This window comes from Streptomyces sp. B3I8 (genome assembly GCF_030816915.1).
GTDB lineage: Bacteria > Actinomycetota > Actinomycetes > Streptomycetales > Streptomycetaceae > Streptomyces.
This window is the reverse complement of record NZ_JAUSYN010000002.1, coordinates 4,631,154-4,688,824: the sequence shown is the minus strand read 5'-3', so window position 1 is coordinate 4,688,824 and position 57,671 is coordinate 4,631,154. Positions and strand designations below refer to the sequence as shown.

45 protein-coding genes and 2 tRNA genes (1 of these 47 only partly in view) are annotated in these 57,671 nt (G+C 72.2%); 14 read left to right on the top strand and 33 right to left on the bottom strand.

Translation table 11 applies throughout. From position 1 onward, the window contains the following. Nucleotides 1-28 precede the first annotated feature (28 nt). Entirely contained in the window at nt 29-436 is a 408-nt protein-coding gene (locus tag QFZ64_RS23080; protein ID WP_307068679.1) for a cyclic nucleotide-binding/CBS domain-containing protein, read from the top strand. Nucleotides 437-601: 165 nt separating this feature from the next. Continuing rightward, nucleotides 602-1,021, top strand: a complete 420-nt coding sequence (locus tag QFZ64_RS23075; protein WP_307068677.1) for a Fur family transcriptional regulator — start codon at nt 602-604, stop codon at nt 1,019-1,021. A gap of 213 nt (nt 1,022-1,234) precedes the next feature. Here QFZ64_RS23075 and QFZ64_RS23070 read toward each other — a convergent pair. The 4 genes from QFZ64_RS23070 to QFZ64_RS23055 form a co-directional block, all read right to left on the bottom strand. Further along, a tRNA-Met gene (locus tag QFZ64_RS23070) sits at nt 1,235-1,308 on the bottom strand. Between the two features lie 65 nt (nt 1,309-1,373). Beyond that, nucleotides 1,374-3,341 carry a tetratricopeptide repeat protein gene (locus QFZ64_RS23065; protein WP_307068675.1) on the bottom strand — a complete coding sequence of 656 codons (1,968 nt, stop codon included), beginning with the start codon at nt 3,339-3,341 and terminating at the stop codon, nt 1,374-1,376. A gap of 307 nt (nt 3,342-3,648) precedes the next feature. Next, nucleotides 3,649-3,722: transfer RNA gene (locus tag QFZ64_RS23060), tRNA-Met, on the bottom strand. A 42-nt stretch (nt 3,723-3,764) separates the two neighbouring features. Next, entirely contained in the window at nt 3,765-6,719 is a 2,955-nt protein-coding gene (locus tag QFZ64_RS23055) for a UPF0182 family protein (protein ID WP_307071833.1), read from the bottom strand. Between the two features lie 184 nt (nt 6,720-6,903). On the opposite strand from QFZ64_RS23055, the gene QFZ64_RS23050 reads away from it, so the two are divergent. Then, complete coding sequence (locus QFZ64_RS23050) at nt 6,904-7,446, top strand: PPA1309 family protein (RefSeq protein WP_307068672.1); 543 nt, start codon at nt 6,904-6,906, stop codon at nt 7,444-7,446. A gap of 93 nt (nt 7,447-7,539) precedes the next feature. Here QFZ64_RS23050 and QFZ64_RS23045 read toward each other — a convergent pair whose 3' ends face one another. The 4 genes from QFZ64_RS23045 to QFZ64_RS23030 form a co-directional block, all read right to left on the bottom strand. After that, nucleotides 7,540-8,637 (bottom strand): PDZ domain-containing protein, encoded by a 1,098-nt coding sequence (locus QFZ64_RS23045; protein WP_307068669.1) that lies wholly within the window; start codon nt 8,635-8,637, stop codon nt 7,540-7,542. Between the two features lie 115 nt (nt 8,638-8,752). Then, nucleotides 8,753-8,917, bottom strand: coding sequence for a hypothetical protein (locus QFZ64_RS23040; protein ID WP_307068667.1), 165 nt, complete (start codon nt 8,915-8,917; stop codon nt 8,753-8,755). 238 nt (nt 8,918-9,155) lie between these two features. Beyond that, the gene (locus QFZ64_RS23035) at nt 9,156-9,623 is read right to left on the bottom strand and encodes a molybdenum cofactor biosynthesis protein MoaE (RefSeq protein WP_307068665.1); all 468 of its coding nucleotides are present in this window, start codon (nt 9,621-9,623) and stop codon (nt 9,156-9,158) included. A gap of 193 nt (nt 9,624-9,816) precedes the next feature. Then, nucleotides 9,817-10,926: an SDR family oxidoreductase gene (locus QFZ64_RS23030; protein WP_307068663.1), complete on the bottom strand. Its 1,110-nt coding sequence runs from the start codon at nt 10,924-10,926 to the stop codon at nt 9,817-9,819. A 207-nt stretch (nt 10,927-11,133) separates the two neighbouring features. Here QFZ64_RS23030 and QFZ64_RS23025 point away from each other — a divergent pair, with 207 nt between their 5' ends. Both QFZ64_RS23025 and QFZ64_RS23020 read left to right on the top strand, forming a co-directional pair. Next, a complete protein-coding gene (locus QFZ64_RS23025) occupies nt 11,134-12,594 on the top strand; it encodes a zinc-dependent metalloprotease (RefSeq protein ID WP_307068661.1) in 1,461 nt (486 codons plus the stop codon). Then, nucleotides 12,591-13,118, top strand: a complete 528-nt coding sequence (locus tag QFZ64_RS23020; protein WP_307068660.1) for an NUDIX hydrolase — start codon at nt 12,591-12,593, stop codon at nt 13,116-13,118. The genes QFZ64_RS23025 and QFZ64_RS23020 overlap by 4 nt, the downstream gene beginning before the upstream one ends. A 121-nt stretch (nt 13,119-13,239) precedes the next feature. Here the strand turns inward: QFZ64_RS23020 and QFZ64_RS23015 are convergent, their stop codons facing one another. The 4 genes from QFZ64_RS23015 to QFZ64_RS23000 form a co-directional block, all read right to left on the bottom strand. Continuing rightward, nucleotides 13,240-13,995 (bottom strand): AIM24 family protein, encoded by a 756-nt coding sequence (locus tag QFZ64_RS23015; protein ID WP_307068658.1) that lies wholly within the window; start codon nt 13,993-13,995, stop codon nt 13,240-13,242. Between the two features lie 18 nt (nt 13,996-14,013). Then, a complete protein-coding gene (locus tag QFZ64_RS23010; RefSeq protein WP_307068656.1) occupies nt 14,014-14,694 on the bottom strand; it encodes an AIM24 family protein in 681 nt (226 codons plus the stop codon). An 11-nt stretch (nt 14,695-14,705) separates the two neighbouring features. Continuing rightward, the gene (locus tag QFZ64_RS23005; protein ID WP_307068654.1) at nt 14,706-16,421 is read right to left on the bottom strand and encodes a TerD family protein; all 1,716 of its coding nucleotides are present in this window, start codon (nt 16,419-16,421) and stop codon (nt 14,706-14,708) included. 141 nt (nt 16,422-16,562) lie between these two features. Further along, nucleotides 16,563-17,177, bottom strand: a complete 615-nt coding sequence (locus QFZ64_RS23000) for a M48 family metallopeptidase (RefSeq protein ID WP_307068652.1) — start codon at nt 17,175-17,177, stop codon at nt 16,563-16,565. A 235-nt stretch (nt 17,178-17,412) separates the two neighbouring features. On the opposite strand from QFZ64_RS23000, the gene QFZ64_RS22995 reads away from it, so the two are divergent. Both QFZ64_RS22995 and QFZ64_RS22990 read left to right on the top strand, forming a co-directional pair. Then, entirely contained in the window at nt 17,413-18,654 is a 1,242-nt protein-coding gene (locus QFZ64_RS22995) for a TOMM precursor leader peptide-binding protein (protein WP_307068650.1), read from the top strand. After that, nucleotides 18,647-20,203: an AarF/ABC1/UbiB kinase family protein gene (locus QFZ64_RS22990; RefSeq protein WP_307068649.1), complete on the top strand. Its 1,557-nt coding sequence runs from the start codon at nt 18,647-18,649 to the stop codon at nt 20,201-20,203. Before QFZ64_RS22995 ends, QFZ64_RS22990 begins: the two co-directional genes overlap by 8 nt. A 111-nt stretch (nt 20,204-20,314) precedes the next feature. On the opposite strand, the gene QFZ64_RS22985 is transcribed toward QFZ64_RS22990, so the two are convergent. The 4 genes from QFZ64_RS22985 to QFZ64_RS22970 form a co-directional block, all read right to left on the bottom strand. Continuing rightward, nucleotides 20,315-20,638, bottom strand: a complete 324-nt coding sequence (locus QFZ64_RS22985; protein WP_307068647.1) for a hypothetical protein — start codon at nt 20,636-20,638, stop codon at nt 20,315-20,317. Next, nucleotides 20,635-21,003 carry a WhiB family transcriptional regulator gene (locus QFZ64_RS22980; protein ID WP_307068645.1) on the bottom strand — a complete coding sequence of 123 codons (369 nt, stop codon included), beginning with the start codon at nt 21,001-21,003 and terminating at the stop codon, nt 20,635-20,637. Before QFZ64_RS22980 ends, QFZ64_RS22985 begins: the two co-directional genes overlap by 4 nt. A 172-nt stretch (nt 21,004-21,175) precedes the next feature. Further along, complete coding sequence (locus QFZ64_RS22975; RefSeq protein WP_307068644.1) at nt 21,176-21,496, bottom strand: hypothetical protein; 321 nt, start codon at nt 21,494-21,496, stop codon at nt 21,176-21,178. A gap of 166 nt (nt 21,497-21,662) precedes the next feature. Next, nucleotides 21,663-23,882 carry an ATP-dependent DNA helicase UvrD2 gene (locus QFZ64_RS22970; protein WP_307068642.1) on the bottom strand — a complete coding sequence of 740 codons (2,220 nt, stop codon included), beginning with the start codon at nt 23,880-23,882 and terminating at the stop codon, nt 21,663-21,665. Nucleotides 23,883-24,079: 197 nt separating this feature from the next. Between QFZ64_RS22970 and QFZ64_RS22965 the strand changes: the two genes are divergently transcribed. Continuing rightward, on the top strand, nt 24,080-24,334 hold the full coding sequence (locus tag QFZ64_RS22965; protein WP_307068640.1) for a mycoredoxin: 255 nt from the start codon (nt 24,080-24,082) through the stop codon (nt 24,332-24,334). A 73-nt stretch (nt 24,335-24,407) separates the two neighbouring features. Here QFZ64_RS22965 and nudC read toward each other — a convergent pair whose 3' ends face one another. The 5 genes from nudC to QFZ64_RS22940 all read right to left on the bottom strand — a co-directional run bounded on the left by nudC (nt 24,408) and on the right by QFZ64_RS22940 (nt 35,062). Further along, entirely contained in the window at nt 24,408-25,355 is a 948-nt protein-coding gene (gene nudC / locus QFZ64_RS22960) for an NAD(+) diphosphatase (protein ID WP_307068638.1), read from the bottom strand. A 163-nt stretch (nt 25,356-25,518) separates the two neighbouring features. Next, entirely contained in the window at nt 25,519-26,922 is a 1,404-nt protein-coding gene (locus QFZ64_RS22955) for a dipeptidase (protein ID WP_307068636.1), read from the bottom strand. A gap of 10 nt (nt 26,923-26,932) precedes the next feature. After that, nucleotides 26,933-30,727, bottom strand: coding sequence for a UvrD-helicase domain-containing protein (locus QFZ64_RS22950; RefSeq protein ID WP_307068634.1), 3,795 nt, complete (start codon nt 30,725-30,727; stop codon nt 26,933-26,935). A 123-nt stretch (nt 30,728-30,850) separates the two neighbouring features. After that, nucleotides 30,851-34,381: an ATP-dependent DNA helicase gene (locus tag QFZ64_RS22945; protein ID WP_307068632.1), complete on the bottom strand. Its 3,531-nt coding sequence runs from the start codon at nt 34,379-34,381 to the stop codon at nt 30,851-30,853. 306 nt (nt 34,382-34,687) lie between these two features. Next, complete coding sequence (locus QFZ64_RS22940) at nt 34,688-35,062, bottom strand: MGMT family protein (RefSeq protein ID WP_307068631.1); 375 nt, start codon at nt 35,060-35,062, stop codon at nt 34,688-34,690. Nucleotides 35,063-35,257: 195 nt separating this feature from the next. Between QFZ64_RS22940 and QFZ64_RS22935 the strand changes: the two genes are divergently transcribed. Together QFZ64_RS22935 and QFZ64_RS22930 are read left to right on the top strand one after the other, a co-directional pair. Continuing rightward, nucleotides 35,258-38,071, top strand: a complete 2,814-nt coding sequence (locus QFZ64_RS22935; protein WP_307068629.1) for a lysylphosphatidylglycerol synthase transmembrane domain-containing protein — start codon at nt 35,258-35,260, stop codon at nt 38,069-38,071. A 193-nt stretch (nt 38,072-38,264) separates the two neighbouring features. Continuing rightward, a complete protein-coding gene (locus QFZ64_RS22930; RefSeq protein ID WP_307068627.1) occupies nt 38,265-39,803 on the top strand; it encodes an alpha/beta hydrolase in 1,539 nt (512 codons plus the stop codon). Between the two features lie 101 nt (nt 39,804-39,904). Here the strand turns inward: QFZ64_RS22930 and moeZ are convergent, their stop codons facing one another. The 12 genes from moeZ to QFZ64_RS22875 all read right to left on the bottom strand — a co-directional run bounded on the left by moeZ (nt 39,905) and on the right by QFZ64_RS22875 (nt 55,596). After that, nucleotides 39,905-41,083: an adenylyltransferase/sulfurtransferase MoeZ gene (gene moeZ / locus QFZ64_RS22925; protein WP_307068625.1), complete on the bottom strand. Its 1,179-nt coding sequence runs from the start codon at nt 41,081-41,083 to the stop codon at nt 39,905-39,907. A 63-nt stretch (nt 41,084-41,146) separates the two neighbouring features. Beyond that, on the bottom strand, nt 41,147-41,896 hold the full coding sequence (locus tag QFZ64_RS22920) for a spherulation-specific family 4 protein (protein ID WP_307068623.1): 750 nt from the start codon (nt 41,894-41,896) through the stop codon (nt 41,147-41,149). Then, entirely contained in the window at nt 41,884-42,843 is a 960-nt protein-coding gene (locus QFZ64_RS22915) for an NAD(P)-dependent oxidoreductase (RefSeq protein ID WP_307068621.1), read from the bottom strand. The genes QFZ64_RS22920 and QFZ64_RS22915 overlap by 13 nt, the downstream gene beginning before the upstream one ends. Nucleotides 42,844-42,984: 141 nt before the next feature. Then, nucleotides 42,985-44,409: a hypothetical protein gene (locus QFZ64_RS22910; RefSeq protein ID WP_307068619.1), complete on the bottom strand. Its 1,425-nt coding sequence runs from the start codon at nt 44,407-44,409 to the stop codon at nt 42,985-42,987. Continuing rightward, on the bottom strand, nt 44,406-46,364 hold the full coding sequence (locus QFZ64_RS22905; RefSeq protein ID WP_307068617.1) for a DUF3492 domain-containing protein: 1,959 nt from the start codon (nt 46,362-46,364) through the stop codon (nt 44,406-44,408). The genes QFZ64_RS22910 and QFZ64_RS22905 overlap by 4 nt, the downstream gene beginning before the upstream one ends. Nucleotides 46,365-46,555: 191 nt before the next feature. Further along, entirely contained in the window at nt 46,556-48,376 is a 1,821-nt protein-coding gene (locus QFZ64_RS22900) for an ABC transporter ATP-binding protein (RefSeq protein ID WP_307071832.1), read from the bottom strand. A 107-nt stretch (nt 48,377-48,483) separates the two neighbouring features. Then, complete coding sequence (locus QFZ64_RS22895; RefSeq protein ID WP_307071830.1) at nt 48,484-49,485, bottom strand: ABC transporter permease; 1,002 nt, start codon at nt 49,483-49,485, stop codon at nt 48,484-48,486. A gap of 56 nt (nt 49,486-49,541) precedes the next feature. After that, nucleotides 49,542-50,630 (bottom strand): ABC transporter permease, encoded by a 1,089-nt coding sequence (locus QFZ64_RS22890; RefSeq protein ID WP_307071829.1) that lies wholly within the window; start codon nt 50,628-50,630, stop codon nt 49,542-49,544. Nucleotides 50,631-50,715: 85 nt separating this feature from the next. After that, nucleotides 50,716-52,446 carry an ABC transporter substrate-binding protein gene (locus QFZ64_RS22885; protein WP_307068615.1) on the bottom strand — a complete coding sequence of 577 codons (1,731 nt, stop codon included), beginning with the start codon at nt 52,444-52,446 and terminating at the stop codon, nt 50,716-50,718. 232 nt (nt 52,447-52,678) lie between these two features. After that, entirely contained in the window at nt 52,679-52,771 is a 93-nt protein-coding gene (locus tag QFZ64_RS35395; RefSeq protein ID WP_373430651.1) for an Ms4533A family Cys-rich leader peptide, read from the bottom strand. 114 nt (nt 52,772-52,885) lie between these two features. Further along, nucleotides 52,886-54,082 (bottom strand): DUF3152 domain-containing protein, encoded by a 1,197-nt coding sequence (locus tag QFZ64_RS22880; RefSeq protein ID WP_373430650.1) that lies wholly within the window; start codon nt 54,080-54,082, stop codon nt 52,886-52,888. A gap of 443 nt (nt 54,083-54,525) precedes the next feature. Next, the gene (locus tag QFZ64_RS22875) at nt 54,526-55,596 is read right to left on the bottom strand and encodes an alpha/beta fold hydrolase (RefSeq protein WP_307068613.1); all 1,071 of its coding nucleotides are present in this window, start codon (nt 55,594-55,596) and stop codon (nt 54,526-54,528) included. A 139-nt stretch (nt 55,597-55,735) separates the two neighbouring features. On the opposite strand from QFZ64_RS22875, the gene QFZ64_RS22870 reads away from it, so the two are divergent. The 4 genes from QFZ64_RS22870 to QFZ64_RS22855 form a co-directional block, all read left to right on the top strand. Continuing rightward, nucleotides 55,736-55,972 (top strand): hypothetical protein, encoded by a 237-nt coding sequence (locus QFZ64_RS22870; protein ID WP_307068611.1) that lies wholly within the window; start codon nt 55,736-55,738, stop codon nt 55,970-55,972. A 382-nt stretch (nt 55,973-56,354) separates the two neighbouring features. Beyond that, nucleotides 56,355-57,023, top strand: coding sequence for a TetR/AcrR family transcriptional regulator (locus QFZ64_RS22865; RefSeq protein WP_307068608.1), 669 nt, complete (start codon nt 56,355-56,357; stop codon nt 57,021-57,023). Between the two features lie 150 nt (nt 57,024-57,173). Then, nucleotides 57,174-57,401, top strand: a complete 228-nt coding sequence (locus tag QFZ64_RS22860) for a DUF3107 domain-containing protein (RefSeq protein ID WP_307068606.1) — start codon at nt 57,174-57,176, stop codon at nt 57,399-57,401. A 254-nt stretch (nt 57,402-57,655) separates the two neighbouring features. Continuing rightward, nucleotides 57,656-57,671, top strand: the 5' end (the start) of a protein-coding gene (locus tag QFZ64_RS22855; protein WP_307068605.1) for a hypothetical protein. Its footprint extends 257 nt past the window's final position; only the first 16 of its 273 coding nucleotides appear in the window; its start codon is at nt 57,656-57,658; its stop codon lies off the right edge, out of view.

Here is a 57,671-nt window from a genome sequence, read left to right as displayed (position 1 = left end):
CCGGATCTCGTAGGAGGTGGCTCACGCCATGCTCGTCCGCGACGCCATGAGTACGGTCGTCCTCACCATCGGCCCCGCACACACCCTGCGGCAGGCAGCCGCACTGATGTCCGCCCGGCGCATCGGCGCGGCCGTCGTCCTCGACCCCGATGCCGGCGGCCTCGGCATCCTCACCGAAAGGGACATCCTCAACGCCGTCGGCCGGGGCCTCAGCCCCGACGCCGAACCGGCCCACGCCCACACCACCACCGACGTCGTCTTCGCCGCACCTTCCTGGACCTTGCAGGAGGCGGCCCGCGCCATGACCCACGGCGGCTTCCGGCACCTGATCGTCATGGACCGCGACGAGCCCGCGGGCATCGTCTCGGTCCGCGACATCCTGCGCTGCTGGGCCCCGGCCCCCGCCTCGCGGTCGGTGCCGGTCCCGGTGCTCTGACACGCGTCGGTGCCTGTGCGGGCGAACCCCGCACGGGCACCGTGCACCAGACTTTCCCGGGGCCAGGTCCGCACTCGACCCTAAATTGGACTTCATCCAAGTCAAGTCGAGGTCCAGAATCACACCCGTTCAGGATCGGGACTCCTTGCTGTTAGTCTGGGAACCATGAGTGACCTACTGGAACGTCTGCGTGGACGCGGATGGCGCATGACCGCGCAGCGGCGTGTGGTGGCCGAGGTCCTCGACGGCGAGCACGTCCACCTGACGGCCGACGAGGTGCACGCGCGTGCCACGGCGAAGCTTCCGGAGATCTCCCGGGCCACGGTCTACAACACGCTCGGCGAGCTGGTCTCGCTCGGCGAGGTGCTCGAGGTCGCCACGGACAAGCGCGCCAAGCGGTACGACCCGAACGCGCACCGCCCTCACCATCACCTGGTGTGCGCGAGCTGCGGCTCGATCCGCGACGTCCACCCGTCCGGCAACCCGCTGGCCGACCTCCCGGACTCGGAGCGGTTCGGCTTCACGGTGTCGGACGTCGAGGTCACGTACCGGGGCCTGTGCCCGAACTGCGCGGCGAAGGCCTGATCGGCCGGGCCGGCCTCGCAGGGCGCAGTGACCAGGTCAGGTCGCAGTAGGTCGTAGTGGCGCACAGCAGGTCGCCGTAGGTCGCAAACGAAAAGCCCCGGCAGCGGACTGCCGGGGCTTTCTCTCGCGCGTCCCCGTACGGATACCTCCGCACAGCCCGTACGACACATGCCGGAGGCCGGAACCCTTGCGGGTTCCGGCCTCCGGTTTCAGTAGCGGGGACAGGATTTGAACCTGCGACCTCTGGGTTATGAGCCCAGCGAGCTACCGAGCTGCTCCACCCCGCGTCGACATCCGCAACACTACGTCAAGACGAGAAGCAGAAGCAAATCGCTTACTCACGCCGTCGATGTCACGCCGACAGCTCCTCCCGCAGCGCATCCCGCAACCGCGCCGCCCGCTCGGCGACCTCTCCCGGTCCCAGGTCCACCGCCCGGTCCGCCCACCGCTGCCCCTCCGCCAGCTCCCCGCGCCGGGCGTACACCAGCGCGAGCCGCAGCGCCGCCCGCCCGTGCCCCGCGTCGGCCGCCCGCGCCCACCACAGGGCCGCCTCCGGCTCGCTCCCCTCCCGGGCCAGCAGCAGGCCCAGGTTGAACGCCCCGTTGCGTGAGCCCGCCTCCGCCGCGAGCCGGTACCAGCGCGCCGCCTCCACGACCTCGCCCCGCCCGGCCGCCAGCATCCCGACCCGGACCTGCGCCCGCCGGTGGCCCTGGGACGCGGCCCGCTCGTACCACTCCTCGCACTCGGTCTTCTCCCGCGCCGGCTCCCCCAGCTCGTGCGCGGGCGCGGGCGGACGCCGCGCGTCGAGCACCGTGGCGAGCCGGTACGCCGCCTCCGCGCTGCCGCCCCCCGCGGCGCAGCGCAGATGCCGCTCGGCCTCCTGCTCCTCCCCGTCCCGCAGCCGCGCGATCCCGACCTGAAGCGCCGCCTCGGTGTGCCCGGCTGCGGCGGCCCGCTCGTAACAGGCGAGCGCGGTCCGCTGCCGGCCGCGCCCCGCGTACAGAATGCCCAGGTTGAACGCGGCGTCCACGCTTCCCGCCTCCGCCGCCTTGGAGAACCACGGCTCGGCCCCGGCCGCGTCGCCGCCCTGGAGCAGCAGCACGGCGAGCGCGTTCGCCGCCTCCCGGTGCCCGGCGTACGCGGCCCGCCGGTACCACTGCTCGGCCGGCCCGGTCCGCCCCTGCTCGGCACAGAGCAGCCCGAGGTTGTACGCGCCGTTGACGTCACCGGCGTCCATGGCGGCCCGGTACCAGCGCTCGGCGGTCTGCGTCTCCCCGCGCTCGGCGTGCAGCGCGCCCAGCGCGTTGGCCGCGTTGCCGTCCCCTTCCTGGGCGGCCCGCAGCCACCACACGGCGGCGCTCTCGGTGTCCCCGGCGTCGCGCAGCAGGAAGCCGAGCGCGCAGGCGGCACGCGTCTCGCCGTCCTTCGCGGACGTCAGGTACCAGCGGCCCGCCTCCTTGAGCTCACCGCGCTTCTCCAGGATCGCGCCGAGGTGCAGCGCGGCCCGCCGGTGTCCGCGCGCGGCGGCCTGCCGGTACCACTGTTCGGCCTCGTCCAGGGGGGCGGTTCCGGCGCCGCCGGCACCCTTGCCCCGCGCCCGGCGCACGTCGGTGCCGCGGGTACCCGGTGGTGCGCCTCTCGCTCCCCCTCTGCCCCCGGCGTTCGGCTCGGTGCCCGTGCCGTCCACGCCGTCCGCGTCGCGGTCCAGGGTCCGGGCCAGCCGGTAGGCGGCCTCCCGGTGCCCCCGTTCGGCGGCGACCCGCATCCAGTGCTCGCTGCCCGCGTCGCCGCGGTGTTCCAGCAGGTCGGCGAGCGCGTAGGCGCCGAGTACGTGCCCCTGTTCGGCGGCCTGGCGCAGCCAGTACTCGGCCGCCGGCTCGTCACCGCGCTCGCGGTGGTGCCGGCCGAGCGCGTGCGCGGCCGCGGTCGAACCGGCGACGGCGGCGACGCGCCACCATCCGGCGGCCTCGTCGGGGTAGCCCCGCTGGTGCAGCAGGACTCCGAGGTTGTTGGCCGCGGCCCGGTCACCCGCGGCGGTGGCGGCACGCAGATGGGGCTCGGCTCCGTCGAGATCACCGCGGCGCAGCAGCATGCTGCCGAGGACACTCATCGCCTCGACGTCGCCGGCCTCCGCGGCCGCGCGCCGGCGTGCCTCCTCGGCCAACTCCTCGGCGACCTCCGTGGTTTCGTCCTGTCCGGAAACGTCACAAACATCTGGAACGTCAGAAACACCAGAAACCACAGAAGCCCCGAAAGCCTCGGAAGGCCGCCCAAACCGCCCCGTCTCGAACAGAGTTGCCTTGTCCCCCATAACGTCCATCGTCGCACCACCTGCAACCTGGGTACACCTGGTATACCGCAGCCAGTGAGGTCACTACAGCGTTTTGTCGACATGCCCACAGAGAGACAAGTCAAACACGGGGTGACCAACTGCCCGACGCGGCACGGCCGGACACAGGCCGGTACATGCGTTCGCAGGTGTCAGAGGAGGGAAAGCACACTCACCGGAAGGTGGCATTCCGAGGGTCAGGAAGAGCGCCTGCGGCCGATGCGTCGGAGACCGTGCTCCACATACACGCACACACACGAAGGCCCGGATCCTTGAGGATCCGGGCCTTCGGTTTCAGTAGCGGGGACAGGATTTGAACCTGCGACCTCTGGGTTATGAGCCCAGCGAGCTACCGAGCTGCTCCACCCCGCGCCGTTGTGTATTCACCGTACCACGGCGCGGAGGGGCATCGGATCAGCCGTCGGCCGAGCCGGCGCTCTTGTCGCCCTTCTTGCCGTCGCTGCTCTTGCCGTCGCTGCTCTTGCTGTCGCCGGAGTTGCTCTTGCCGGCCGCGGCCTGCGCGTCCTCCGCCCGCTTCAGCGCGTCCTGGAGGTCCTTCTGCGCCTTGCCGTACGCCTCCCAGTCACCCTTCTTGAGGGCTTCCTGCCCGGCGGCGAAGGCTGTCTGGGCGTCGCCGAGCGCTTCCTTCACCGTCGGATTGCTCGTCGGCGGCGGAGTGGTGGTGTCCTGGTCGGACTCCGGTGGCGGCGTCGTCGAACTCCCTGTGGGGAAGAGCTTGTTCAGCGCCTCGTCCAGCGTGTTCTCGAACGCCGTCCTGCCGCCGTAGGTCATCAGCACCTTGCGCAGCAGTGGCAGCTTCAGTCCGCCACCGCGTACGTAGACCGGCTCCACGTAGAGCAGTCCTTCGTCCAGCGGGACCGTGAGGAGGTTGCCGTACTCGATCTCAGAGTCACCGTTCCTCACCTGTCTGATGAACTCGGTGATGTTCTCCTGGGAGTTCGAGTTGAACTGGCTCTGCACCTGTTTGGGACCGTCGGCCGTCGAACTGGTCAGTTGCAGGATTCTGATGCGGCCGTAGTCCTTCGTCCCGGCCTCGGAGTCGACCGCCATGAAGGCGCTGAGGTTGTCCCGGCCGTTGGGCGTGAACGTCGTCGTCAACGAAAACGCCTGCGACTGCTGGTCGGGCATTTTCATGCTCAGGTAGTACGGCGGCACCGCGTCGCCCGCCTTGTTGGTCGGGTCGTCCGGCACCTGCCACACCTCGCTGCCGCTGAGGAACGTCTGCGCGTCCTTCACGTGGTAGCGGGTGAGCAGTTCTCGTTGCACCTTGAACAGGTCCTGCGGGTACCGCAGATGGGCCATCAGGTCCGAGGAGATCTTCGTCTTCGGCTGGACCGTGTGCGGGAAGGCCTTCATCCAGGTCTTCAGGACGGGATCCTTCGTGTCCCACTGGTAGAGCTTGACCTCGCCGCTGTACGCGTCGACCGTCGCCTTGACCGAGTTGCGGATGTAGTTGACCCGGTTCTGCTGGGCGACCACCGCCCGCTGGTTGTTGGCCGCGGTGAGCGAGTCCGCCGTCGTGTCGCCCAGAGTGGTGCGCGAGGCGTACGGATAGCCGTTGGTGGTCGTGTAGGCGTCGACGATCCACTGGATCTTGCCGTCGACCACCGCCGGGTAGGCGTCGCCGTCGATCGTCAGCCAGGGGGCGACCGCCTCGACGCGCTCCTTGGGCGTGCGGTTGTACATGATGCGCGAGCCGTCGCCGATGGCCCCGGAGTACAGCATCTGCGGTTCGTTGAACGCCACCGCGTACGCGGCCCGGTTGATCGGACTGGAAAGGCTGACGCCACTGTCGCCCGTGTAGGTGTAGGTCTTCTCGCCCTCGTCGTCGGAGTAGTCGATCTCCTTCTGGGGACCGCCGACGATCGAGTACGTGGTGGTCTTCTCCCCGTAGTAGACCCGCGGCTGGTACGTCGGCAGGTCACCGGTGGGCGGCAGGCCGGACTCGGTGTACACCGGCTGGCCGTTGGTGTTGGCCGTGGTGCCCTTGGCGGCGACCACGCCGTAGCCGTGGGTGTAGCGGAAGTGGTCGTTGATCCAGTTGTTCTTCGGGACACCGTCGAGGTTCAGCTCCCGCAGACCGATGACCGTGTCCTGTTCCTTGCCGCCCTTGTCGGTGTAGCGGTCGACGTCCAGGTTGGTCGGGAAGGCGTAGTAGTTCTTCACCTGCTCCTTCTGCTGGAACGTCGGCGAGACGATGTTGGGGTCGAGCACCCTGAGGCTCGCCGCGGCGTCCGCGTCCTTGCGGAGCTGGGCGGCGTCGGTCTTCTTGCCCTTGCCCGCGTACTCGGAGACCTCGGCGTCGTCGATGCCGTACGCCTCGCGGGTCGCCTTGATGTTCTTGGCGACGTAGGGCGCTTCCTTGGCCTGCTCGTTCGGCTGGACCTGGAACTTCTGCACGATCGCCGGGTACAGACCGCCGATGAGGATGGCGGAGAGCACCATCAGACCGAAGCCGATGACGGGGAGCTGCCAGGTGCGCCGCCACAGGGTGGCGAAGAACAGCAACGCGCAGATGACGGCGATGCAGAACAGGATCGTCTTGGCCGGCAGATAGGCGTTGGCGTCGACGTAACGCAGACCCGTCCAGTTGCCGGTGGCCTTGAAGTCGCTGGACTTCACCGCCAGTCCGTACCGGTCGAGCCAGTAGGCGACCGCCTTGAGGGCCACGAAGACGCCGAGCAGGACCGACAGGTGTCCGGTCGCGGCGGCCGTGGCGTGCGCGCCGGGGCTGGTGACCCGCAGTCCGCCGTACAGGTAGTGGGTGAGCGCGGCGGCGATCAGGGAGAGCACGGCGGCGGCGAAGCCGAAGCCGAGCAGGAAGCGGTACCAGGGCAGGTCGAAGGCGTAGAAGGAGACGTCCAGATGGAACTGGGGGTCCTTCTGGTGGAACGGCACGCCGTTCACCCACAGCAGCCAGGTCCGCCACTGGCCGGCCGCGGAGGCGCCGGCGATCAGCCCGACCAGGGCGGCGATGCCGAGCAGCAGCCATTTCTTGTACGGGGCGATGCTCATGCGGTAGCGGTCCAGGCTCTGCTGTTCCGCGGACATCGCGCTCAGCGGCGGGCGGAGCCGGTGGGCGAGCCAGATGTTGACCCCGACCGCGATCGCCATCAGCAGGCCGAAGACGAGGAACAGGCCGATCTTGGTCCACAGGGTGGTGGTGAACACGGAGGAGTAGTTCACCGACCGGTACCACAGCCAGTCCGTCCAGAAGCCGGCGAACATGGTGAACGCCATGCCGAGGACGGCCAGGACGCCGAGCGTCATCAGCAGGGTCCGGACACGCCGGGACGGGCGGCCCACTCTGATCCGTGGCCCCGTCGGGCCTCCGCCGCGGTCCGGCATCTGGAAAGCCAAGGTGTGCACCTCGAAGTCGCTGTTGGTCGGCCCCCGCAGCTGTCGTGCAGTGCACGCGGGCCCTCGTCGGCCGGCCCCGCCGTCTCCCGAGATCGCGGGGCCTCACCTATGCAACTTACTCATGCTTTAACCGGTTCCCGGATCCGGGGATTAACGAGAGAGGATTGTGACCATGTCCAACACTCCCATGGCAGCGAACCCGCTCACCCGGGCCGTACTCGAGATCGACGAGTACGTCTCGGGCCTCGGCTGGGACCAGCCCGCTCGCCTTTTCGCCCTCGTCGACACCGCCCGGCTGCGGGCCCAGGAACCCTCCCTCGCGGCCCAGCTCGGCCTGGACGACGCACCGGAGACCACCGGTCTCACCCCCATCGAACAGGAGGAGATCGCCGCCGACCGGCCGCTGGACGAGTTCCTCGGCACCATCGCCTGGCCCGACTCGGTGGTCGGCTGCGCGCTCACGGTGGAGCGTCTGATGCTTCCGCCGTCCGCGGAGACCGCGGTCCCCGACGACCTGGACGGGGCCCGGCTGAATCAGTGGGTCGCCGAGCATCCGGCCCGGCAGGAGGTGCGCATGACCGTCGCCGTGCTGCGGGACGGAACCCGTGAGTCGGCGCTGCGGCTGCGTGAGAAGGACGCGCCCTCGGAGGTGCTCACCGGGGCGGACCTGGTGCCGGGGCTGGCGGAGGCGCTGGCGGCGACGTTCGAGGACTGACCCCACGCCCACGGCCGGCACGTCCGTGCCGGCCGTTCGTCCTCCGGGGCCGGCCGGCATCCTCCGGTGGCGGCCGTCGCTCTCCGGTGGCGACTACCCCTTCGAGGTGCACTTCGGCAGGGCGTCGGTGTGGCCGCCCTGGATGTCCTTGAGGGCGCCGAGGGCGTCGCCGATGGTGTTCACCCTGACGAGCGTGAGCCCGTCGGGGGTGTCCTTCGCGGCGGCGGCGCAGTTGTCCTTCGGCGTCAGGAAGTAGCGGGCGCCCTTGTCGCGCGCCCCGACGGTCTTCATCTCCACGCCGCCGATGGGGCCCACCTTGCCCGCGTCGTCGATGGTCCCGGTGCCCGCCACGAAGGTGCCGCCGGTCAGGCTGCCGGGGGTGAGCTTGTCGTAGATGCCGAGGGCGAACATCAGTCCGGCGCTCGGTCCGCCGACGTCGGCGAGCTTGATGTCGATGGAGAACGGGAACGTGTGATCGGTTCCGGCGGAGATCCCGACGATGGCGCGCGCGGTGCCCGTGTCGTCGGAGGTGGCGGTGGTGATCGTCACTTTCTGCGTCGTCGTCACCTTGCGGTGTTCCTTCTCGGCGGCGGCGTGCACCTTGGCCGGGACGACGGTGAAGGTGACCTTCTCGCCCGGCTTGTGCTTGGTGACCAGGTCGGCGACATCGTCGGGAGCCTTCACCGCGGTGCCGTCGACGGCCTTGATCACGTCACCGGCGTGCAGCCTGCCCTCGGCCGGGGAGTCCTTGAGGACGGTGGAGACGATCACCCAGGAGTCGACGGGGATTCCGAGTTCCTTGAGGGCGGCCACCTTCGCACTCTCCTGGGACTGGCTGAACTCCTCCGCGTTCTCCTGGGTGGACTGCTCCTCCGTCTTGCCGTCCGGGTAGAGCGTGTTGTGCGGCACGACCTTGTCGTCGTGCGCGAGCCACCCGTAGACGGCCTCCACGAGGTTCATCCTGTAGTCGGCACTGGTGACCCGGACGGTCGTCATGTTCAGATGACCGCTCGTCCCGTAGGTCTTGCGCCCGGAGATCTGCAGCACCGGCTCGCCGTCGTGGTCGCCGAGCGTGTTCACCGTGGGCCCCGGGGACATCTCCGAGTACGGCACTTTGATGAACACTCCCGCACACAGGAGCGCGATCAGCATCAAGGTGGAGGCGAGCATCGTCGCGGTGCGGCGTGGCATGGAACGACAGTACGGGACAGACCTGTAGGCGCACCGTCGGGGCTGTCCGTCCGTGGCCCGGGCCCGGCGGTGCCCCGGAAGGCACTGTCGGGCCCGGCCTTTTCCCGAAGGAGCCTCAGACTTCGGTGCGGGGCTTCTCCATGGCCTCGCGGAAGCGGGCGTATCCGGCGAGTTCGGAACCGTCACCGATGGTCTTGCGGTTCCGGCCGGCCCAACCGCCCCACAGTCCGGCACCGATCGCGGCGACCAACGGAATCAGCAACCAGGCGAGCGCCGCCATGCCGACCTCCCAACCCCTAGAGCGTCCGCGACTGACTGATCAACAGATTAATCATCCGCATGCTAACGCGCACGCCAGGGGGCGGGTCACGCGGCCGGGAGGGACGGCGGCGCGTGTCGCGCGAACGGGCCCTTACGCGTGTCGCGCGAGGCTCGGTGGTGTGTGTGCGGGGGGACGGTGGCCGGTGTAGCGGGAGGTACGGGCACACGCGCCGGAACGGGCGGAACCAGCGGGCGCCTCAGCAGGCGTCGGCGCCCACCCACTCCTCCGTTCCGTCCGAGAACCGCTGGTGCTTCCATATGGGGACCTCGTGCTTCAGGTCGTCGATCAGCCGGCGGCACGCCTCGAAGGCCTCGCCCCGGTGCGGACAGGCCACGGCGACGACGACGGCGAGGTCACCGATGTTCAGGTCTCCCACACGGTGGACCGCGGCCAGCGCGCGCACCGGGTAGTCGGCGACGACCTTCTCGGCGACGCGCCGCAGCTCGGCCTCTGCGGACGGGTGGCACGAGTACGACAGGGCGTCCACATCGGCCCCTCCGTCGTGGTCACGCACGGTGCCCACGAACAGCGCGGTCCCGCCGGCCGCGTCGTCCCCCACGGCCCGGAACACCTCGTCGACGGAGAGCGGTGTGTCACGGATGCCGAGCAACTTGATGGGATCCCCGGCCGCGCGCTCACCGGGGTGCTCCTGGATACCAGCCATGCCCCCATCGTGCCGCACAGCACTGACAACCGAAGAACCGCGTCCAGGGCCTGTCTCTCGATCCCGTCTGCCGGACGCCGCCATACACGCTCCCCCAAGCTCTCGGCTTCGCTCGAGCAGGGGGACCCAGAGCACGCACCTGACGCCGCCCGGCCCGCCCTCCGGGCGAAAGACCGGAGTCGAGAAACAAGCTCTAGCGCCGTCGCGCCTTGCGGGCCCGCCGGACCACCGCCGCCGCGCCCAGCAGCGCCACCGTGGCTCCCGCCGCGCCCGCCGCCGTCGCGTCCTTGCGGCCCAGCCGGCGTCCGGCCACCGTGTGCCGCCCGGAGACCTCCTCAAGGAGCGCCGCGAGGACCTCCTCGTTGGTCCAGCGCGGCCGCCAGCCCGCGTCGTGCAGCCGGCTCCCGCTCACCACCCAGGGGTACATCGTGTACGCGAGGTCACCCGCGGGCGACGGGGTGAGCCCGATGCGGTGCAGCCGCGCCGCCGCGCCCAGTGCCACGGCCGACGGCAGCTCCATCCGCCGGATCCCGCTGAGCTCCTCGACCTCCTCCTGCTCCAGCCAGCCGTCGCACCCGACAGCGAGTTCCCCGTCGGCCTTCTCCAGGACGGCGTACTCCAGCGCCCCGCACAGGTCCTCGACGTGGCAGAACTGCCAGGCGGGCCGCGACCCGGCGACGACGAGCAGCCGGGGCGACTCGAAGTACCGGGTCAGCGCGGTGTCCGTGCCGCCGACCAGCACGGCGGGCCGGACGACGGTCACATTGAGGCCGGGGTGGGCGCGCGGGGCCCGCCGGGCGAGACGTTCGATCTCCAGCAGGTCGCCCACCCCGGTCGCCTCGGCGGTGGCCCGCAGCTCCGCGTCCTCGGACAGCGGCAGTTCGTTGTCCGGCAGCGCCCCGTAGACCATCGCGGAGGTGCACAGCACCGCCCGGTGCACCCCGGCCGCCGCGGCGGCGGTCAGCACGGTCTGCGTCCCCCGGACGTTGTAGGCCGTACGGGCGGCCGCGTCGGTCTCGAGGTCCAGGTCGAGCGCCAGGTGGACGACGACGTCCGCGCCGCGCAGTTTCTCCGCGACGGCCGGGTCGCGGATGTCGAGGACGTGCCACTCGGCGGCGGCGCACTCCCCCCGCCGCTCGTCGAGCGCGATCACCCGTCCGATCTCGTCCGAGGCGGCGAGCCGCTCGGTGAGCAGGGCACCGACGCCGGTCGCGGCACCGGTGACCGCGACGACGGGGCCGCGGCCCGCGGGGCCGGTTGTGTGGTTTCGCGCTGCGCGAACCTGCGGATCTGGGGAACTCACCGGGCGTCTCCAGCGGTTGTCTTCAGTACGAGCGCGACGGTACGCACGCGGTGGACGCGTGCGCACCGGGTGGCATCCATCCTGCCGCAGCCCAGGAGTCGGCGACGCACTGAGGCCCGAACCGGTCCAGGTGTCTACGCTGGGTGGTGTTGTCGGGCAGCCAGCCGCCGGAGTGAGAGCCGGTGGCCCAACCAGCCGAGGAATCCCGTGAGTGACACCCCATTCGGATTCGGCCTTCCGCCGGAGGAGCCGGACGACGGCGACGAGGGCAAGAAGAAGGACCAGCAGAGCGGTGGTGGTCAGGGACCGGCCCATCCGTTCGGTTTCGGGTCGCCCGGAGCCGGCGGCGCCGGCGCCGACAACCCGTTCGCAGCAATGTTCGGTTCCCTGAACCCCAGCGATCTGGGAGCCGCCTTCCAGCAGCTCGGCCAGATGCTCTCCTACGAGGGCGGGCCGGTGAACTGGGACATGGCCCAGCAGATCGCCCGCCAGACGGTCGCCCAGGGCACACCGAACGGCACCAAGGACGCGAGCGTGGGCCCCGCCGAGCGCGCGGCGGTCCAGGAGGCCGTCCGGCTGGCCGACCTGTGGCTCGACGACGCGACGTCCCTGCCGTCCGGTGCGGGCACCGCCGTGGCCTGGAGCCGCGCGGAGTGGGTCGAGGCGACCCTGCCGGTGTGGAAGGACCTGGTGGACCCGGTCGCCGAGCGCGTCGGCGCGGCCATGGGCGATGTCCTGCCGGAGGAGATGCAGGCCATGGCCGGCCCCCTCATCGGCATGATGCGCTCCATGGGCGGCGCCATGTTCGGCACCCAGATCGGACAGGCCGTGGGCGTCCTCGCGGGCGAGGTCGTCGGCTCGACCGACATCGGTCTGCCGCTCGGCCCGGCCGGCAGGGCCGCGCTGCTGCCGCTGAACATCGAGGCGTTCGGCAAGGACCTGGGCGTGCCCATGGAGGAGGTACGGCTGTACCTGGCGCTGCGCGAGGCCGCCCACCAGCGGCTGTTCGCCCATGTGCCGTGGCTGCGCTCGCACCTGTTCGGCGCCGTCGAGGGATACGCACGCGGGATCAAGGTCGACACCGCGAAGCTGGAGGACGTGGTCGGCCAGTTCGACCCGCAGAACCCCGAGGAGCTGCAGCAGGCCCTTCAGCAGGGCATGTTCCAGCCGGAGGACACCCCGGAGCAGAAGGCCGCCCTGGCCCGCCTGGAGACGGCGCTGGCGCTCGTCGAGGGCTGGGTGGACGCGGTGGTGCACGCGGCGGCCAAGCCGCGCCTGTCCTCGGCGGACGCGCTGCGCGAGACGCTGCGCCGGCGCCGCGCCTCGGGCGGCCCGGCCGAGCAGACGTTCGCCACGCTGATCGGTCTGGAGCTGCGCCCGCGCCGGCTGCGGGACGCCTCCCGGCTGTGGGCGTCGCTGACCGACGCGCGCGGGGTGGACGGCCGGGACGCGCTGTGGGCGCACCCGGACATGCTGCCGACCGCCTCCGACCTGGACGACCCGGACGGCTTCGTGCACCGCGAGCAGATGGACTTCTCCGAGCTCGACAAGATGCTCGGTGAGGCGGCGCACAAGCCCGACCTGAGCAAGGGCGAGGGCGGCAAGGACGAGGGCGGCAGGGACGACGCCGCGGACGGGGACGACGGCAAGGGCGACGGCGCCGAGTGAGCCTTCACGACGACGCGGTCCTGGTCCTCAAGGAGTACGAGCGCCAGGACCCGGAGCAGGGCGCGCTGCGCCGAACGTATCTGGACCACCTCGCCGCCCATCCGGACGGCATGTGGAAGGCGTGCCGGGACGGGCACATCACGGCGAGTGCCATGGTGATCGACCCCTCGGGCGGGCGTGTGCTGCTGACCCTGCACCGCAAGCTGCGCATCTGGCTGCAGATGGGCGGCCACTGCGAGCCCGAGGACGCCTCCCTGGCGGCGTCGGCACTGCGCGAGGCGACGGAGGAATCCGGCATCGCGGGGCTCACCCTGCTGCCGGGCGGGCCGGTGCGCCTGGACCGGCACCGGACTCCGTGCGCGTGGCACCTCGACGTCCAGTACGCGGCACTCGCCCCCGCGGGAGCGGTCGAAGCGATCAGCGAGGAGTCGCTCGACCTGCGCTGGTTCCCCTACGACGCGGTGGCGGACGTGGCGGACGACTCGGTCGTACGGCTGCTGGCGGGCACACGCGCCAGGCTGTGACAGACCGCAAGGTGTAAGGGGCGTCCGCCAGAGCGGGCGCCCCTTACCGATGCGTGCTGGAGGACCGATGCGTGCCGGGGGGCCGATGCGTGCCGGAGGTCATGCCCGGCCCGGACGCCCCTCAGCTCCAGACGTTGCCCTGGTTCTGGCCGCGGGCGCCCTGTTGGCCCATGCCGAACTGGGCGGCGAGGCCCTGGCCGATCGCCGCGTTCTGGGGCGGCAGCAGTTCGCTGGGCTGGACGAGCGCGTAACCGCTGCCCATGAAGCTGAGCTCCCAGCCCTCACCCGTGTTGCCGCGGCGGCGCCACACCCCCGAGGAGTGCGTCTGGGCCTGCATCTGCACGCGCAGCCCGGTGGACCAGGCGACGATCGCGTCGGCATCGCAGTTGACGTACTTGTCGGGCGTGACCTGCATCATCAGGGGGGCGCCGGAGGTCATCAGGGCGACCTTGCCGCCTCCGGTGATGTTGAGCTGGTACTTGCCGGAGCCGGAGATGCCGTACTGGCTGTCGACGGCGACGACCTCGTGGTGCAGCGAGGAGTCCATGGCGAGGACGTAGGCGCTGTCGACGGTGAGGCCGTCCTGCTCGACGTCCACCAGGTGCACGTGCTGGGCCAGGTTGGCGAGGTAGACGGTGCCCTGGCCGTGGCAGCGCATCAGGTTCAGGCCCTCGCCGGTGTGCGCACGCGCGCGCCGCTGCCCGCCGTGCTGGTACTCGGCGTCGAACTCGACCAGTCCCTGGTAGGCGACCATGGTGCCCTTGCGGGCGAGGACGTCGTCGTGCCCTTCCAGGACGACGCGCAGCAGCTGCGGGTTCTGCAGGCTGTAGCGCTCCTGGGTCTGCTGGTCGTTGTGGGCGAAAAGAGAACTCTGCATGGTGTGGGTCGCTCCCTCTCAGCCCCGGATCCGGAGGCGGTCGGTGCTGTCCTCGCTGGGCTGCACCACGACGATGCCCTGCCCGGAGAACGCCATCTGATAGGCCTCGCCGCTGCCCCGCCCGATGAGCGAGGACGCCTTGAAACTGCGCTTCCCCTTCACCTTGAGGTTCGGGGACCAGGCGACGAGCGCGTCGGGGTCGACGTACGTCTCGTCCTCGCCGCCGCCGCAGTCGACGACGATCGGGGTGCCCCGGGAGGTCAGCGCGACCCACCCCTGCCCTGAGATCTTCGTGTTCCACAGGCCCTGACCGGCGAACTTGGCGAGCCCCTTGACGCGTTCGACGCCCCAGGAAAGGTGCGCGTCGAAGGCGAGCAGATTGGTGGCGTTGACGGAGATCGCGTCACCGTTGAGGTTGATGACGACGACGTCCGCCCCGTAGTCGGCGAGGTAGAGCAGGCCGTCCCCGGAGCACTTCATCAGGGGCGCGCCCTCGCCGGTTGCCCAGTCACGGGCGATCTGCCGCACCGCCGGCGGGTTGGGCTCGTACTGGACGAAGCCCTCGTAGGCGACCATCGAGCCGACACGCGCGAGGAGGTCGCTTCCGCTCTGCATGGCGACCTTGAGCATGTGGCTGCCGTGGTTCTCCATACGGGCGGTGGCGGGTGCGGGAGCGTAGCCCGCGAGCTGCTGGTTCATGACGGGCTCCCCTAGACCTCGTACGGCTGGACGACGATGAAGTTGCCGGGCGCGCCGCGGAACTGCAGGTTGACGCTCTCCCCGGTGTCTCCGGGGTAGGCGTTGCGCCGCATCCGCACCTGGCTGGAGACGATCACCTGGGAGGCGGCGGACCAGGCGACGACCGCGTTGCAGTCGGCGAACGTGGTCGGTGTCACCGGGAGCACCACCGGCGTGCCGTGCGTCTTGACGACGAGTGTGCCGGTGCCCTGGAACTGCATGGTGAACAGCGCGCCGCCGGGGATGCCGTGGCCCTCGATGCGGCGGACCTCGTACTGGAGGGACTCGTCGAAGGCGAGGACGTTCTCCGCGGAGACGCAGATCGCGTCGCCTTGGAGTTCGACGGGGTGCAGATGGGCGGCACCCTCGGCGAGGAACACCTGGCCCTGGCCGGTGCAGCGCATGAGCTGCATCTCCTGGCCGGTGGCGTTGCCGACGATGCGGCCGGCGAAGCCCGCGCCCTTGTAGCCGAAGTCGACCTTGCCCTGGTAGAGCACCATGCTGCCCTGGCGGGCCAGCACGGGCTGGCCGCCGACGCCGAGGTCGACGCGGACGAGCTTCTGGTTCTGCGGCGTCCAGCGGAGGCCGGTGGGGGCCTCGCGGTAGGCCTGGAGCGCCGCGGTGACACCCGCTCCGCCCTGCGGGGCGCCCTGGGGCACGCCGTAGGGGGAAGGCGCACCGGGGGCGCCGGGGGCTCCTGGAACCTGCCCGTAGCCGGTCGGTGCCTGCGGGGGCTGCTGTCCGTAGCCGGGGGGCGCGGGCGGGCCCTGCTGGCCGTAGCCGGACGGCATCGGGGCCGACGGGGCGGGGGGCGGCTGTCCGTAGCCGGGCGGCGGTCCGGGCGGGCCGGGCGGCTGCGCGTACGGGGCGGGAGCGGGGGGCGGCACGGTGCCGGTGGGCGGGGTGTTCAGCGGCGCGACGATGGTCGGCGCGGCGTGCACCGAGGGTGCGGGCGCCGGGGCGGACGGTGGTGTGCCCGGGCCCTGGGGCGGTGCGAAGCCCTGTGCGGCGGGCTGCGGCACGGGCGCCGGGGGCTGTGGGGGCACCGGGGCGGCGGGGGCGCCGAAGGCCGGGGGCGCGGTGGTCTGGGGCGGCGGGGCGAAACCGGGAGCGGCGCCGGCCTGTGGCGGCTGGGACTGCTGCGGTGCCGGTGCCTCCTCCTCGGCCACCTCGCCACCGAAGTTCTTCAGCAGCGCGTCGAGACCGCCGTCGAAGCCCTGGCCCACGGCCGCGAACCGCCAGACGTCCTTCAGGTAGAAGTCGCCGAGCATGACGGCCCGCTCGGTGCTGAACTCGGAGCCGCTGAACGGGTAGCGGGCGACTTCCTCGCCGCCCGCGACGATGCGCAGATAGCCGGGGCCGATCTGGGACATCTGGCCGGCGCCGTCGAGCGTCGCGGTGAACGACAGCTTCTGGATGTGGGGCGGTATCCGGTCCAGCGTCACCCGGAAGGACTCGGTGTCACCCGCCTGTGCGCCGAGCAGCTGAATGGACTCCTCGGGCGTGTTCGGCTGGTTGAAGAAGACGAAGTACCGATCGTCCGAGAGCCGCTCGTCGGCGTCGAGCCCGAAGCAACTGATGTCGAACGTCAGTCCGGGGCCGGCGATCTGCACACCCACGTACAGATCGGTTCCCGCGGTGAGGTCACTGATCCGGGCCTTGTGGCCGCGTTGGAATTCCCTGGCCATGCGTAACGACCGTCCCCCATCCCGAGTGCGAGTGCGTCGCGTCAGGCTAACGGCAAAGTCCGACATCGGAGGAAGCCGGTACACACCCGGTACACAACCGCGCCCGGGCCCGGAAGTGCCCGGCGGGCCGCGCGGGGCGGTTCAAGCGTCGCCGCGGACCTGCTCGCCCGGCGGTTCGGGCTGGTGCGGCAGCCGCCCTGCGGCGACCACGCCCTCGAGGTAACCGCGGGCCCGCTCCGTGCGCGGATAGGCCTCCAGGAGCCGCCAGAAGCGGGGGCCGTGCCCGGGGACCAGCAGATGCGCGAGCTCGTGCAGCAGGACGTAGTCGACGACGTACTCGGGCATGTCCCGCAGGCGGTGCGAGAGCCGGATGCTGCCCTCCGCGGGGGTGCATGAGCCCCAGCGGGTGTTCTGGTTGGTGACCCAGCGGACAGTGGCGGGCCGGGCCCGCCCCTCGAAGTACTGCGCCGACAGCCGCGCGGCGCGCTCCGTCAGTTCGGCGTCGCCCAATCGGCGTCTGTTCTCCTGGGCGGCCAGTTTCTCCAGCATGACGGTGACCCAGCGCTGCTCCTCCGCCTCGGACATCCGGGCGGGGATGAGCACGACGGTGCGATCACCCTCGCGGTACGCGGAGACCGTTCTGCGCCGTCGCGCGCTCCGGCGGACCTCGATCGCGCTCAGCGCCCGGTCGCCCTGCGGCGGGCTCGTCGTGGTGCGCTGTGCTTCGGCTGCGCGGTGCGGTGGATCGGCGGGCACGCCCAGACGTTACCCGCTGCACACGGAGGAAGTCCCCCTTCCGGGCACGGTTGCCGGGCGTCGGCCACCACACATCACGCGATTCGCCCGCGACCTGTGGTTTGTATGACGAACGACTCCCTCTGTGGATAACTCAGGGCACGCTTCGTCGTCCGCCCGGCATGCTGGCATCCACACTCGTCGACGGACCACTCCTCGACGGAGAGGTGCGACGACACGGCTACGGGGGTCTGTGATGCATCCGATGGTGAAGCCCGCGCTGCGGCGCGGCTGGCGGGATCTGAACACCGTGCAGTTCGGGATGGCTCCCGCGCACGCCATGGTGGTGGGACCGGTCGACACGGCGACGGGCAGTCTGCTGAGTCTGCTCGACGGCACCAGGAGCCTGCCCCTGCTGCGGGACGAGAGCCGGCGGATGGGGCTGCCGGACGGCCATGTGGACACGCTGGTGTCACGGCTGTCCGCGTCGGGTCTGCTGGACGACGCGACGGGCGGCGGTCCAAAGGCCGCCGAGCTCCGGGAGAAGAAGGAAGTCCTGGACCGACTCCGTCCCGACCTCGCCTCCCTGTCGCTCGTCGCCCGTGAGCCGGGCGCCGGACTCAGCCGGCTCGCCGCCCGCCGCGCCCTGCGGGTGCAGGTCAGAGGCGCCGGTCGGGTCGGCGTCGTGCTGGCCTCGTTGCTCGCCGGCGCGGGGGTGGGTGAGGTCGATGTGCGGGACATCGGCCGGGTCGAGCCGTGGGACGTGGCGCCGGGCGGGCTCCCGGCGGAGTCGGTCGGCGAACGCCGTGACGAGGCGGCCCGCAGGGCGGTGCGCCGGGCCGCTCCCGAGCCTCCGGGCCGCCGGGCGGCCGGCTCACGGACCGACGGCGCGACCGACCCCGGTCTGAGCCTGGTGGTGCTCACTCCGCGCGACGGTCTCGCCGTCCACGCCCCCGATCCGGCCGCCACCGAGCCGCTGCTCGCCTCCGGGACGCCCCATCTGTACGCCGGGGTTGTCGAGGGCACGGGGGTGGTCGGGCCGCTCGTACTCCCCGGGGAGACCGCCTGCGCGGGCTGCCTGGACCGACACCGCTCCGACCGTGACGAGACCTGGCCGCGGCTGGTCGCCCAATGGCGCTCGGGGCGCCCCCGTCAAGGACAGGCCTGCGATCTCGCGCTGGCCTCAGCCGTCGCGTCGCTCGCCGCCGGACACGCGCTCGCATTCCTCGACGGTCAGTCCCCGGCGAGCGCCGGCGCCCGCTGGGAGGCCTCGGTGCCCCGGCTCGACTGGCACGCGCGTCCGGTGTGGGCCCATCCCGGATGCCTCTGCGGCGCGGCGCGGCGCGACGACGCGGAAAAGGTGGAGAAAGGTAACAGGGATCAGAACGCAGAGGACGGCGGGTCACGCGCGACAATGGCGGTGCGGCAGTCGTCGCCGGAGGTGTCCCGCAAGGCCCCGGCGACACGGCTGTCCAGGACTTGGAGGGCGCATGTCTGATCTTCCCCGCAAGGCGGTCACCCGGACCGCCAAGCTCGCCGCGCTCCCGCTCGGCTTCGCCGGACGGGCGACCTGGGGACTCGGCAAACGGATCGTCGGCGAGTCGGCGGAGCTCGTGGGCCGTGAACTCCAGCAGCGCACCGCGGACCAGTTGTTCAAGGTCCTCGGCGAGCTCAAGGGCGGTGCCATGAAGTTCGGGCAGGCTCTGTCCGTCTTCGAGTCGGCGCTGCCCGAGGAGGTCGCCGGGCCCTACCGCGCCGCGCTCACGAAGCTCCAGGAGGCGGCTCCTCCGATGCCGACCCGAACCGTCCACGCCGTACTGGCGAAACGGCTTGGCGAGGACTGGCTGGAGCTGTTCCGGGAGTTCGAGGACAAGCCGTCCGCGGCCGCGTCGATCGGCCAGGTGCACCGGGCGGTGTGGCACGACGGCCGCGAGGTGGCGGTCAAGGTGCAGTACCCGGGCGCGGGCGACGCGCTGCTCTCCGACCTCAACCAGCTCAGCCGGTTCGCCCGGCTGCTCGGTCCGCTGGTCCCGGGCATGGACATCAAGCCGCTGATCAACGAGCTGCGCGACCGGGTCTCCGAGGAACTGGACTACGACCTGGAGGCGCAGGCCCAGCAGGCACACGCGGAGGAGTTCGCGGACGACCCGGACGTGGTGGTCCCGGCGGTGGTGCACCAGCGCGAGCAGGTGCTGGTCACCGAGTGGATGGACGGGACACCCCTGTCCGAGATCATCTCCGACGGCACCAAGGAGCAGCGCGACCGCGCCGGCCAGCTGCTGGCCCGTTTCCTCTTCTCCGGGCCGGCCCGCACCGGTCTGCTGCACGCCGATCCGCACCCGGGCAATTTCCGGCTGCTGCCCGGCGGGCCGGAGGGCGAGGACGACTGGAGGCTCGGCGTCCTGGACTTCGGCACGGTCGACCGACTCCCCGGCGGTCTGCCGGCGCCGATCGGCCACTCGCTGCGGATGACGCTCGAAGGCGACGCCGACTTCGTCTACACGCATCTGCGCGAGGAGGGATTCGTCAGGGAGTCCATCGACCTGGAGCCGGACGCGGTCCTGGACTACCTCCTGCCGATCATCGAGCCCGCCAGGGTCGAGGAGTTCACGTTCACCCGCGGCTGGATGCGCAGCCAGGCCGCCCGGGTGGCCGACCCCCGCTCCCCCGCCTACCAACTGGGCAAGAAGCTCAACCTGCCCCCGTCGTACCTGCTGATCCACCGGGTCACCCTCAGCACGATCGGTGTGCTGTGCCAGCTGGGCGCGACGGTGCGGCTGCGCGAGGAACTGGAGCAGTGGCTCCCCGGCTTCGTGCAGGTGGAGGACGCGGACGGCCCGGTCGGGACAGAGGCCGTGGACGGCGGGGACGAGACGGACGACATGGTGGGAGTCGAGGAAGCCGAGGAGATCAGGCTCCCCGGGCAGCAGAAAGCCGAGGCGGAATCCGCCCGGGAACCCGAAGAAGAGCCCGAGGACCAGGCCGAGGACGATCCTGGTCACGAATTCGGTGACGGCTCCGGGGAACGGTCGGCAGCACAAGCCTGAGCCGGTATTCCGGCAACCCGGTGCCCGGATAGTCCCTCCCGGGGACGCGACCGGGGGCCGGTCCTGGTGGACCGGCCCCCGGGTGGAGTCATCGTCGATGACCGCGGTGTGTCACTGCATGACGGCCATGGCCAGCGCGCGGCGGGCGCGCAGCGACGCGCGCTCGGCCCGGCGCTGCATCCGGCGGGCGACCACCAGGCGCACGGCCCTGCGTTCCCGCTCGGCCTCTCGCAGTCGGTCGTGCATATGCGCACGAGCCAGGGCTTCTGGAATGAGTTGCATCTCTCGGGTCCTGTTCTGGCGTGAGTCGTTCGCGCCGGTGGTGGTGACGTCTTCGATCACGGAGCCGGTCGGCTCGTTGGTGGACGGCTTCATCGGGGCCTGCTTCGTGGGGTCGAGCGTGAGGGGACGGTTGATCGTGCCGGGGGTGTTCATGCGGTGACCGGGTTCTTGCGCGGGCGGCCACGCGGCCGCTTCCGGGCGACGACGACGCCCTGGACGAACAGTTCGCCACCCCAGACGCCCCAGGGCTCACGCCGCTCCTTGGCGCCGGCGAGGCAGGCGTCGACGAGCGGGCAGGTGCGGCAGAGCGACTTGGCGTACTCGACGTCCGCCGGCGACTCGGCGAAGAAGACCTCCGGGTCGTACGAGCGGCAGGGGACGGAGACACCGAGGTTCTCGATGGCGTCGTCGAGCGCGGTGAGCGTGGTGAGCGGAGTCAAGGTGGAGTCCTCCGGGAGGCCGGGCTTGGGGATCGTGTCGGAAGGCGGTACGGACGGGACGTGCGCTTCGAGTTGCACGGTTCGTCTTCCTCGTCTGGTCGGTCCGGCCCTGTGGGGCCGGGCATCGGCTGGTACCGGGTCTTTTCTTGTCCCGAGGTCCTTCGTCTGTCGGTCCCGGTGCGGGACAAACAGAAGGGCCGCGGATCCCGGTTGGGTTCCGCGGCCCTGAAGGCGCCTGCCTGATCGGCGATCAGGCTGGATCACTCCAGGGTTCAGGCCCGCGGAAGGCCCACATCAGGTGGTGCTGCGTCGTCTGCTTCCGGAATCCGGCACCGGCCGCCGCAAAGGCATAGGCATGGGCCTGTGCCACTACCGCTTCCAGTGCCTTGGTCGGTCGCTCATCGCGCTCACGGACAGGAAGGCCCGAGAGAGGCAGGGAGGAGACCGGACGGTCGGCACGAATGCCGGACACACCGGTGCCCAGGTTCGAGACGCCCTGCGAGCACGCGGAGACGACCGAGTGATCGGTCAGTTTGGCGGTGCTGACGAAGCTGCTGTTGATGGTGATCACTGGGCTCGCCTCCCTTCGGCGTCTCTAGGACCGGTGGTGAGCCGATCCGTTCGGATGTGCAAGTACAGCACGGAATCAGGGCCTCCGAGAAGGCCGCCGTCCCCGTGGCTTAGAACCTATGGGGATTCCCGGGGCATGCGCAAACTATTTTTGCGACGAGTTGGCCTCAACCTTTCGCCTCGTCCTCCCCGACCTCCTGGCCTGCGCAGATGGCCAACACATCGGCTCCGTACCGCCTGTACTTCCGCATGCCGACACCGGGAATCCGCGCCAGCCCCTCCGGCTCCTCGGGAACCGTCTCGGCGATGGCCATCAGCGTCCGGTCGGTGAAGACGCAGAAGGCGGGCTGTCCGCTGCGCCCCGCCTGGACGGCCCGCCATTCCCGCAGCCGCTCGTACAGTCCCTCGTCCATGTCGGAGGGACAGTCCTCGCAGCGCATCAGTTTCATCTCGCCGGCGTCCGTCAGGGTGCGGCCGCAGACCTTGCAGCGGGCCACGGTCCGCTGGGTGCGGCGGGCGACGGGCACGGCACCCGCCGCACCGCCACGGCCGGCCGAACCGAAACCGCGCTCGACACCACCGGCGCCCCCCGGGCCGCCGTTCCTGCCCCCTGTCGCGGTCGAACCGGGGCGCAGCCCGTCGAGGAAGCGGCTGGGGCGGCGGCTGGGACGGCCGCCGGGCGAGCGGGAGAGCGCCCAGGAGACGAAGAGGCGTTCCCTCGCGCGGGTGACGCCGACGTACAGGAGTCGGCGCTCCTCCTCGATCTGCTCGTCCGTCCTGGCGTAGCTGATCGGCATCATGCCCTCGGCGACACCGACCAGGAAGACGACGTCCCACTCCAGTCCCTTGGCGGAGTGCAGGGAAGCGAGGGTGACGCCCTGCACCGTGGGCGCGTGCTGGGCGCCCGCCCGTTCGTCCAGTTCGGCGACCAGGTCGGTGAGGGTGACGTCCGGTCCGACGGTGGCGAAGTCCTGGGCGAGGTGGACCAGGGCGGCCAGCGACTCCCAGCGTTCCCTGACCGCGCCGGAGCCGGCCGGCGGTTCCCCGGTCCAGCCCTCGCCGGAGAGCACGGCCCGTACCTGGGAGGGCAGGTCGACCACGTCGTCGAGCCGGGAGTCGTTGGCACCGAAGCGGGCGGCGGCGCGCAGGGCGTGGATCGCCCTGCGCACCTCGGGCCGGTCGAAGAAGCGCTCCGCGCCGCGCAGCTGATAAGGGATCCCGGCGTCGGCCAGTGCCTGCTCGTACGTCTCGGACTGGGAGTTGGTGCGGAACAGGACAGCGATCTCCGCCGCGGGTACGCCGGAGTCCAGAAGTGCGCGGATGTGGCGGGCGGCGCCCTCGGCCTCGGAGGGCTCGTCGGCGTAGTCGGCGTAGATGGGCTCGGGCCCCGGGGGGCGTTGCGACACGAGTTCCAGTCGGTGGTCGGCGGCGCGGCCGCGGGCCTGGGAGAGCAGCCCGTTGGCGAGGTGGACCACCTGAGGGGTGGAGCGGTAGTCGCGGACGAGTTTGACGACGGTCGCCCCGGGGTGGCGGACCCGGAAGTCGAGAAGATGGTCGGGGGTCGCGCCGGTGAAGGAGTAGATGGTCTGGCTGGCGTCACCGACGACGCACAGGTCGTCGCGGTCGCCGAGCCACAGCTCCAGCAGGCGCTGCTGGAGGGGGCTGACGTCCTGGTACTCGTCGACCACGAAGTGCTGGTACTGGGCGCGAACCTGCTCGGCGACGTCCCGCCGGTCCTGGAGGATACCGACCGTGAGCAGCAGCACGTCCTCGAAGTCGATGACGACGCGGTCGCGTTTGATCTCCTCGTAGGCCTCGTACAGCTTGGCGATCTCGGCGGGGTCGCGGGGGGTGTCGCGGGCGGCCCTGGCTGCCGCCGCGGCGTAGTCGCCGGGAACGGTCTGGGTGACCTTGGCCCATTCGATCTCGGCGGTGACGTCCCGCAGTTCGTTGCGGTCGAGGCGGACACGGGAGGCGGCGGCCGCGTCGGCGACGAGTTGGACCTTGCGCTCGACGATGCGGGGCAGGGAGCCGCCGACCGCCTTCGGCCAGAAGTACTGGAGCTGGCGCAGCGCCGCCGAGTGGAATGTGCGGGCCTGGACGCCGACGGCGCCGAGCTGCCTGAGCCGGCCGCGCATCTCGCCCGCGGCGCGGTTGGTGAAGGTGACGGCGAGCACGCTGGACGGCTGGAGGATGCCCGCGCGCACCCCGTAGGCGATGCGGTGGGTGATCGCCCGGGTCTTGCCCGTCCCGGCTCCGGCCAGTACGCACACCGGTCCGTGCAGGGCCGTGGCCACGGCGCGCTGTTCGGGGTCGAGCCCGTCGAGCACGGCGTCCGCGGAGTCCGGTACCCGTGGGAAGAGGGTGGAATGCGTTGCTGCTGTCACCCCGCCATGCTGCCAGGTCGAGCGGGACGGATGCGGCGGGTTGTCCACAGGGAGGCGCCTGTAGTCGTATTAACACTGACCGCTGTCGTGCCGGCCGTGCGAGCGCCCCGCCCGGGAATGCCGGGGCGCGCGCATGCGTTCAGGACGTCAGCAATGACGCATCCCGCTCATTGGCGAGGGAAGGGGTACGGACCGACATGTCGGGCACTGTGACGATGTACAGCACCACGTGGTGCGGCTACTGCCGTCGGTTGAAGAGCCAGATGGACCGTGAGGGCATCTCCTACAACGAGATCAACATCGAGCAGGACCCGCAGTCCGCGGCGTTCGTGGAGAAGGTGAACGAGGGCAATCAGACGGTTCCGACCGTTCTGGTCGTCTCGCCCTCCGGCTCCGAGACGGTGATGACCAACCCGTCCCTTGCCCAGGTCAAGCAGGCGCTGGCCGCCTGACGGCCGGTCCCGTGGTTCCCTGCGGAGGCCCCCGCAGCAGCGGGGGCTTTCGCACGTCGTCATGCGTACGGTCTCAGACCGCCCTGGTCGGGAGCGGCTTGCCGTACCACAGTTCGATCAGACGGGCCGCGATGGAGATGCCGTAGGGCGGGAGGACCTCGCCGGACTCGAAGCCGGCCCGCAGGTCCTCGCGGGAGAACCAGCGCGCCTCGTGGATCTCGTCACCGTCGACGTCGATGTCGGTGTCGGTGGCCTGGGCCATGAAGCCGAGCATGAGGCTGGAGGGGAAGGGCCAGGGCTGGCTGGCGACGTACTGGACGTCGCCGACGGTGATGCCGGCCTCCTCGAAGACCTCCCGGCGCACGGACTGCTCGATGGACTCCCCCGGTTCGACGAAGCCCGCGAGTGTGGAGAAGCGGCCCTCGGGCCAGTGCACCTGGCGGCCGAGCAGGATGCGGTCCTGGTCGTCGGTGACGGCCATGATGACGGCGGGGTCGGTGCGTGGGTAGTGCTCGGCGCCGCAGGCGGGGCAGCGGCGGATGTGGCCGGCCGCCGCGATCACCGTGCGTTCGCCGCAGCGGGAGCAGTAGCGGTGCAGGCGCTGCCAGTTCTCCAGGGCGACCGCGTGCACCATCAGGCCCGCGTCCCGCGGCGACAGCAGCAACCCCGCTTCGCGCAGCCCGGCAGGGCGTGCGGACTGGTCGATGCGGCCCGGCAGCGCGTCCTTCTGGAGGGCGAAGTAGCTCACCCCGTCGTCGTCCGTACCGAGGAAGTAGCGGTGCGCCTCGGTCAGCGGGGCCTCGAAGGACGGCGTCATGACCAGTTCGGTGCGGCCGTCCTCCGTCTCGTCGATGAGGACCTGGCCGCCGGAGACCACGAAGCAGCGCGTCGAGGGGTGGCTCCAGGCCGCCGCGAGCCATGCCTCGTCGAGCCGGTGGTGGGCGGCCCGGTCGACCCCGCTCGGGGCGGTGAGCGAGACGGGCCGGTCGCGGTCGGCGGTGTGGTCGGTCCAGGTGGTCACAGGTGCTTCCAACTCCCCCAGTGCGGCGGTGGATCGGTGGGTGGTTCAGCGGGACGTACGGCGGGAGGCGAGCGGGTCCGGCGGAATGCGGGCGTCCGGAGCGGCTTCTCCAGTGTGCCGTGCCCGGAGCGGGGCGCGGCGGCCGGTCCGTCCCGCGGGACGGTCACCGCTCATGGCGCCAGTTCTCCCCGAGATCGCTCCACAGGTGTGCGCCGGTCTCGGCGCCCTTGAGCAGCAGGTCCAGGTCGACCTTCTCGTTCGGCGCGTGCCAGCCGTCGGAGGGCACGGAGATGCCCAGGAACAGTACCGGGGCGCCCAGCACCTCCTGAAGGTCGGCGGCGGGACCGGAGCCACCCTCCCGGGTGAACCGGATCGGCTGCCCGAAGGCCCGGCCCATCGCCCGCACGAGCGAGCGCAGCGCCGGATGGTCCAGCGGGGTCAGGCACGGGCGGGTTGCGGGGCCGAAGGTGATCTCGCACCGGATGCCGGCGGGCACCTGCTCGGCGGCCCAGGCGCGCACCGCCTTCTCGATGTGCTCGGGTTCCTGTCCGTCGACGAGCCGGAAGGACAGCTTGACGCGCGCCGAGGACGGGACGACGGTCTTGCTGCCGGGGCCCTGATAACCCCCGCCGATGCCGTTGACCTCGGCGGTGGGGCGGGCCCAGACGCGCTCCAGGGTGGTGTATCCGGCTTCGCCGTGGGTGGCCGTGGACCGCGCGTCGCGCAGCCAGCGCTCCTCGTCGAAGGGCAGTTCGGCGAAGAGGGCGCGTTCACGGTCGGTGAGTTCGGCCACGCCGTCGTAGAAGCCGGGTACCGCCACTCGCGCGTGCTCGTCGTGCAGCGCGGCCACCAGCCGGGCGACGGCGGTGGCCGGATTGGGCACCGCGCCGCCGAACGAGCCGGAGTGGATGTCCTGCTCCGGGCCGTGCATGACGATCTCGCACTCGGCCAGCCCGCGCATGCCCGTGCACACGGTGGGGGTGTCCTCGGACCACATGCCGGTGTCGGAGACGATCACGGCGTCGGCGGCGAGCCGGCCGGCGTTCTCCTCGACGAGGGCGCGGAAGTGCGGGGAGCCCGACTCCTCCTCGCCCTCGATCAGCAGCTTCAGATGGACAGCGGGGGCATCACGTCCGGTCGCCGCGAGGTGCGCGCGCACGCCCAGCGTGTGGAAGAACACCTGCCCCTTGTCGTCGGCGGCCCCGCGCGCGTACAGGCGGCCGTCACGGATCTCCGGTTCGAAGGGGTCACCGTCCCAGCCGTCCTCGCGTGCGGCGGGCTGCACGTCGTGGTGGCCGTAGACCAGCACGGTGGGCGCCTCCGGGTCGTCGCAGGGCCACTCGGCGAAGACGGCGGGGGCGCCCGGGGTGGGCCACACCTCGACGGTCGGGAAGCCGGTCCCGGCCAGCCGGGCGGCGAGCCACTCGGCGCTGCGCCGTACGTCCGGGACGTGCTCGGGCTGCGCGGACACCGACGGGATGCGCAGCCACTCCATGAGGTCGTCGAGGAAGGCGGCGCGGTGACGGTCGACGTACGTGCGGACGGCGCTGTCCGGGGTCGTGCTCATACCCACGAGCCTAACGGCCTGGGCCGACATCCCCTCCCGGCGGTTCACCGGTGGGCGGCTGCACACCGTCGGTGAGCGTTTCGGGTTCGCCGGTGATCGTTTCGGTGCCGCCGCCGTACGGCCCGTCGCCGCGGTCCGGCGACGTGGATGTCCCGGTGGCCGGCGCCGGGTTCTCCTCGGCGGCCGGCACGGGGTTCTCGCCGGCGCCGAGCAGCCGTTCCAGTTCGGCGCGGCCGGGCAGGTCCGGCGGCCGTACGACCTCGCCGCCGCGCACGTACACGAACGCGGCCGTGACCCGCTCCAGGGGCACGCCCTGCTGCTCGGCCCAGGCCAGCCGGTACACGGCCAGCTGCAGCGGATCGGCGGTGTGCGCCCGGTTGGTCTTCCAGTCGACGATCTCGTACGTCGCCGCGTCTCCCTCGCCGTCGCGGTAGACCGCGTCGATGCGGCCGCGCACGACACGTCCGGCGATGCCGAGTTGGAAGGGAGCCTCCACGCGGTACGGGGCCCGGTGGGCGTACGGCGTGCGTGCGAAGGCCTCCTTGAGGGTCTCCAGGTCGCGTTCGTCGGCGATCTCCGCCTCGGTGCCCGGCAGCTCGTCGGGTTCGAGCATCGGCAGCCGCAGGGCCTCGAACCGGGTTTCGACCCAGGCGTGGAACCGGGTGCCCCGCCGGGCGGCGGGCTGCGGGGGACGGGGCATCGGGCGGGCCAGCTCCTGCGCCAGCCCGTCCGGGTCCGCGGCCAGCCTCATCAGCTGCGACGCGGTCAGCGAGGCCGGGAGGACGACCTCGGTGACGCTCGCGCGGGCCCGCAGCAGCTCCCCGGTGAGCGCGTCGAGGTCGCGGTCCCAGGAGGCGAGCGTGCGGGCCTCCTCCGGGGTGAGCCGAGCGCCGCCCGGCACGTCCGCACGGCGGGACCGCGGCACCCGCTCCGGGCCGGCCGGCACTTCGGGAGGCGACGCCTGGTGCGGCACGACGGGGCGGTCGGCGGACCAGGAGTCCCAGTCGGGGGCCCCGGCGTCGGAGGCCCCGGCGTCGGGACCCTCGGCGTAGGGGTCCTCGTCAGGGAACGGCTCGTCGTAAGGGGGCTCGAAGGCTGGCTCGTCGTAGGGGGGCTCGTCGTTCGGGGGCCCGAGGGAAGGCTCCTCGTCAGGGAACTCAGAAGGCGGTTCCTCGTCCGACGAGTCGTGGGGCGGCTCGTCGTCCGGTGGCGGCCAGTCCGGGTCCTCGTGGGCGGACGGGTCGTGGGCGGACGGGTCGGGCGCGGTCCCCGGGCGCGCGGCGACCAGAGCCGGGGGCGTGAGCGAGGCGGTGCGCTCCAGGTGTGCCAGGACGGTCTCGGCGGCGGCCCTGCGGCGGGCCAGCGCGGCCTCGTCCAGCGGGAGCGGCCAGGCCCGGTCGGCGGCCGCCGCCAGCAGGGCGGGGTTCTCCTCGTCCTCGGCCGGCGGCTCCGCCCAGGCCTCGATCTCGCCGTGCCCGGCCGCGCAGTGCTCGTACAGGGCCGTGAGGAAGCCGGAGGGGCCGCGGGGCTTCTTCTGTGACGGTCCCCACCAGTGGCCGGAGCCGAGCAGCAGCGACCGGGGGCGGGTGAAGGTGACGTAGCCGAGGCGCAGTTCCTCGGTGAGCTGATGTTCCTTCATCGCCTCGTGAAAGGCGCGCAGCCCCCGTGAGTCCCACGATTCCACCTCGGGGAGCGTGTCGGCGTCGCCGCGCAGCGGATGCGGCAGCACCTTGCCCTGGGCGGTCCACTTCTCGCGGCCCTGGGTGCTCGGAAAGGTGCCGGTGACCAGTCCGGGCACGGCGACGACGTCCCACTCCAAACCCTTGGACTTGTGCGCGGTGAGCACCTTGACCGTGTTCTCACCACCGGGCAGCGCGTTGTCCAGGCCCTTCTCGTACTGGGCGGCGGTGCGCAGGAACCCCAGGAAGGCCAGCAGGCTCGCCTCGGGCTCGTTGGCCGCGAAGGAGGCGGCGACGTCCAGGAAGTTGGCCAGGGTCTCGCGGCGGCGGGCGGCCAGGGCGTGCGGGGAGGCGGACAGCTCGACCTCCAGGCCGGTGACGGCGAGCACGCGGTGCAGTACGTCCATCAGCGGGTCGGCGAGCGAGCGGCGCAGGTCGCGCAGTTCGGCGGCGAGCCGCGCGAACCGGACGCGCGCGTCGGAGGAGAAGGGCAGTCCGTCGTCCGCGCGCTCCGCCTCCAGGGGCAGTTCGAGGAACGTGTCGAGGGCGTCGGCGAGGGAGACGACCTCCGTCGGATCGACGCCCTCGACGGCCGCGGCGAGGCGCACGTCGAGGTCGTCGTCGTCCACGCGGGTGTGCGACACGAGCAGCCGTGCGCGGCGTCCCAGCAGGGCCAGGTCGCGCGGGCCGATGCGCCAGCGCGGGCCGGTGAGCAGGCGGACCAGGGAGGCATTGGCGCCGGGGTCCTGGAGCACCTCGCAGACGGCGACGAGGTCGGCGACCTCGGGCAGGTGCAGCAACCCGGACAGGCCGACGACCTCCACGGGCACGTCACGGGCGACGAGGGCGCCCTGGATCTCGGCGAAGTCACCGGCGGTGCGGCACAGGACCGCGATCTCGCCGGGTTCCTTGCCGGTGCGCACCAGGTGGGCGATGGCGTCGGCGATCCAGTCGATCTCCTCGGTGTGGGTGCGCAGCAGGGCGCAGCGCACCTGCCCGTCGCGTTCGGCGCCCGGGGCCGGGCGCAGCGCCTCCACCCCCGCGTGCATCGCGCGCAGGGGCGCGGCGAGGCCGTTGGCGAGGTCGAGGAGGCGGCCGCCGCTGCGCCGGTTCTCGCTGAGCGCCTGGCGGGTGGCGGGGCGGCCGTCGGCACGCGGGAAGTGTTCGGGGAAGTCGTCCAGGTTGGCGACGGAGGCACCGCGCCAGCCGTAGATGGCCTGGCAGGGGTCGCCCACCGCGGTGACGGGGTGCCCGCTGCCGCCCCCGAAGAGGCCGGAGAGCAGCACGCGCTGGGCGACCGAGGTGTCCTGGTACTCGTCGAGGAGGACCACGCGGAACTCGTCCCGCAGGATGCGGCCGACCTCGGGCAGGCCGGCCAGGGCGGCGGAGAGGGCGATCTGGTCGCCGAAGTCGAGCAGGTCCCGTTCGCGTTTGGCGGCGCGGTAGCGGCCCACCAGCCCGGCCAGGGAGCGGCGGGCGGCGGCCGCCTCGGGGACCTTGCGCAGGTCGGCGTTGCCGAGCCGGACGCCGTCCAGGGTGTCCAGCAGCTCGGTGTCGTACGCCTGTACGTCCTCGGGCCGGATCAGGTGCTCGGCGAGTTCGGAGTCCAGCGCCAGGAGGTCGCTGACCAGGTCGGGGAAGGATCGGGTGAGCGCGGGATAGGGGCCGGGTGCCTCACGGAGCACGCGGGCGGCGAGCTGGTAGCGGGTGGCGTCGGCGAGCAGGCGGGAGGTGGGTTCCAGGCCGATGCGCAGCCCGTGGTCGGCGAGCAGGCGGCCGGCGAAGGCGTGGTACGTGGAGATCAGCGGTTCGCCGGGCGGGTTGTCGGGGTCGATCGCGTCGGGGTCGGTGACGCCGGCCCTGACCAGGGCCTTGCGGACGCGCTCGGTGAGTTCGCCGGCGGCCTTGTTGGTGAAGGTCAGCCCGAGCACCTGTTCGGGGGCGACCTGGCCGGTGCCGACCAGCCACACCACACGCGCGGCCATCACCGTGGTCTTGCCCGAACCGGCTCCGGCCACGATCACCTGCGGGGCGGGCGGCGCGATGATGCAGGCCGTCTGCTCCGGGGTGAACGGGATGCCGAGGAGCTCCTTGAGCTGCTCGGGATCGGTGATACGGGCGGGCATGGAGAGAGGCTAACGGCGGCCACTGACAATGCGGGCCCCAGTCGGCCCATGCAACGGAAGAAGCGCAGGTCGGCACGGGTGGTGCCGTATGTCACGCGGGCCTGTGCCCGCCACGTGCGATCCCTACTCCACCACGTGCCGTCCCTCCGGGCGGGCGCTGCACGAGGCCCGGAACGCGCAGTGCGCGCAGTGCTGACCCGCCGTCGGCGAGAACCGTTCATCGAGGACCTTGCCCGCGGCGGTGGCCAGGAGCTCGCCGACCCACTGTCCCTCCAGGGGCTCCTGGGACTGCACCTTGGGCAGTTCCTCGCCGCCGTCCTTCCTGGCGGCGCCCTGTCGCAGGTGGACGAGTTCGGCGCCGCCGGGCTCGGGGCGGGTGCCGTCGAACACGTCGTCGACCGCGCCCTCGCGGACGGCGAGCTGGTAGACGGCGAGCTGCGGGTGGCGGGCGACGTCGGCGGCGCTGGGCGCCTGCTTGCCCGTCTTGAAGTCGACGACATAGGCGCGGCCCTCGCCGTCCCTCTCGACGCGGTCCATGCTGCCGCGGATGCGCACCTCGTAGTCACCGGCCTCCAGGGTGACGTCGAAGTCCTGCTCGCTGGCGACCGGCGTCCGGCCGGCTCGTTGTCCGCCCGTGTCGACGTGCCACTTGAGGAAGCGTTCGAGCGCCACGCGCGCGTGGGCCTTCTCCTGCGCCGATTTCCAGGGGGCGTCGAAGGCGAGCGCGTTCCACACCGAGTCCAGCCGCTCCATGAGCACCTCCAGGTCGGCGGGGGTGCGGCCGGAGGCGACCTCGTCGGCGAGGACGTGCACCACGTTGCCGAAGCCCTGGGCGGTGGTGGCGGGCGCGTCGGCCTTCACCTCACGGCCCAGGAACCACTGCAGGGCGCAGGTGCGGGCGAGCTGGTCCAGGGCGCTTCCGGAGAGCGCGACGGGCTTGTCGCGGTCGCGCAGCGGCACCTTGCTCTCGGTCGGCTCGAACATGCCCCACCAGCGGTAGGGGTGCGCGGAGGGGGCCAGGGGGCGGCCGTCGTCGTCGGCGAGCGCGGCGAGGCGGGCCAGGCGCTGTGCGGCGGCCTCCCGCAGCGGCGGGGAGGCCTCGGGGTCGACGGTGGTGGCCCGCAGTTCGGCGACGAGCGCGGAGACCGACAGCGGGCGGCGGGGACGGCCGGTGACGTCCTTGGGTTCGACGCCGAGCTCGGTGAGGAAGCGGGAGGGCTGGTCGCCGTCGTCGGCGGGCGCCTTGACGGCGGTGATGACCAGGCGCTCCTTGGCGCGCGTGGCGGCCACGTAGAACAGCCGTCGTTCCTCGGCGAGGAGCGCGCCCTGGCTGAGCGGTTCGGCGAGTCCGTCGCGGCCGATGCGGTCGGCCTCCAGCAGGGAGCCGCGGCGACGCAGGTCGGGCCACAGCCCCTCCTGGACGCCGGCGACGACCACGAGACGCCATTCCAGGCCCTTGGAGCGGTGCGCGGTCATCAAGCGGACGGCATCGGCGCGGACGGCCCTGCGGGTGAGCGTGTCGGCGGCGATGTCCTGGGCCTCGATCTCCTCCAGGAAGTTCAGGGCACCACGTCCGCCGACGCGCTCTTCCGCGCGCGCGGCGGTCGCGAACAGGGCACAGACGGCGTCCAGGTCACGGTCGGCGTTGCGGCCGGCGGCGCCGCCGCGCCGCGAGGACCGTTCCAGCCGCGCCGGCCATGGAGTGCCGTTCCACAGCTCCCAGAGGGCCTCCTCGGCGGTTCCGCCGCCCGCGAGGCACTCCCGGGTCCGCCGGAGCAGTGCGCCCAGGCGCTGCGCGCCGCGCGCGTACGCCGGGTCGTGCGCCACCAGGCGTTCCGGCTCGGCCAGCGCCCGCGTGAGCAGCTCGTCGGACGGCGGCGGCACGGGGCGGCCGGCGGCGCGCTCCTCCTCGCGCAGCGCGCGGCCGAGGCGGCGCAGGTCGGCGGCGTCCATGCCGGCCAGAGGGGAGGCGAGCAGCGCGAGCGCGGTCTCGGTGTCGAGCCAGCAGCCGGCCGCGGGCTCCTGTGTGGCGTCGGCGCCCGTGTCCGTATCGGCGTCCGAGTCCGCGTCCGAGTCCGCGCCGGTGCCCGTGTCCGTGTCCGTGCCGGTGCCCGTGTCCGTGTCCGTGCCGGTGCCCGTGTCCGTGTCCGTGCCGGTGCCGGTGCCGGTGTCCGTGTCCGTGCCCGCCGGGATGTCTCCGCCGTCCGGCTCCTCTGCGGCGTCGGCGCGCCTGTCGGCCGCGTCGCCCTCGCCGTCCGCCGCCTCCGCGCGGGCGACCGCTCTGAGGGCCGTCAGCAGAGGGGCCACCGCGGGTTCGTGGCGCAGGGGGAGGTCGTCGCCGTCGATGTCCAAAGGGACCCCGGCCGCGGTGAGGGCGCGGCGGACGCCCGGGACACTGCGGGCGCCGGCCCGGACCAGGACGGCCATCTCGCCCCACGGAACGCCGTCCTCCAGGTGGGCGCGGCGCAGGATGTCGGCGATGTTGTCCAGTTCCGTGCCGGCCGTGGGGTAGGTGCGGACCTCGACGCGGCCGCCCTCGCGCGCCGCCGTCAGCTCCCGGTGGGCGCGCACCTTCTCGGCCGGGAGGCGGGTCAGCGGCATCCGCCGGGTGAGCAGGCGGGTGGCGGCGAGCAGGGCGGCACCGGAGCGGCGGGACGTCGTCAGGACCCGGACCGGGGCCGGGCTGCCGTCCGCGCGCGCGAAGGCGTCGGGGAACTCCAGGATGCCGCCGACGTCGGCGCCCCGGAAGGCGTAGATCGACTGGTCCGGGTCGCCGAACGCCACCAAGGTGCGGCCACCGCCGGCGAGCGCGTGCAGCAGCCGTGCCTGGGCCGGGTCGGTGTCCTGGTACTCGTCCACGTAGACGGCGTCGTACTGGGCGGCGAGCCGCGCGGCGACCTCGGGGCGGTGGGCGAGGAGCACCGCGCGGTGGACGAGTTCGGCGTAGTCGACGACGCCCTGGAGGTCGAGGACGTCCAGGTACTCGGCGAGGAAGGCGGAGGCGGCCAGCCAGTCGGGGCGGCCGATGCGGCGGGCGAACGCCTCCAGGGCGGCGGGGCCGAGGCCGAGCTCGCGACTGCGGGCCAGGACCGCGCGGACTTCGTCGGCGAAGCCCCGGGTGGTCAGGCAGGCGCGCAGGTCGTCGGGCCAGCGCACATGGGCGAGACCCAGGCGCTCCAGCCCGGGCTGGCCGGCCAGCAGCTCACGCACGGTCACGTCCTGCTCGGGGCCGGACAGCAGCCGCAGCGGCTCCACGAACAGGCTGCTGTCCTGGTGGGCCCGTACCAGCGCGTAACCGAAGGAGTGGAAGGTGGTGGCCCGGGGTGCCCGCTCCGCCCCGATCCGCAGCGCCATGCGGTCACGCAGCTCGACGGCCGCCTTGCGGCTGAACGTCAGCACCAGGATGCGTTCCGGGTCCGCGCCGCGGGCGATCCTGGCGGCCACGGACTCGACCAGAGTGGTCGTCTTGCCGGTGCCGGGGCCCGCGAGGACGAGGAGGGGGCCGGTGCCGTGGTCAACCACCGCACGCTGGCCCGCGTCCAGGCGAGGGGGGACCGGGCGGGCCGGCGGGGTACGTACCAGTCGGTAAGCGCCACGGTTCCCCTGCCGCACCGGAGGGTGCGGCAGACGCCTGGTGGTGGAAGAGGAGCTCACGTGGTTCGCCGGTCCTGGTGCTGGTACGGGTGGGGCGGGGCGCCGCGCGAGGCGGACGGGGGCCGTGGGGTGAGGGCGACGCGTGCCGTGGACGCTACGCCGGTGGTGCCGTCGGAAGAATGCCTTCCGGGTGCTGCCGACCACCCCCGCGGGCACAGGGGGCATATGCGTTCCTCACCGCACGAACGTACGGCATGTCCTGGAAACGCCCTCTGTCCCCCGAACGGGGCACACGGGACGCCGGACGCCCGCCGGGGGACGTCTGGCCGGGCGGCATCCGGCCGGAAGGCGCCGGGCCGATGGCCATCAGTCCCGCCTCGGGGCTTGTTCGGCGCCGTCCCAGCGCGCGCGTGCCATGTCGAGGCGGGGTATGTGCCCCGCCGCGGAGCGGCCCGCCTCCTTGAGGGGCGTGCCCTCCTCCCGGTAGTGGCCGAGGGCTCTCGACTCGTGCCCCGGCAGCAGCACGCCGTCCGCGCGCACCACCCGCCACCACGGGACCGCGCCCCCGTACAGGGCCATCACCCGGCCCACCTGCCGCGGCCCGCCCTCCTCGAGCCACTCGGCGACGTCCCCGTACGTCATCACGCGACCCGGCGGGATCAGCTCGGCGACCCCGAGGACCCGCTCCGCGTACTCCGGGTGTTCCGGCACCGCATCCGCCGGACGGCTCTCCTCGCTCATCCGCCCCATCCTGCACGATGCCACCGACAATGGGAGGCGAGGGCGGCGAGGGCGGCCGGGGTCGTCCCTCGCACCCGAGGGAAGCGTCGGGCAGACTGTGCGGTCCCGCGAGTGCACCCTGATGACCCCGTATGTCGGACGGGCATGCCACCATCGTGCGGGCGGTGACAGGTGATACGAGACCAAGAAGAGACGATGAGACATCAGGGTGTGCATCCCGAGAACGCGGAGGGCACCTCTGAGGCGTCGTCGCGCCCGGACACCGCCGCGCCGGACGAGGGCGAGGACGCCGCGGAGGCGTCCGGCGGTGGCCAGGACCCGGCCGAGGAGATCTACAACGACGAGGTGGAGGGCGACGAACCGCTCCTCCCCGCGCGCGTGCACCGTCCCTCGGACCTGATGCGGCTGGGGGTGGGGCTTCTCGCGGTCGTCGTGCTGCTGATGGTCGCGGCCTTCGCGCACGGCACCACCTCGGGGCTCGAACAGGACATCAACAAGGGCACCGGACAGGCCCCCGATCTGCTGATCAAGCTCGCCGGACTGGCATCGAGCATCGCGATCCTGCTGGTCCCGGTGGCCTTCGCGATCGAACGGCTGATCAAACGCGACGGACTGCGTATCGCCGACGGCGTACTGGCGGCCGTCCTCGCGCACGGAGTGACGCTCGCCACCGACCTGTGGGTCGCCCAGGCCGCCCCGCACTCCGTCCGGGAGGCGCTCACCCAGCCCTCCCCCGGTGACACGCACGCCCTGACCGACCCGGTGCACGGCTATCTCGCCCCGGTCATCGCCTATATGACGGCGGTCGGCATGTCCCGCAGGCCCCGGTGGCGGGCCGTGCTGTGGGTGGTGCTGCTGCTGGACGCGTTCTCGATGCTCGTCACGGGCTACACGACACCCTTCTCGATCATCCTGACGGTGCTGATCGGCTGGAGTGTCGCCTACGGCACCCTTTACGCGGTCGGCTCCCCCAACGTACGTCCTACCGGCCGGACGCTGATGGCGGGACTGCGCACGGTCGGCTTCCGCCCGCTGACGGCGGCTCGCGAGGAGTTCCCGGACAGCCCGGAGAACAGCGACCGGGGCCGGCGCTACTTCGTCACCCTGGAGGACGGCCCACCGCTGGACGTGACGGTGGTGGACCGGGAGCAGCAGGCGCAGGGGTTCTTCTACCGGGCCTGGCGGCGACTGACGCTGCGCGGCATCACCACCCGGAGCAGTCTGCAGTCGCTGCGCCAGGCACTGGAGCAGGAAGCCCTGCTGGCCTATGCGGCGATCGCGGCCGGAGCCAACGCGCCCAAGCTGATCGCCACCTCCGAGCTGGGCCCCGACGCGGTGATGCTGGTGTACGAGCACACCGGCGGTCGCACCCTGGACTCGCTGGACGACGCGCAGATCACCGACGAACTGATGCACGACGCCTGGCAGCAGGTGCGCTTCCTGCAGTCACGCCGCATCGCGCACCGCAGGCTGGCCGGCGACGCCGTCCTGGTCGACCGTTCGGGCACGGTCATCCTGACCGACCTGCGTGGTGGCGAGATCGCCGCAGGGGACCTGGTGCTGCGGATGGACATCGCCCAGCTGCTGACCACGTTCGGACTGCGGGTGGGCGCCGAGCGCGCGGTCGCCGCGGCCGTGGGGGTCCTCGGGCCCGACGTGGTCGCCGACTGTCTGCCGATGCTCCAGCCGATCGCGCTGACCCGCGTCACGCGCGCGACGCTGCGCAGACTCGGCCGGGAACGGGCGGAACGTGAGCGCGAGGCGGTCCTGGAGGCGTACCGGCAGTCCAGACCCGCCCGGGACGAGGAGCCCGAGGCGCAGCCGGGAGAGGACACGGCCGACCGCGCCGGCAGCACCACCGTGAGGATGGACAAGGCCGACCGGTCCGGGAGCACGGCCGTAGGACTGGACAAGGCCGACCGGTCCGGCAAGAAGGTCGTGCGGGCCGAGCAACGGGCGCAGAAGCGGGCGATCGACGACGCGCTGGAGGAGGCACGCGAGGAGGACCTGCTCAGCCAGATCCGCCACCAGGTGCTGCTGATCCGTCCGCAGGCCCCGGTGGAGCCGGTCCGCCTCGAACGGGTACGCCCCCGCACGCTCATCAGCTTCATCGCCGGCGCCATAGGCGCGTACTTCCTGCTCACCCAGCTCACCCACATCGAGTTCGACACGCTGTTCGAGAACGCGCAGTGGGGCTGGGTCGCCGCGGCGGTGGGCTTCTCGGCGCTCAGCTACGTCGCCGCGGCCATGAGTCTGCTGGGCTTCGTGCCGGAGCGGGTGCCCTTCCCGCGGACCGTGGCCGCGCAGGTGGCGGGCTCCTTCGTCAAGATCGTCGCCCCGGCCGCGGTCGGCGGGGTCGCCCTGAACACGCGGTTCCTGCAGCGGGCCGGCGTACGGCCGGGGCTGGCGGTGGCCAGTGTGGGCGCCTCACAGCTTTTCGGGCTGGGTTGCCACATCCTGATGCTGCTGTCGTTCGGATACCTCACCGGCACCGAGAAGACGCCGTCCCTCTCGCCCTCCCGGACCGTCATCGCGGGCCTGCTGACGGTCGCGGTACTGGTGCTGGTGGTCACGTCGGTGCCGTTCCTGCGGAAGTTCGTGGCAACCCGGGTGCGGTCGCTGTTCGCGGGCGTGGTGCCACGCATGCTGGACGTGCTCCAGCGGCCGCAGAAGCTGATGACCGGCATCGGGGGCATGCTGCTGCTGACGGCCTGCTTCGTGATGTGCCTGGACGCGTCGATCCGCGCGTTCGGCGACGGTTCGACCTCGCTCAGCATCGCCAGCGTCGCGGTCGTCTTCCTCGCCGGCAACGCGCTGGGCTCCGCCGCGCCGACCCCGGGCGGGGTGGGCGCCGTGGAGGCGACCTTGACGGTCGGCCTGATCGCCGTCGGACTGCCGAAGGAGGTCGCGGCCCCCGCGGTGCTGCTCTATCGGCTGCTGACGCTGTGGCTGCCGGTGCTGCCGGGCTGGCTGTTCTTCAACCACCTCACCCGCCGGGGAGCGTTGTAAGGAGCAGCGCCCCCTCCCGGTCCCAGCGGCCCGGTCCCCACAGCTCGCACCCGCACCCACACCCGCACGACAGACTCAAATCCGCAGGTCAGAGAGTTATCCACAGGCTCGGACGGCGTCGGCGTGGTCCGCCTACTATGGCCTGACCGCGGTCCGTGCAACCGATGCGGACGGCTCATGAGGGGGAAGGCACATGGCGCGTTACGCACGGTGGGCGGCTCTGGGGACCGCCGCCGCACTGCTGGTGGGGGGCTGCAGCGCGGATTCGTCGGGCGCCGGCCAGGAAGATCCGGGGGACACGCGGTCCGGCGACTCGTCGTCCTCAGGGCTACCCGCCTCGTTGACCGGGCAGAAGCCGGACTGGGGCCGCTGCAAGGCAACCTCCGACTCCCCCGCACCGGGCGACGAATGGCAGTGCGCGACGATCAAGGCGCCACTGGACTACGCGAAACCGGACGGCGGGACGGTGAACCTCGCGCTGATCCGCTCGCGGGCCACCGGCGACAAGGGCAAGCACCTCGGCTCACTGCTGTTCAACTTCGGCGGGCCCGGCGGCTCCGGGGTGTCCACGCTGCCGTGGTACGCAAGCAGGGTCGACCAGCTCCACGAACGCTATGACCTGGTCAGTTGGGATCCACGCGGCACGGGCGCCAGCGAGGGCGTCCGCTGCCGCGACGACAAGGACATCCAGGCGGCCGAGAAGGTCGACGCCACCCCGGACGACGCGGCCGAGGAGAAGGCGTTCCTCGCGGACGCGACCGACTTCGGCAAGGATTGCGAGAAGTCCACCGGTTCTCTGCTGTCCCACGTGTCCACCACCGACACCGCGCGCGACATGGACCTGATGCGCCAGGTGCTCGGCGACGACTCGATGCACTACTTCGGCATCTCGTACGGCACCGAGCTGGGCGGGGTGTACGCACACCTCTTCGCCAAGAACGTGGGACGCGTGGTGCTGGACGCGGTCGTGGACCCGACCGCGGACACCTTCGGACACGCGCTCAACCAGGCACAGGGCTTCCAGCGCGCGTTGGACGACTACCTGAAGTCGACCGGGCAGGACCCGCGGAAGGGGACGCGGAAGATCGCCGACCTGCTGGACCGGCTCGACTCGAAGCCTCTGTCCACCTCGTCCGGCCGTGAACTGACCGAGACGCTCGCACTGACCGGCATCGTGCTCCCTCTGTACAGCAAGGACAGTTGGCCGGGGCTCACCTCCGCCCTGGAGTCCGCCGAGGGCGGCGACGGGTCGGCGCTTCTGGCCCTGGCCGACGGCTACAACGAGCGGGACGCCTCGGGGCACTACGGCACGTCGAGCCACGCACAACGGGCCATATCGTGTCTGGACGACAGGCAGCGGCCCACGCTCGCCGAGACGAGGAAGCGGCTCGCCCGGTTCGAGAAGATCTCACCCGTGTTCGGCGACTACCTGGGGTGGGACGCGGCCGGCTGGTGCCACGACTGGCCGGTGGCCGGCCAGTTCGACACCCCGGAGGTCAGCGCGCCGGGAGCCGACCCGATCCTGCTGGTGGGCAATACCGGGGACCCTGCCACTCCCTACGAGGGCGCCCGGCGGATGGCGGACGAGCTGGGCAAGGGCGTCGGGGTGGAGCTCACCTGGAAGGGCGAGGGCCATGGGGCCTACGGCAGCGGCAGCGACTGCGTGGACGCGACGGTGGACTCCTACCTGCTGAGCGGGACGGTGCCGAAGGACGGCAAGGTCTGTTCCTGACGGCGGCGGGGGTGCCGCACACCAGTGGTGTCCGGCACCCCCGCCGCCCGGAAGGTCACACGGCCCGAGCGGACCGTGGCAGGAGATCGTGTCGTCGCGGTCTAGTAGATCGGCTTGTCGGGCTCGATCTGGTTGACCCAGCCCACGACCCCGCCGCCGACATGCACGGCGTCGGAGAAGCCGGCCGACTTCAGGATCGCGAGGACTTCCGCACTGCGGACACCCGTCTTGCAGTTCAAGACGATCTTCTTGTCCTGCGGCAGGTTCTCCAGGGCGTTGCCCATGATGAACTCGTTCTTGGGGATCAGCCGGGCGCCCGGGATGGAGACGATCTCGAACTCGTTCGGCTCGCGCACGTCGATGAGTTCGAGATTCTCGCCGTCGTCGATCCACTCCTTGAGCTGCTTCGGAGTGATCGTGGAGTCGGCGGCCGCCGCCTGGGCCTCCTCGGACACGACGCCGCAGAAGGCCTCGTAGTCGATGAGCTCGGTGACGGTGGGGTTGTCGCCGCAGACCGCGCAGTCGGGGTCCTTGCGGACCTTGACCTGGCGGTACTGCATCTCCAGGGCGTCGTAGATCATCAGACGCCCGACCAGCGGCTCACCGATGCCCGCGAGGAGCTTGATGGCCTCGTTGGCCTGGATGGAGCCGATGGACGCGCAGAGCACGCCCAGGACGCCGCCCTCGGCGCAGGAAGGGACCATGCCGGGGGGCGGCGGCTCCGGGTAGAGGCAGCGGTAGCAGGGGCCGTGCTCGGACCAGAAGACCGAGGCCTGCCCGTCGAACCGGTAGATCGAGCCCCACACGTACGGCTTGTTCAGCAGCACACAGGCGTCGTTGACCAGGTAGCGGGTCGCGAAGTTGTCCGTGCCGTCGACGATCAGGTCGTACTGGCTGAACAGGTCCATCACGTTGTCGGCCTCGAGCCGCTCCTGATGCAGGACCACGTTCACGAACGGGTTGATGCCCTTGATGCTGTCCCGGGCGGACTCGGCCTTGGGGCGGCCGATGTCGGCCTGGCTGTGGATGACCTGACGCTGCAGGTTCGACTCGTCGACCTCGTCGAACTCCACGATGCCGAGCGTGCCCACGCCCGCGGCCGCCAGGTACATCAGTCCCGGCGAACCCAGGCCACCGGCGCCCACAAAGAGCACCTTGGCGTTCTTCAACCGCTTCTGCCCGTCCATCCCGACGTCCGGGATGATCAGGTGGCGGGAGTACCTGCGAACCTCGTCTACGGTGAGCTCGTCGGCCGGCTCGACCAGGGGTGGCAGCGACACGGGGACTCCGTTGGTCGGTCAATCACTACGGTTGTTCTCCATGCAACACTGCCACGCCCTTCTTCATTCCGAGACACCCGTTCCGAGGCGCGAGACGATCTCGTCCCAGTAGCCGGGCATCGCCTCCCAGGGGTCCACTCTGCCGCCGCGGTCCGTGCGGTCGGTGAGGTAGACCGTGGCCGCGCCGTGCCAGCGGGCGATGCGCAGAGCTTCGTCGAGGTGGCCGCGGGGCAGTCCGTGGACGAAGTGGCAGAAGCGCTCCGGCGGATGCTCGGCGGTCCACTCGGCCACCTGCGACCAGCGGTAGTCGTTCCAGGGGCCGCTGAAGGTGACCAGTTGGTCCGCGAGGTCGGCGTAGCCGGGGTACGGGTGGGTGCCGTGGCCCAGGACGAGATGGCTCTCGTCACGGAGGGCACGGAGCGCGGCGGTGGTGCGCCGGACCGCGGGGAGCGCCTCGCGGTGTGTGGGGCAGCGACGCAGCAGGAAGCCGTCGACGCGGTACCAGTCGAGGTAGTGCCCGGCGTCGGACATCAGCTCGGCGGAGGGGCGTCTGCCATACGCGGCGTCGAGCCGGCCGAGGACGCGGACGCCCGCGTTGCGGAGCTGACCGACCGCTTCCAGGCAGCGTGGATCGGGGCAGCTCCCGGGACCGTCGTGCACGTTGAGGACGGCCCAGTGGACGGGCGTGCCGGGGCGGGCGAGGGCGTTCCACTGGTCGGGGGCGAGGAGCGGGTGCGCGTAGCCCGGAACACCGACGCCGGGGCCCGCGTGGGTGCGTCTGGTGTCGGTGGTGGTGGAGGTCAGATACGGCACGCCGCCTCCATCCAGATGTCGGCGAGGGACTCCTCGAGGTTGATGCGGGGGCGCCAGCCGAGCCGGTCGCGGGCGGTGCGCACATCGGCCTGCTGCCAACTGCCGCAGCCGTCCGGGTACGGCAGGGTTGCCGGGGCGGCGTGGTCCGACTCGCCGCGGGGGTGGCCGATGAAGGCACGAACGGGGCCGGGTGCGGTGTCGATCTCGTGCAGTGTGCCGCCGAAGCCGGCCACGCGGGCGAGGACGGCGGCAGCGTCACGCAGCCGGACGGCACGGCCGGAACCGATGTTGATCACTCCCTGGGCGGCAGAGAGGGAGGCCGCGTGGACGGCGCGGGCCACGTCGCGGATGTCGATGAAGTCGCGTTGGATGCCGAGCCCGGCGAGTTTGAGTTCGCCGTCGCCGGACTGCATGGCGCGGCGCATGGCCTCGGCGAGCCGGCCGAGCGGTGACCCGGCGGGGGTGCCCGGTCCGGCCGGGGAGAAGACGCGCAGAACGACGGCGTCGAGCCCGGAGCCGAGCACGAGTTCGGTGGCGGCGAGTTTGCTGACGCCGTACGGGCCACCGGGACGGGGCACCGAGTCCTCGGCGGTGGAGGAGCCGGGCTGGCTCGGACCGTACTCGGCACCGCAGCCGATCTGTACGAGCCGGGCGCCGCAGCCGCTGCGGCGCAGGGCCTCGCAGACGGTGGCGACGGCGACGGTGTTGTGGCGGGTGAGGTCCCGGGCGCCGCCGCGGGTGGCGCCGGCGCAGTTGATGACGACTCCGGGGTGGACGGCATCCAGGAACCGGGTGAGTGCGCCGGGGCTGCCGGTGGCGAGGTCGAACCGTACGTCGGCGTCGTCGCCGCGGCCGAGCGCGGTGAGCTGCACGGCGGGGTCGGCGAGCAGACGGTCGGCGACGAAGCGGCCGAGGTATCCGTTGGCTCCGATCAGCAGGACCCTCATCGGGCGCCTCCCGTGACGGACTCACCGGGTGTTCCGGATCGGGAGGTGATCATCTGGGTCTCTCCTTCAAGGGGGTTGTGCGGGTGCGAGGGGTGCCGGCGCGGTACGCCGGTCCGGCCGCGGGTGGGGTGGGGGGTGACGTCAGCGGGGTTCATCCGGCACGGCGTGGGCCGAGGCCCGGGTCAGCGTGCGCGTGGCATGCACCAGCAGGGCGGTGGCGGTGGTGCCGCAGGCGAGGGCGGGGATGCTGCCCGGTCCCCAGGCGTCGGTGAGGGTCTGGACCGGAACGGAGAGGAGGGAGCAGCCGGGAAGGCGCGCGGTGAAGACGGTGGCCAGGGACAGGCCCTCGGCGACACCGGCGGTGGCGAGTGCGACCGCCGGGGCGTGCGGGAAACCGTGCGCGATGAGCAGCCGGGCGAGCAGGAGGAGCACGCCGAGGGCGCCCGCGTCGGCGAAGGCGGGCTGTTCGTCGAGGAGCGCGCCGCACAGTGCGAGGAGACCGAGGAGGGCGCCCAGGAAGAGGGCGAGGACGCCGAGGAGGAGAGGGCGGACGGAGGCGGCGAAGTCGTCCAGGGCACGGCTGGTGGCGAGGCGGCGTCCGGCCAGCGTGGTGAACAGACCGGCGCACCACACTGCCGGGGCGCAGGCGAGGGTGAGGGCGAGGAGGGGGGCCGTGGTCGGGGACCAGGGGCCGTCGGGGCCGCCGGTCAGGCCCTCGCCGAGGAGCCCGTCGCCGAGGAAGGCGTACGCCAGCAGCCAGACGGTCCAACCGCGCGTGCCAGAGGGGGCGCGGTACGGGCCGGCCAGGGGACCCCGGCGCAGAAGGGTGCGCAGTGCCAGTGCCACCAGCAGGACACCCACGAGGGGGACGGCGAGGTGGGGCCGGCCGTCGGTGAAGCGCGTCCCCACGACGGTCGCCGCGCACAGCAGGCCCGGCAGGGTGGCGAGCAGAGCCGGGGCGGGACGCGCGGCGGCGGGGCGGGAACCCGTGGTGGGGCGAGGGGGCGTGGCGTCGGGGTCTCGGGGGAAGCGGGCGTACATCTCCTCGGCGAGCGAGAAGACGTCACGGTGACGGAAGCGGGCGGCGGTCCGGTCGGTCACGCCGTACGCCTCGAGACCGGCGGCGATCTCGAGGTGGTCGACGGCCCGGGCGCAGAGGTCGCGGTGCCGGTTCATCAGGGTCTTGACCGGGTCCGCGGTGCCGGGGTTGGTGTCGGGGCCCGGGCTGGTGTCGGTGCCGAGGGTCTCGGACGTGCTCGCGGGGGCTTCGTGCTTCGTTCCGGTCGCCTGGCGCACGGTCCCGGTCGCTCCGGAGTCGGTCCCGGCCGCTCCGGAGTCGGTCCCGGCCGCCCTGGAGTCGGTCCCGGCCGCCCTGGAGTCGGTCCCGGCCGCCTCGGAGTCGGTCCCGGCCGCCTCGGAGTCGGTCCCGGCCGCCTCGGAGTCGGTCCCGGCCGCCTCGGAGTCGGTCCCGGCCGCCTCGGAGTCGGTCCCGGCCGCCTCGGAGTCGGTCCCGGCCGCCTCGGAGTCGGTTCCGGTCGCCTCGGAGTCGGTGCGTGGGTCGGTCATCGGGCGGCGCCCTCTCCCACCGGTTCCGGCTGCTGTCCGAAGGCTGCGGGCGGGGCGGTGGTGTCCGGGGCCCAGAGGGGGTCGCGTCGGAGCGGGCGGCGGGGGCCGGTCCAGTTGCCGGGGAGGTGGGCCTCTGCAGGGGTACCGAAGGGCAGCGGCGCTCCCCTGTCGTCGAGGAGCACCCGGCGGCGCGGGGAGTGGGAGACGACGTCGAGGTACATGCTGTCAAATGCCATGACGTTCTGCTCCACGGTGAACAGTTCGACGGCGCGTGCGCGGGCGGCCTCGCCCAGGCGTCGGCGCCGTTCGGGGTCGCGCAGCAACGCCACACACGCCCGTGCGAGCGCCGCCGGTTCACGGGGCGGTACGACCAGACCCGTGCCGCCGATGGCCTCCACCACGGCGCCCACGTCGGTGGAGACCGTGGCCCGTCCGCAGAACATGGCTTCGACCAGGCTGACGGGGAAGCCCTCGACGACGCTGGAGAGGACGACGACCGCTCCCGCGGCGTACACCGCCGCGAGGTCGGGCGCCTCGGGTGCGCCCGCGTCCTCGAAGGACACCGGACGGTCACCGGACGTGCGGGCGGCGCCTTCGGGGCCGTCGTCGGGGCCGTCGTCCGGGAAGAGCCGGGCGGCCAGGGCCTCGCAGTGGTCGAGGTAGGCCCGGCCCTCGACGCCCGCGGCGCCGACGATACGCAGGCGGGCCGTCGGCACGTGCGTGCGGACCTCGGCGAAGGCGTGGAGAAGGGAGACGAGGTCCTTGGCGGGCTCGACACGCCCCACCCAGACGAGCGTGTCCGCCTCACCACCGCCGTCCTCGCCGCTACCGTCCCCGCCACCGCCGTCCCCGCCGCTGCCGTCCCCGCCGCCCTGACCGGCGCCGCGCCGACCGGCGTTGTTCTCGGCGCCCCCGTGCTTGTCGGCCGTCGGCGCCTCGGCCACCTCGGCGAAGCGGGACGCCTCCATGCCGGGGTAGACCGTGCGCAGCTTGGCCCGGTCGGCGCCGCAGTGTTCCTGCCAGCGGCGGACATGGGCGTTGCCGGGGGTGATGCGGGCGGCCCGCCGGTACACCTCGGCGGCGAGTCGGCGGTGGAAGGAGGCGAGCAGCGCGCGCACGGCGGGGGGCGCGTCGGCGGTGGTGAGGTAGTGCGCCCGGAGGGGGACGCCGTACTCGGTGACCAGCAGGGGCACCCCGGAGAAGTGCCGGGCGAGCAGTGCGGGGAGGGCGGCGGCGCCGCCCGCCGTGGCGTGACACAGGTCGACAGCACCGAGCCCGGCGTCCTCGTACCAGTCCAGGGAGAGGGGACGGAGGGCGCGCTCGACGTGGCGGGCCGCGGTGAGGAGTTCGGCGACCCGCGCCCCGTGCGCCGTGCGCACGGCTCCGGGCGCCCGGCAGGCGCGCTCCCAGACGCGCAGCGCGCCCTCCGAACGCAGAGCGCTCCCCAGTCCGCCCTCTTCACGGGCGAGGTCGGCGAGGGCGTACAGCGCGCTGCCGAAACGGTCCGCCTGCCGGTTGTCCCCGTAGTCGCCCAGGCAACCGTCCACACAGCCACCCATGCAGCCGTTCGCACAACCCTCCGCGCAGCCGTCCATGCAACCGCCCGTGCCGTCGCTCGGGAGGCGGCCCGCGTGGTCGTCCGTGCGACCGCCTTCGCAGACCGCGCGGGCGAGTTCCGCGTACGCCTCGAGGAAGCGCCGTCGAGCCCGGCGCCCGTGCAGGTCACGGCCGTGTGTGGTGCCGTCGTCGACGGCGGTCCACAGTGGGGCGGTGCGCACGCGGGTCACCTGGGGCGGCAGCGGCACCAACCCCTCGTCCTCCTGCCGCCGGCTGCGGCTGAGCGCGTAGACGTGGAACTCGTGCCGTGCGAGCCCACGCACGAGCCGGTCGCACCAGAGCCTGGCGTCACCGCTCACGTACGGATAGCCACCCTCCGTCAGCAGTCCGATGCGCACGAGTGCATCCCCGATCTCCCGTATGGGGAGCCGCCGTTGTCCGGCGGCCCACAGCGGGAAGAACGTATGCGGACATGCCGGTGGCGCGACGGACGGTTGTCCATCACGCCACCAAAAGGGGTGAACCGTCGTAACTTTCCCGGACGGTCCGCGTTTAGCCGCGCTAAGGGATCACGGCACCCTGGGGTTCGTCATACGACCGCCGATGCCGCCGGGTCGCTGGGTTCGCCCGTTCCACCGGGCCCGGCCGCCGCGTCGATCGCCTCCGAATCCCGACGTTTGGAACCCCGACGTTCCGCCCGCCGGCGTGCCGCGACCGCCGGGTCGAGCGCGGGGACGGCGGCCAGCAGCTGCCTGGTGTAGGGATGCTCGGGGGTGTCGTACACCTGGTCCGCCGCGCCGTACTCGACGAGCCGGCCGCGGCGCATCACCGCCACCCGGTCGCTGACCTGCCGTACGACGGCCAGGTCGTGCGCGACGAAGACGAGTGCGAGCCCCAGCTCGCGCTGCAGCTCGCCGAGCAGGGCGATCACCTGGGCCTGTGTGGTGACGTCCAGTGCGGAGACCGGCTCGTCGCAGACGATGACCCGGGGGTCGGCGGCCAACGCACGGGCGATGCCGACGCGTTGCCGCTGTCCGCCGCTGAACTCGTGCGGATAGCGGTCGTAGTGTGCCGGGTCGAGCCCCACGCGCTCCAGCAGTGCGCGCACGCGCCCCTGAATGCGCGCCTCCCGCTCGTCACGGGTCTCCCGCGCACTCCGGCCGCGGGCCGCGTGCGCCCGGAGCGGGTCCGCGATCGATTCGCCCACGCTGCGACGGGGGTTGAGGGAGGACACGGGGTCCTGGAACACCATCTGTACGGCGGGCCGCACGCCCGTGTGCGGTCGGCCCCGGTAGCGCACCTCGCCGGCCGTCGGCTCCAGCAGTCCGACCAGCATCCTGCCGAGCGTCGTCTTTCCGCTGCCGCTCTCCCCCACCACGCCGAGGGTCTCGCCCCGGCGCACCGTCAGCGACACGTCGTCCACGGCGACGACCGCGCGCTTGCCGCGCCCGAACTCCCGCCGCAGCGCGACCGCCTCCAGCACGACCTCACCGACGCCGGCACCTTCGACAACTTCGACACCTTCGGCACCATCAGCACCGGTGTCCTCGCCGACACCAGTGATGTCATCACCACCACCGGCCCCGTCAACGCCTCTCACCCTCGACACGTCCACCTTCGACGCATCCACCCTCAGCGCATCCACCCGCGGCACCGCCGCCAGCAGTTCCCGGGTGTACGCCTCCGTGGGCTCCGCCAGCACCTCGGCGGCCGGCCCGTGCTCGACCGCCCGCCCGTGCCGCATCACCAGCACGTCGTCGACGCTCTCGGCGGCGACCCCCACGTCATGCGTGACAAGCAGCAGCCCCATCCCCGTCTCCTGCCGCAGCACGTGCAGCAGGTCGAGGATCTGGGCCTGGACGGTGACGTCGAGCGCGGTCGTCGGCTCGTCGGCGATCAGCAGTCGCGGCTCGCAGGCCAGCGCCATCGCGATCAGCGCCCGTTGCCGCATGCCGCCGCTGAACTCGTGCGGCCGGGCCCGGGAGCGCCGTACGGCGTCGGGGATACCGACCCGGTCCAGCACCTCGACGGCACGCGCGCGTGCCGCACGCCGGGAGGCGCGGGTGTGGACCCGGTAGACCTCGGCGATCTGGTCGCCGATCGCGTAGTACGGGTCGAGGGAGGACAGCGGGTCCTGGAAGACCATGGCCGCCGTCCCGCCCCTCAGCCGTCGCAGTTCCTCCTCGGGAGCCAGAGCGGGCTCGACGCCGGCCACGCGCACCGAACCGCCGACGACGGCGCCGGTGCCCCGGTGCAGTCCCAGCAGCGCGGAGGCGACCGTGGACTTGCCGGAACCGGATTCGCCGACCAGGCCGAGGGCGGCGCCCTGGGCCAGTGAGAAGGAGAGCCCGTCGACGGCCCGCAGCCCGCCGAAGTCGACGGTCAGCCCGTCCACGACCACAAGTTCCACCGGACCCTCGTCCACCGGACCCTCGTCCACCGGACCCTCGTCCACCGAACCCGTGCCCACCGGACCCTCGTCCACCGGCCCCGCGCCCGGACTCACGTCCACCGGACTCATGACAGCACCACCCGTCGGTCGGCCACCGCGTACAGCACGTCCGCGACGGCGTTGGCCAGCACCACGAAGAAGCCGATGACCAGCACCATGCCGACCACGACCGGCAGGTCGACGACGTCCACGGCGTGCACCAGTTCCTGTCCGATGCCGGGCAGCCCGAACAGGGTTTCGACCAGTACGGCGCCGCCGACGGCCGAGCCGAAGTCATTGGCGTTGAGCGCGATCACGGGCGCGAGCGCCCCGCGCAGCGCGTGCCGCGCGACGATCGCCCGCTCGCCGACGCCGTAGGCGCGGAACGTGCGGATGTGATCCTCCGCGAGGGTCTCCAGCACGGCCGACCGGGTCATCCGGGCGAAGAAGGCCGCCTCGCCGAGGGCGAGGGTCAGCCAGGGCAGCAGCAGGTTCCACGCCCACTGCTCGGGATCGTCGGCGAAGGCGACGTACTGCGGGAACGGCAGCAGCTCCCACTGCCCGCAGATGACGATCATCAGCACGAGGCCGATGACGAAGACGGGCGTGGCCATCCCGGCCAGGGTGACGCCGGTCAGCACGCGCTCGGTGACCCGGCCGCGCCGCCACGCGGAGAGCACGCCGGTGCCGACCCCGAGCAGCAGCCAGAGCACCATGGCCCCGGCCACCAGCGAGAGGCTGACGGGCAGCTTTGCCAGGATGATCTGCGTGACCTGCTGGTCACTGCGGTACGACAGTCCGAGGCACGGCGCCGAGCAGTGCTCGACGGAGGTGCCGGTGGAGTAGTCCTGGCCCACGACGATGCCCTGAAGGAAGTGCCAGTAACGCAGGAGGAGCGGGTCGTCGAGGCGGAGTTGCTCGGCGACCTGGTGCACCTGCGCGGGCGAGCAGCGCGGGCCGCAGGTGATCTGGGCGACGTCGCCGGGGGTGGCGTAGAAGATGACGTAGACGAGCGCCGAGATGGCGATCAGCGTGACAAGGGCCCCGGTGACGCGCCGCAACGCGAACCCGGTGAACCCGGAGAACACGGAGAACACGGAGAACACGGAGAAGCCCGTGAACCCACTGGAGCCGGTGAACCCGCTCACGTGGCGTCCTCCTTCTTCCGGGAGTCGCTGACGGTCCCAGCCGCTCCGCCGGCTTCCCCGGCCGCTCCGGCGGCGCCCCCTGCCCGGGACTCCCTGGCCGCCCGCTTCTCCCGCCGGCGCCCCGTCCCCACCCGCAGGCGGGACGCCGCGCGCGGGTCGAGGGCCGTGCGGACGCCGTCGCCGAAAACAGTGAGCGCCAGCACCGTCACGAACAGCACGCCCGCGGGGAGCAGCAGGTACTGCGGTGCCGCCGCGTACCAGACGTCGGCCGAGGTCAGCATCTCGCCCCAGGAAGGCGTCGGCGGCCGTACGCCGACGCCGAGGAAGGACAGCGCGGCCTCGATGGTGATGTTGTTCGGCACCATGAGCGCGGCGTAGGTGAGGACGGGCGCGGCCAGCCCCGGCAGCAGTTCGCGGCGGGCGACGCGCCAGGTGCCCCAGCCGCTCAGCCGGGCCGCCGCGACATGGTCGAGCTGTTTCAGGGTGAGTGTCTGGACACGGGCGATCTTGGCGATGCTGCCCCAGGCCACGAACCCGATGACCAGCGCGACCAGCACGGGACGCGGGAAGCCGTCGGGCACGACCGCCAGCAGCGCCAGGGCCATGATCATCAACGGCATGGCGATGATGATGTCGGTGGCCCGGCTCAGCACCTGGTCGAGCCACCGGTTGCCGAGCCCCGCGGCGACGCCGATCAGCACGCCGAGGGAGACCTGTACGACGGTCGCGGCCAGGGCGACGCCGAGGGAGACCCGGGCGCCGTGGACGAGCCGGGCGAACAGGTCCCGCCCGGTCTGCGGTTCGACGCCGAGCCAGTGGTCGCCGCTGATGCCGCCGAGCGGCCCGAGGGGGACACCGCCGCGCGCGGAGTCCACCAGCGAGGGGTGGTAGGTGGTCGGGTCCTGGCCCTCCAGCGCGGTGAGCAGGGGGGCGGCGAGCGCGACCAGGACGAGCAGGGCGACGACGCCGCCCGCGACGAGGGTGGCGCGCTGCGTGCGCAGCCGCCGCCAGAACTGGCGGGCCCCCGAGGCCGCCGGGAGGACGGGCGCGTGCCGCGCCGACCCGGTCCCGGCGGTCCCGGCGATCCCGGAAGCGCCGGCGGTCCCGACGATTCCGGCGGCGCCGGCAGCCTCGGCGGCCTCGGAGACAAGTGGTGCCTCGTTCACGACGTCACTTCACCGCGACCTGGGAGATGTCCAGGACTCCGGTCCAGTCACTGATCACGACGTTCTTGATGTCCTCGCCGTAGAGCCGCTTGTAGACGGGGTGGAACAGCGGCACGACGACCGCCCGCTCGGCGATCTTCTCGTCCAGCGCGCCCCATCGCTTCGCGGCCGCGTCGAGGTCGGTGAGCTTGTTGATGGCGTCGATCTCGGTGTTGACGGCGGTGTCGTCCAGGAAGCCGGAGTTGAAGTTGGCGCCGTCCTTCACGATCTGCCGTCCGTCGAAGATCGGGGCGAGGAAGGGGCCGCCGGAGGGCCAGTCGGCGCCCCAGTGGGAGAGGAAGAGGCCGGGCTCGGTCCTGGTGTCGCGGGTCCGGTCCTTGTAGTCGTTGTCCTCCAGGCCCTGCAGCCGGACGGTGAACCCGGCCTTCTTCAAAGCGTCCTGGATCGCGGTGGCGATCTCCGGGCTGGTCTCGAAGTCCTTGGCGTTGGAGTGGGTGAGCGTGATCGTCAGCCCGTTCGGGTGGCCCGCCTCCTTCAGCAGTTCCTTCGCCTTGGCCGCGTTGCCCGACCTCCCCGCCGGGAAGAGGTCGTACGACGTGTGGCCGAAGGACTTCTGGTCGGGCAGGAAGGTGGTGGCGGGCTCGGCGAGCGCGGAGCCGCCGGCCGCGTTGACGACCGACGAGCGGTCGACGGCGTACGCGACGGCCTGGCGCACCTTGGGGTCGTCGAACGGCTTCACCTTCGGGTTGAACGCCAGGTAGTCGGTGTAACCGAAGTGCCCGGTGCCGACCCGTGCGGCGAGCTTCTTGTCGCCGCTGACCTTGGCGAGCTCGGCCGGGCCGAGGTTGGTGTCCGTCGTCACGGCCGCCGCGTCCGCCCCTTGGGACGCCGACAGCCGCTGGTTGATCACGGAGGAGTCGAGCCCGGACCGTACGTCGATCCGGTCCGGATACGCCTTGCGCTCGGCGTCGGTGGCGGCGGACCAGTGCGTATTGCGCTCCAGGACCAGCGTCTCGCCGTCGTTCTCGTTCTTCACGACCCGGTACGGGCCGGACGAGACCGGGTGCGCCTCGTACTTGGTCCCGGTGTCCTCGGCCTTCGGGACGGGCGCGAACTGGGTCTGTGTGGCGAGGTAGGGGAACTCGCCCTCGGGCTTGTTCAGGTGGAAGACGAGGGTCCGCTCGTCCGGCGTCTCGATCGCGTCGAGGCCGCCCTTGCCCTTGTCCTTGTACGGCCCCTGGTAGTCGGCCGCACCGACCAGCCAGTCCCGCAGGTAGGGGGCGCCGCCGGAGAGCTCGGGGGCGAAGGAGCGTTCGATGCCGTACTTGACGTCGGCGGCGGTGATGGCCGTGCCGTCCTCGTACTCGAGGCCCTTCTTCAGGGTGTATGTCCACACGGTCGCGTCCTTGTTGGGGCGGCCGGTGTCGGTGGCGAGGTCGGGGACGACCTTCGCTCCGGCGGCGCCGTCCTCGCGGTTGCGGGTGGTGAGGGTGCGGAAGACCAGGGACGGCACGTTGCCGCCGCCGGAGGTGTAGAGCCGGGCCGGGTCGAAGTCGGTCTGCGGCTGGCTGTTGAGGACGGTCAGGGTGCCGCCCTTGTGGGGCGTGGAGTCGCCTCCGGCGCTCTTGGCATCGTTGTCCTCCGGACCGCAGGCGGCGACACCCGCTGCCACGACCAGGCCGAGGGACGCCACTGCCAGGCGGCGTGGAGTGCGGGTGCGGGACGGTTGACGCATCGGAATGACGACCTCTCAGGGGAGTTCCCGTGCGCCGTCCCGGATCGCGAGACGGTCGCACGAGGAGTGAGACGAAAAGGAGCAGACGTCTGCCCGGCGGAGAGTCGTCGCACGTCACGGAGAGGCCGTCGAGAAGACCGTGCCGACGGGCGTGACCGGAACGGGACGGGTCACGGCGGCGGAAACGGACGGAGACGGCGGAAGGGAGTGCCGACGCGCGCCGGGGCGGGTGTCAGCGACAGTGAATGTCGGCCACGCACAGTGCGGTCACACCGATGAGCGCCAGTTCGATGGCGACGCGGGAGGCGGGACGGCGGGACGACATGCGCCGAAATTAGAACGGGCGACCAGCTCATGTCAATCTGACATCAGCCGGTCACCCGCTCACCGCGCCGCACCCGCCCCCGCTCACCGCGCCGTACTCGCCCCGTGGGCCGGCTCAACCCTTCGGATAGGGCCAGGGGTTGGCCAGGCAGTGGATGCCGTCGTGATCGAGGAACTTGGTCTGCTGCTGCATGACCGGCGCGAGGTCGCCGTCTTTCTGGCAGTTGACGTGTCCGCGGCCGAGCCGGTGACCGACCTCGTGGTTGAGCAGCATCTGCCGGTAGGCATAGATCTGGTCGTCGCCGTACGTCTTCGAGCCCTGGGCCCACCGGTAGGCGTTGATCATCACGCGTTCGGTGGCGGCCGAATCGCAGGAGACGTTGTCCTCGGTGGTGTCGAGGCCCGACTTGGCGCACCACTTGGCCGTGGTGCCCGAACTGGCCAGCGTGAGCACGAAGTCGGGTTTGCCGGAGGAGACGCGCTCGAAGGCGATGTTCCCGCCGTGGGCCCAACTGCGGTCGTCGTTGAGCGTCTTCTGCGCGGCCTCGGCGAACAGGGCGGCCTCCAGGCCGAGGCCCTTCTCCACGTCCACCCGGTAGGTGTACGTCCGCCCGTGACCGGGCGCCTTGTCGGTGCCGGGGACGGCGGCGAACGCACCGGAGCCCGTGGCGTCGGCCGAGAGCGGATAGATCTTGGCCATCTTCTGCGCGTACGTCAGCGGTTTCGCGCTCGGGGCGGCGGAGGGCGACGCGGCCCCCACGCCGGCGGCGCCCCGGATGTCCCGGGCCCGGTCGGTGGCGGACCCGGCACGCGCGGAAGCGCCACCGTGCCCGTCGCCGACCTGGCCCGCGACGACGACGGCCAGCACGGTGGTGACCGCGGCGGCCGCGGCACCGGCGAACGTGCGGCCCTTGCCACCGGGCCGGCGTCCGGACCCGCGTACGTCTTCGGGAGCACCGGGCGCGGCGGACGAACGGGAGCGGATGGGAGCGTTGTCGTCGGGGGCGCGGCGGCCCTCGCCGTTCTGGCGACCCTCGCCGTTCTCGCCGAAGGCGTCCAGGTACTCCTGCCGCGGACCCCGCGAGCGCCGCGCCGCCGGGGCCGGGGCGGCGTCGGCCGCGTTCCCGGCCGCCGGGGCCCCGCCCCGGGCGGACACCGCACCGACCCGCCCCCAGCCGCCTCCGGCCTCCCGCTGCTCGGGATGCCCGCCGCGCACCTGGGGCACACCGTGCGCAGGGGTGCCGTCGGGGAACCGCGGACCGCCCTGCGGCGGGGCGCCGCCCGGGCCACGCGGAACACCGTGGGCGGGCATGCCGCCCGGAACACGCGGGACACCGTGCGCGGGTGTCCCGTCCGCGAACCGGGGCACCCCACCGGCGGGGGTGCCGTCGGGCAGCCTCGGAAAGCCCTGCGCGGGCGTGCCGTCCCCGTACCGGGGCGCCCCGCCCGCTCCTCCGGGGACTCCCGGACCGCCCGGCCCTCCCGGCACCCGGGTCGGACCGCCCGGCGCGCGGGCCGGTCCGGACACTCCGGCGCCCTCGCCTGCGGGAGGCCGGCGCGGCAGCCCGGCCGACGGCACCACCGGCTCCGAAGGCCCTCCCCGCCCCGGTTGTCCACCCGGCCCCGACTGTCCTCCCGGCCCGGACGGTCCGGCCGCCGCTGCCGGGCCGACCGCCTCGCCGGCGTCCTTCCCGTCGCCCTTACGGACGCTTCTGTCGCTCCCTCGCCTGCGGCTGTGTCGTCCCACGCCGCGCCTCAGCTCCCCGCATCGGTCGTATCAGTCACACCGGGCACCGCGTCCACGTCCGCATACACGGACTCGGAAGCGGAAGCGGAAACGGATGCGGACGCGGGCGCCTGCGTCTGCGCCTTCACGTCCCTCAACAGATCACGGAACGTGTCCGCCACCCGCTCGGGGTACTCCATCATCGCCACGTGTCCCGCCTCCGGCAGGGTCAACATACGGGAGTCGCGGAAGGCACGTGCCGCACGCGAGGCCATGCGGAAGCCGACCAACTGGTCCCGGCCGCCGTAGACGAGGAGTGTCGGCGCGAGCACCCGTTCGGCCTGCCGCCACAGTCCGTGCTGTCCCCCCAGCGTGTAGGCGTTCACCAGACCACGTGTCGAGCGGGCCATCGCGTCCCACATGTACGGCAGCCGTATCCGCCGTTCCATTTCCTCGACCGCGTGTCGGAACCCCTCCTCCGTGACCCGGCCGGGGTCGCCGTAGCACAGGGCCATGATGCCGCGGACCCGCTGCTCGGCCGTCCATTGCCGGGTGTAGCGGGTGAACAGGGCCGCGACGCCGGGCACCGCGAGCAGCCCGGTAGGGACCGCGCTGCGCTGCACCCGCAGTTCGGGCAGCGCGGGCGAGACGAGCGTGAGGGTACGGACCAGGTCGGGTCGGGCGGCGGCCACGCGGGTGGCGATCGCGCCGCCCATCGAGTTGCCGAACAGGTGCACGGGCCCGCGCCCGGAGGCGTCGAGGTACCGGATGACCGCGCGGGCGTGCGCGGTGATCGAGTAGTTGCCGTCGTCCGGCGGCGGGGAGTCCCCGAAGCCCGGCAGGTCGACCGCCTCGCTGTCGACGACGTCGTCGAGCAGCGGCATCAGTGCCGACCAGTTCTGCGAGGAGCCGCCCAGCCCGTGCACGTAGAGGGCGGGCGGCAGCCCTTCGCGGGCGGACTTTCTCGACCGCACCGTCAGGGTGATCCCGGGCAGTGAAACCGACCTGAGCTCCTCGCCCTCCGCGGCCCTGACGGGCGTTACCTTGGGCAGGACGGTGGTCGTGGCCGGTGCGGCGGCCGGCAGCTCGGTCGAAGACATGCGGCAATGTTACGAGACGATCACGTGCGGGCTCATGTGTTCGCCCTCATAGGTACGGGTACCTGGCGACGGACACGGACCGCGCCACGTTCCGTCGCCCTGACGCGCCACGTCCCGTCGCTCTGAAAGGGAGCCCGTCATGACCGTCGACCCCACCGATCCCGACACCTTCGAGAGCGAGAACAACGACACCGATTCCGCGCGCGCCGCCGAGATCGCCGTGGAGGCGCCGGAGGGCGACACCGCCGAGCAGCTCGCGGACATCGCCCCGCGACGGGACGACCGGCCGAGCGGGGAGGACACGGACCGAGCCAGCGAGGGCGACCTCGCGGAACAGGCCCGCGTCGTGGAACTCGACGAGGACGACTACCGGTAGACCGCTTCGCGCCGACAGACCGCTTCATGCCGGTGGGCCGCTTCATGCCGGTGGGCCGCTTCCTGCCGGTGGGCCGCTTCCTGCTGGTGGGCCGCCCCACTCCCGGTAGACCACTCCCCTTCCCGCGAGCCCTTCCCGCCGTCTCCGGGAAGGGGGCCGGACACCCGCCGGGGGGGCCCGCGTCCGCCGGTGCGCGAAGGGGGCGGACCGGCACCGCGACGGGCGCCGGTTCGCCCCCGTACGCCCCGCACCGGGCGGATCCGCGCCAGTGCCGCGCCGTCCGGTCCGTGAAATTCTGCGCTCGCACCGCGCACACGACGGTTACCCAAAAGTACGATGGCGGCGCGGTGCACACCGCACGTGGACGAAAGTGGGAGGCGGCGTGACAGCCACCGAGCAGACAGAGGCGGCACGCCCGCGGGGTACGCGGCTGCCGCGCCGTGCCCGACGGAACCAGCTGCTGGGTGCCGCCCAGGAAGTCTTCGTGGCGCAGGGCTACCACTCGGCCGCGATGGACGACATCGCCGAGCGCGCCGGCGTCAGCAAGCCTGTCCTCTACCAGCACTTCCCGGGCAAGCTGGACCTGTACCTCGCACTGCTGGACCAGCACTGCGAGTCCCTCATCCAGTCCGTGCGCCACGCGCTAGCCTCGACGACGGACAACAAGCAGCGCGTCAGGGCGACGATGGACGCGTACTTCGCGTACGTCGAGGACGACGGCGGCGCCTTCCGGCTGGTCTTCGAGTCGGACCTGACGAACGAGCCCGCCGTGCGCGAGCGCGTCGACAAGGTCACCAACGAGTGCGCGGAGGCGATCTGCGACGTCATCGCCGAGGACACCGGGCTCTCCCGGGCCGAGTCGATGCTGCTCGCCTCGGGCCTGGGCGGGCTCGCCCAGGTGGTGGCCCGCTCCTGGCTCCACAGCGACCGCAGCGTGCCGCGCGACCAGGCGGTGCAGCTCCTGGCCTCGCTGGCCTGGCGCGGCATCGCCGGCTTCCCCCTGCACGGGACCGAGCCGGGACACGAACACGGGCACGAGCAGTCCCACTGAGCGGTACGGCGGCGACCGGGCGTTTGTTCCCGTCCGCTGTTCGCTCCTGGCGTTGCCCGGCGGAGCGTGTCCGTCCCCTCACCGGGCTAATGTGTGCGGGGTACGGCGCGGGAGATCGCGCACTTCACTGACCGTCGGAGGGTTGAAGCCGTGGAGGTCAAGATCGGCGTGCAGCACGCGCCCCGCGAGATCGTTCTGGAGAGCGGTCAGAGTGCCGAGGAGGTCGAGCGCGCCGTGGCCGAAGCACTGGCCGGGAAGTCGCAACTGCTGAGCCTCGTGGACGAGCACGGCCGCAAGGTCCTCATCCCGGCCGACCGCCTCGCGTACGTGGAGATCGGCGAGCCGACCGCCCGCCGGGTGGGGTTCAGCGCGCTGTAGGGCGTGCCGCAGGACGCGTGGGAGGGGCCCGGAACGCACGCCGTTCCGGGCCCCTTCCGCATGCGCGCCGTTTGGCGCACCGCTTAGGAAACCGCGCGTGAACTGCGCGTGAACCGTGCGGGAGGGTGCGGGAGGGTGCGGCCCGACCTCACAGGGAGGGCACATCTTCCTCACGGGGGAGGGTTGCGTTCCGCGGCTCGGGGGTAGACCGGCTACGACCGATTTGCACCCGGCCGTGCGGGAGGAACCCGATCATGTTCTTGGAAGCGC

Coding starts and splice junctions, on each gene's coding strand:
- QFZ64_RS23080 (WP_307068679.1), top strand. CDS start 29: ATGCTCGTCCGCGACGCCATGAGTACGGTCGTCCTCACCATCGGCCCC.
- QFZ64_RS23075 (WP_307068677.1), top strand. CDS start 602: ATGAGTGACCTACTGGAACGTCTGCGTGGACGCGGATGGCGCATGACC.
- QFZ64_RS23065 (WP_307068675.1), bottom strand. CDS start 3,341: ATGGACGTTATGGGGGACAAGGCAACTCTGTTCGAGACGGGGCGGTTT.
- QFZ64_RS23055 (WP_307071833.1), bottom strand. CDS start 6,719: ATGCCGGACCGCGGCGGAGGCCCGACGGGGCCACGGATCAGAGTGGGC.
- QFZ64_RS23050 (WP_307068672.1), top strand. CDS start 6,904: ATGTCCAACACTCCCATGGCAGCGAACCCGCTCACCCGGGCCGTACTC.
- QFZ64_RS23045 (WP_307068669.1), bottom strand. CDS start 8,637: ATGCCACGCCGCACCGCGACGATGCTCGCCTCCACCTTGATGCTGATC.
- QFZ64_RS23040 (WP_307068667.1), bottom strand. CDS start 8,917: ATGGCGGCGCTCGCCTGGTTGCTGATTCCGTTGGTCGCCGCGATCGGT.
- QFZ64_RS23035 (WP_307068665.1), bottom strand. CDS start 9,623: ATGGCTGGTATCCAGGAGCACCCCGGTGAGCGCGCGGCCGGGGATCCC.
- QFZ64_RS23015 (WP_307068658.1), bottom strand. CDS start 13,995: ATGCAGAGTTCTCTTTTCGCCCACAACGACCAGCAGACCCAGGAGCGC.
- QFZ64_RS23010 (WP_307068656.1), bottom strand. CDS start 14,694: ATGAACCAGCAGCTCGCGGGCTACGCTCCCGCACCCGCCACCGCCCGT.
- QFZ64_RS23005 (WP_307068654.1), bottom strand. CDS start 16,421: ATGGCCAGGGAATTCCAACGCGGCCACAAGGCCCGGATCAGTGACCTC.
- QFZ64_RS22995 (WP_307068650.1), top strand. CDS start 17,413: ATGCATCCGATGGTGAAGCCCGCGCTGCGGCGCGGCTGGCGGGATCTG.
- QFZ64_RS22990 (WP_307068649.1), top strand. CDS start 18,647: ATGTCTGATCTTCCCCGCAAGGCGGTCACCCGGACCGCCAAGCTCGCC.
- QFZ64_RS22985 (WP_307068647.1), bottom strand. CDS start 20,638: ATGAACACCCCCGGCACGATCAACCGTCCCCTCACGCTCGACCCCACG.
- QFZ64_RS22965 (WP_307068640.1), top strand. CDS start 24,080: ATGTCGGGCACTGTGACGATGTACAGCACCACGTGGTGCGGCTACTGC.
- QFZ64_RS22955 (WP_307068636.1), bottom strand. CDS start 26,922: ATGAGCACGACCCCGGACAGCGCCGTCCGCACGTACGTCGACCGTCAC.
- QFZ64_RS22950 (WP_307068634.1), bottom strand. CDS start 30,727: ATGCCCGCCCGTATCACCGATCCCGAGCAGCTCAAGGAGCTCCTCGGC.
- QFZ64_RS22940 (WP_307068631.1), bottom strand. CDS start 35,062: ATGAGCGAGGAGAGCCGTCCGGCGGATGCGGTGCCGGAACACCCGGAG.
- QFZ64_RS22935 (WP_307068629.1), top strand. CDS start 35,258: ATGAGACATCAGGGTGTGCATCCCGAGAACGCGGAGGGCACCTCTGAG.
- QFZ64_RS22930 (WP_307068627.1), top strand. CDS start 38,265: ATGGCGCGTTACGCACGGTGGGCGGCTCTGGGGACCGCCGCCGCACTG.
- QFZ64_RS22915 (WP_307068621.1), bottom strand. CDS start 42,843: ATGAGGGTCCTGCTGATCGGAGCCAACGGATACCTCGGCCGCTTCGTC.
- QFZ64_RS22910 (WP_307068619.1), bottom strand. CDS start 44,409: ATGACCGACCCACGCACCGACTCCGAGGCGACCGGAACCGACTCCGAG.
- QFZ64_RS22885 (WP_307068615.1), bottom strand. CDS start 52,446: ATGCGTCAACCGTCCCGCACCCGCACTCCACGCCGCCTGGCAGTGGCG.
- QFZ64_RS35395 (WP_373430651.1), bottom strand. CDS start 52,771: ATGTCGTCCCGCCGTCCCGCCTCCCGCGTCGCCATCGAACTGGCGCTC.
- QFZ64_RS22880 (WP_373430650.1), bottom strand. CDS start 54,082: ATGCCCGCCCACGGTGTTCCGCGTGGCCCGGGCGGCGCCCCGCCGCAG.
- QFZ64_RS22875 (WP_307068613.1), bottom strand. CDS start 55,596: ATGTCTTCGACCGAGCTGCCGGCCGCCGCACCGGCCACGACCACCGTC.
- QFZ64_RS22870 (WP_307068611.1), top strand. CDS start 55,736: ATGACCGTCGACCCCACCGATCCCGACACCTTCGAGAGCGAGAACAAC.